Origin of the sequence: Pseudomonas laurylsulfativorans (genome assembly GCF_002906155.1) — a bacterium.
GTDB lineage: Bacteria > Pseudomonadota > Gammaproteobacteria > Pseudomonadales > Pseudomonadaceae > Aquipseudomonas > Aquipseudomonas laurylsulfativorans.
This window is the reverse complement of record NZ_MUJK01000005.1, coordinates 453,429-499,218: the sequence shown is the minus strand read 5'-3', so window position 1 is coordinate 499,218 and position 45,790 is coordinate 453,429. Positions and strand designations below refer to the sequence as shown.

Annotated in this window: 40 protein-coding genes and 2 pseudogenes; 16 read left to right on the top strand and 26 right to left on the bottom strand. The window is 58.9% G+C overall.

All coding sequences use genetic code 11. The features are described from left to right. Positions 1-64: 64 nt before the first annotated feature. The gene (locus B0D71_RS19085) at positions 65-1,093 is read left to right on the top strand and encodes an IS110 family RNA-guided transposase (RefSeq protein ID WP_103392895.1); all 1,029 of its coding nucleotides are present in this window, start codon (positions 65-67) and stop codon (positions 1,091-1,093) included. Positions 1,094-1,448: 355 nt separating this feature from the next. On the opposite strand, the gene B0D71_RS19075 is transcribed toward B0D71_RS19085, so the two are convergent. The 9 genes from B0D71_RS19075 to B0D71_RS19030 all read right to left on the bottom strand — a co-directional run bounded on the left by B0D71_RS19075 (position 1,449) and on the right by B0D71_RS19030 (position 11,800). Next, entirely contained in the window at positions 1,449-2,075 is a 627-nt protein-coding gene (locus B0D71_RS19075; protein WP_103396136.1) for an ABC-type transport auxiliary lipoprotein family protein, read from the bottom strand. Further along, positions 2,072-3,010, bottom strand: coding sequence for an MlaD family protein (locus tag B0D71_RS19070; RefSeq protein ID WP_103396135.1), 939 nt, complete (start codon positions 3,008-3,010; stop codon positions 2,072-2,074). Before B0D71_RS19070 ends, B0D71_RS19075 begins: the two co-directional genes overlap by 4 nt. Position 3,011: 1 nt before the next feature. Beyond that, entirely contained in the window at positions 3,012-3,815 is an 804-nt protein-coding gene (locus B0D71_RS19065) for an ABC transporter ATP-binding protein (protein WP_103396134.1), read from the bottom strand. Further along, positions 3,812-4,960 (bottom strand): ABC transporter permease, encoded by a 1,149-nt coding sequence (locus B0D71_RS19060; protein ID WP_103396133.1) that lies wholly within the window; start codon positions 4,958-4,960, stop codon positions 3,812-3,814. The genes B0D71_RS19065 and B0D71_RS19060 overlap by 4 nt, the downstream gene beginning before the upstream one ends. A gap of 54 nt (positions 4,961-5,014) precedes the next feature. Further along, positions 5,015-6,043, bottom strand: coding sequence for a DUF5924 family protein (locus B0D71_RS19055; RefSeq protein ID WP_103396132.1), 1,029 nt, complete (start codon positions 6,041-6,043; stop codon positions 5,015-5,017). A 217-nt stretch (positions 6,044-6,260) separates the two neighbouring features. Beyond that, entirely contained in the window at positions 6,261-7,637 is a 1,377-nt protein-coding gene (locus B0D71_RS19050; protein WP_103396131.1) for a M16 family metallopeptidase, read from the bottom strand. A gap of 56 nt (positions 7,638-7,693) precedes the next feature. Next, on the bottom strand, positions 7,694-9,352 hold the full coding sequence (locus B0D71_RS19045; RefSeq protein WP_103396130.1) for a Na/Pi cotransporter family protein: 1,659 nt from the start codon (positions 9,350-9,352) through the stop codon (positions 7,694-7,696). Positions 9,353-9,639: 287 nt separating this feature from the next. After that, the gene (locus B0D71_RS19035; protein WP_007969844.1) at positions 9,640-10,407 is read right to left on the bottom strand and encodes a TerC family protein; all 768 of its coding nucleotides are present in this window, start codon (positions 10,405-10,407) and stop codon (positions 9,640-9,642) included. An 85-nt stretch (positions 10,408-10,492) separates the two neighbouring features. Further along, positions 10,493-11,800, bottom strand: coding sequence for a CitMHS family transporter (locus B0D71_RS19030; protein ID WP_103396128.1), 1,308 nt, complete (start codon positions 11,798-11,800; stop codon positions 10,493-10,495). A gap of 335 nt (positions 11,801-12,135) precedes the next feature. Here B0D71_RS19030 and B0D71_RS19025 point away from each other — a divergent pair, with 335 nt between their 5' ends. Further along, a complete protein-coding gene (locus B0D71_RS19025; protein WP_103396127.1) occupies positions 12,136-12,537 on the top strand; it encodes a GFA family protein in 402 nt (133 codons plus the stop codon). On the opposite strand, the gene B0D71_RS19020 is transcribed toward B0D71_RS19025, so the two are convergent. Continuing rightward, a complete protein-coding gene (locus B0D71_RS19020) occupies positions 12,538-12,864 on the bottom strand; it encodes a DOPA 4,5-dioxygenase family protein (RefSeq protein ID WP_103396126.1) in 327 nt (108 codons plus the stop codon). 61 nt (positions 12,865-12,925) lie between these two features. Then, the gene (locus B0D71_RS19015) at positions 12,926-13,876 is read right to left on the bottom strand and encodes a choline sulfate utilization transcriptional regulator (RefSeq protein WP_103396125.1); all 951 of its coding nucleotides are present in this window, start codon (positions 13,874-13,876) and stop codon (positions 12,926-12,928) included. A gap of 114 nt (positions 13,877-13,990) precedes the next feature. On the opposite strand from B0D71_RS19015, the gene betC reads away from it, so the two are divergent. The 3 genes from betC (at position 13,991) to B0D71_RS19000 (ending at position 18,252) form a co-directional block, all read left to right on the top strand. Then, entirely contained in the window at positions 13,991-15,505 is a 1,515-nt protein-coding gene (gene betC, locus B0D71_RS19010) for a choline-sulfatase (RefSeq protein ID WP_103396124.1), read from the top strand. A gap of 16 nt (positions 15,506-15,521) precedes the next feature. Beyond that, the gene (gene choX / locus B0D71_RS19005) at positions 15,522-16,442 is read left to right on the top strand and encodes a choline ABC transporter substrate-binding protein (RefSeq protein ID WP_103396123.1); all 921 of its coding nucleotides are present in this window, start codon (positions 15,522-15,524) and stop codon (positions 16,440-16,442) included. A gap of 241 nt (positions 16,443-16,683) precedes the next feature. Beyond that, positions 16,684-18,252: a SulP family inorganic anion transporter gene (locus tag B0D71_RS19000; protein ID WP_103396122.1), complete on the top strand. Its 1,569-nt coding sequence runs from the start codon at positions 16,684-16,686 to the stop codon at positions 18,250-18,252. 116 nt (positions 18,253-18,368) lie between these two features. On the opposite strand, the gene aroE is transcribed toward B0D71_RS19000, so the two are convergent. Then, positions 18,369-19,190, bottom strand: coding sequence for a shikimate dehydrogenase (gene aroE, locus B0D71_RS18995; RefSeq protein WP_103396121.1), 822 nt, complete (start codon positions 19,188-19,190; stop codon positions 18,369-18,371). Between the two features lie 13 nt (positions 19,191-19,203). Then, positions 19,204-20,118, bottom strand: a complete 915-nt coding sequence (hemF, locus tag B0D71_RS18990) for an oxygen-dependent coproporphyrinogen oxidase (protein WP_103396120.1) — start codon at positions 20,116-20,118, stop codon at positions 19,204-19,206. Between the two features lie 165 nt (positions 20,119-20,283). Between hemF and B0D71_RS18985 the strand changes: the two genes are divergently transcribed. Next, positions 20,284-21,261, top strand: coding sequence for an NADPH:quinone reductase (locus B0D71_RS18985; RefSeq protein ID WP_103396119.1), 978 nt, complete (start codon positions 20,284-20,286; stop codon positions 21,259-21,261). A gap of 136 nt (positions 21,262-21,397) precedes the next feature. On the opposite strand, the gene tsaC is transcribed toward B0D71_RS18985, so the two are convergent. The 3 genes and pseudogenes from tsaC to B0D71_RS18970 form a co-directional block, all read right to left on the bottom strand. Beyond that, positions 21,398-21,955, bottom strand: a complete 558-nt coding sequence (gene tsaC, locus B0D71_RS18980; protein WP_103396118.1) for an L-threonylcarbamoyladenylate synthase type 1 TsaC — start codon at positions 21,953-21,955, stop codon at positions 21,398-21,400. A 54-nt stretch (positions 21,956-22,009) separates the two neighbouring features. Beyond that, on the bottom strand, positions 22,010-23,116 hold the full coding sequence (gene dprA, locus B0D71_RS18975; protein ID WP_103396117.1) for a DNA-processing protein DprA: 1,107 nt from the start codon (positions 23,114-23,116) through the stop codon (positions 22,010-22,012). Positions 23,117-23,197: 81 nt separating this feature from the next. Continuing rightward, a pseudogene (locus B0D71_RS18970) lies at positions 23,198-23,938 on the bottom strand (peptidoglycan-binding protein); the annotation flags it as partial. Positions 23,939-24,209: 271 nt separating this feature from the next. Between B0D71_RS18970 and def the strand changes: the two are divergent. The 5 genes from def to B0D71_RS18945 all read left to right on the top strand — a co-directional run bounded on the left by def (position 24,210) and on the right by B0D71_RS18945 (position 28,906). Continuing rightward, positions 24,210-24,716, top strand: a complete 507-nt coding sequence (def, locus tag B0D71_RS18965; RefSeq protein WP_007969867.1) for a peptide deformylase — start codon at positions 24,210-24,212, stop codon at positions 24,714-24,716. Positions 24,717-24,773: 57 nt separating this feature from the next. Next, the gene (gene fmt / locus B0D71_RS18960; protein ID WP_103396115.1) at positions 24,774-25,733 is read left to right on the top strand and encodes a methionyl-tRNA formyltransferase; all 960 of its coding nucleotides are present in this window, start codon (positions 24,774-24,776) and stop codon (positions 25,731-25,733) included. Further along, positions 25,730-27,040 carry a 16S rRNA (cytosine(967)-C(5))-methyltransferase RsmB gene (rsmB, locus tag B0D71_RS18955; protein WP_103396114.1) on the top strand — a complete coding sequence of 437 codons (1,311 nt, stop codon included), beginning with the start codon at positions 25,730-25,732 and terminating at the stop codon, positions 27,038-27,040. The genes fmt and rsmB overlap by 4 nt, the downstream gene beginning before the upstream one ends. Positions 27,041-27,062: 22 nt before the next feature. Next, positions 27,063-28,439, top strand: coding sequence for a Trk system potassium transporter TrkA (gene trkA / locus B0D71_RS18950; protein ID WP_008045725.1), 1,377 nt, complete (start codon positions 27,063-27,065; stop codon positions 28,437-28,439). 149 nt (positions 28,440-28,588) lie between these two features. Beyond that, positions 28,589-28,906 carry a tetratricopeptide repeat protein gene (locus tag B0D71_RS18945; RefSeq protein WP_165798735.1) on the top strand — a complete coding sequence of 106 codons (318 nt, stop codon included), beginning with the start codon at positions 28,589-28,591 and terminating at the stop codon, positions 28,904-28,906. Here B0D71_RS18945 and B0D71_RS18940 read toward each other — a convergent pair whose 3' ends face one another. From B0D71_RS18940 to B0D71_RS18930, 3 genes are all read right to left on the bottom strand, one after another. Further along, positions 28,907-29,146: a pilus assembly protein PilZ gene (locus B0D71_RS18940; RefSeq protein ID WP_103396112.1), complete on the bottom strand. Its 240-nt coding sequence runs from the start codon at positions 29,144-29,146 to the stop codon at positions 28,907-28,909. A gap of 72 nt (positions 29,147-29,218) precedes the next feature. Next, the gene (locus B0D71_RS18935; protein WP_103396111.1) at positions 29,219-30,106 is read right to left on the bottom strand and encodes a lysophospholipid acyltransferase; all 888 of its coding nucleotides are present in this window, start codon (positions 30,104-30,106) and stop codon (positions 29,219-29,221) included. 40 nt (positions 30,107-30,146) lie between these two features. Next, positions 30,147-30,704, bottom strand: coding sequence for a DNA-3-methyladenine glycosylase I (locus tag B0D71_RS18930; RefSeq protein WP_103396110.1), 558 nt, complete (start codon positions 30,702-30,704; stop codon positions 30,147-30,149). An 81-nt stretch (positions 30,705-30,785) separates the two neighbouring features. Here B0D71_RS18930 and glyQ point away from each other — a divergent pair, with 81 nt between their 5' ends. The 4 genes from glyQ (at position 30,786) to B0D71_RS18910 (ending at position 35,197) form a co-directional block, all read left to right on the top strand. Next, positions 30,786-31,739 carry a glycine--tRNA ligase subunit alpha gene (gene glyQ / locus B0D71_RS18925; protein WP_003187265.1) on the top strand — a complete coding sequence of 318 codons (954 nt, stop codon included), beginning with the start codon at positions 30,786-30,788 and terminating at the stop codon, positions 31,737-31,739. Further along, on the top strand, positions 31,736-33,790 hold the full coding sequence (glyS, locus tag B0D71_RS18920; RefSeq protein WP_103396109.1) for a glycine--tRNA ligase subunit beta: 2,055 nt from the start codon (positions 31,736-31,738) through the stop codon (positions 33,788-33,790). The genes glyQ and glyS overlap by 4 nt, the downstream gene beginning before the upstream one ends. A 4-nt stretch (positions 33,791-33,794) precedes the next feature. Beyond that, the gene (gene gmhB / locus B0D71_RS18915; RefSeq protein WP_165798734.1) at positions 33,795-34,334 is read left to right on the top strand and encodes a D-glycero-beta-D-manno-heptose 1,7-bisphosphate 7-phosphatase; all 540 of its coding nucleotides are present in this window, start codon (positions 33,795-33,797) and stop codon (positions 34,332-34,334) included. A gap of 83 nt (positions 34,335-34,417) precedes the next feature. Next, on the top strand, positions 34,418-35,197 hold the full coding sequence (locus B0D71_RS18910; RefSeq protein WP_103396108.1) for a lysophospholipid acyltransferase family protein: 780 nt from the start codon (positions 34,418-34,420) through the stop codon (positions 35,195-35,197). A 215-nt stretch (positions 35,198-35,412) separates the two neighbouring features. Here B0D71_RS18910 and B0D71_RS18905 read toward each other — a convergent pair whose 3' ends face one another. Further along, a complete protein-coding gene (locus B0D71_RS18905; protein ID WP_103396107.1) occupies positions 35,413-36,948 on the bottom strand; it encodes a sensor histidine kinase in 1,536 nt (511 codons plus the stop codon). Positions 36,949-37,118: 170 nt separating this feature from the next. On the opposite strand from B0D71_RS18905, the gene B0D71_RS18900 reads away from it, so the two are divergent. Next, complete coding sequence (locus B0D71_RS18900) at positions 37,119-37,835, top strand: response regulator transcription factor (RefSeq protein WP_103396106.1); 717 nt, start codon at positions 37,119-37,121, stop codon at positions 37,833-37,835. A gap of 256 nt (positions 37,836-38,091) precedes the next feature. Here the strand turns inward: B0D71_RS18900 and B0D71_RS18895 are convergent. The 6 genes and pseudogenes from B0D71_RS18895 to B0D71_RS18865 all read right to left on the bottom strand — a co-directional run bounded on the left by B0D71_RS18895 (position 38,092) and on the right by B0D71_RS18865 (position 45,786). Continuing rightward, positions 38,092-38,887 (bottom strand): annotated as a pseudogene (locus B0D71_RS18895) (reverse transcriptase domain-containing protein). An 821-nt stretch (positions 38,888-39,708) separates the two neighbouring features. Further along, complete coding sequence (locus B0D71_RS18885; RefSeq protein WP_205886004.1) at positions 39,709-40,653, bottom strand: HNH endonuclease; 945 nt, start codon at positions 40,651-40,653, stop codon at positions 39,709-39,711. Positions 40,654-40,763: 110 nt separating this feature from the next. Beyond that, the gene (locus B0D71_RS18880) at positions 40,764-41,228 is read right to left on the bottom strand and encodes a hypothetical protein (RefSeq protein ID WP_103396104.1); all 465 of its coding nucleotides are present in this window, start codon (positions 41,226-41,228) and stop codon (positions 40,764-40,766) included. Between the two features lie 139 nt (positions 41,229-41,367). Then, positions 41,368-43,737: a TOTE conflict system archaeo-eukaryotic primase domain-containing protein gene (locus B0D71_RS18875; protein WP_103396148.1), complete on the bottom strand. Its 2,370-nt coding sequence runs from the start codon at positions 43,735-43,737 to the stop codon at positions 41,368-41,370. A 177-nt stretch (positions 43,738-43,914) separates the two neighbouring features. Then, a complete protein-coding gene (locus B0D71_RS18870) occupies positions 43,915-44,124 on the bottom strand; it encodes a hypothetical protein (RefSeq protein ID WP_103396103.1) in 210 nt (69 codons plus the stop codon). A gap of 180 nt (positions 44,125-44,304) precedes the next feature. After that, a complete protein-coding gene (locus tag B0D71_RS18865; protein ID WP_165798731.1) occupies positions 44,305-45,786 on the bottom strand; it encodes a phospholipase D family protein in 1,482 nt (493 codons plus the stop codon). Positions 45,787-45,790 lie beyond the last annotated feature (4 nt).

Below are 45,790 nucleotides of genomic sequence, written 5' to 3'. Positions count from 1 at the left end.
CCCCCCGCTGCCCCCTGTGATCGCCCACTAAGCTTTCACAGAGGGCTCATCGGAGATCATTGCCATGAACAACGTAGCTATTGCCGCCATCGACCTCGGAAAACATTCCTTTCATCTTCATGCTCAAGATGATCGCGGCCACGAGGTTCACCGCAGAAAGTTTACGCGCGCAGCACTCACCCAATATCTGGCGAAACTGGAACCCTGCACCGTCGTGATGGAAGCCTGTGGCGGCGCCCATTTCATGGCGCAGGAAGTCGCCAAGCTGGGGCATACGCCCAAGCTTATTGCGCCACATCTGGTACGCCCTTACGTGAAGAGCAACAAAAACGACTTCGCTGATGCCGAAGCGATCTGCGAGGCGGCGACCCGGCCCACAATGCGCTTCGTGCACCCCAAAACCCAGGCTCAGCAGGCGCTGGCGATGCTCAATTCGGTTCGTGAGTCGTTCATCAAAGACCGTACCGCCACCGTCAATCGGATTCACGCAGCCCTGCTGGAGGTGGGTATCAGCCTGGCTCCCGGCTTCAAATCCATCAAAGAGCTTCCAGCATTGCTTGAGATGAGTTCATTTTCCGGCTCCATCAAAAAAATTCTGATGGGGTTGCATGAGCACTTCAACTATCTGGATGGGAAGGTCAAAGCGCTGGACAAGGAGGTGGAATGCCAAGCAGCTGAAGATGATCTGGCGGCTCGTTTGATGACCATGCCGTGTGTCGGCCCGATCACCTCCAGCGCCTTGGCTGCCGAGTTGGGCGATGGCAAACAGTTCAAATGCGGCCGAGGCTATGCGGCGTCGATCGGGCTGGTACCCAAACAGCACGGTACGGGCGACAAAACCGTGTTGCTCGGCATCAGTAAACGCGGCGATCGAAATCAGAGGCGCCTGCTCATCCAGTGCGCCCGTGTGTACTTGATACAACTGGAACGACAGAAAGGCGCCTTGGCGGACTGGGTCCGCCAACTATTAGCTTCCCGCCATCACTCCAATCTCGTGGTCTGCGCACTGGCCAACAAGCTGGCAAGAATCGCCTGGGCGATAGCCGCACACCACACTGAATTCGATGCGGGGCCAGCCGCGATGAACGCCTGACCCCGCTGTCACCCGAGCACCACCCACCTGGTTTTGCGATGCTGGATAACTGATGACGTGAACGGCCAACCGGCCTGACGACAACCCTGGGCTCCTACACGGCTGTAAGGCCGTTCAACTAATTAGGGTCGTTGGGCATCGATTCTCATCGAGGCGCGGGGCGACACCCCCACTCAGACGCCGGATAGATGAAAGCAAGCCAAACACGCATCAAATACAGTATTGCAGAAAAGGGGGTAACCATAGATGTAGGAGCCGGCTTGCTGGCGAAGAGGGAGTGTCAGTCGACATCAATGTTGCCTGATACACCGCCTTCGCGAGCAAGCTCGCTCCCACAGGGGGAATGCGTAATTCTTCAAGGTCTGGGTGGCGGGGCCAGCCTCTGCCCTTGCTCGACCGCCCAGTTCACCACCTGCGCGGTCAGTTGATCGTTCGCCTGACCGAACCCGGCAACCACCGCCGGGACCTGCACATCACTGATCGGCTGGCGCACTTCAAAGCGGCGGCTGGCAAGCAGGCGCTGGTCATAGCTGCGCACCAGCAATGCATCCAGACGCACGACCACGCTGGCATTCGTGCCCTGGTATTCAGTCTGAAACGCCTGCAGGCTGCCGCCCAATTCAAGATCGGTCTGGAAAATGCTGTCATCGGTGCTCAGCAGCGGCACCCGCCCGTCATGCTGAAAACCGTCCAGCAGGCGATTGCGCACCAGCACCGGCGCCGGGTCGCTCCAGCGTGAACCCTTGTAGTGACTGATCACATCGCCCTGAGGAATCACGGCAATGTTCGGACTGTTCAATGCTTCGCTGGACTGGAATTTGCTCAGGCGCAACGACCAGCGCTGCGGCGTGCCGTGGCTGGCCGAGGCGTTGCTCTGGGCCGACGGCAACCGATACATCTCGAAGGGCTCGGGTTTTGGCAGGATCGAGCACGAACTGATCAGCGTGAAGCCAGCGAGGAGGGCAATCCGAATCAGTTTCATGGCGTAAATTCCTTGGTCTTTTCACTGCCCAACAGGTAACCGCTGGGGTTGGCCTCCAGACGTTTGGTAATGGCGCGCAATGAGCTCAGGGTTTCGCGCATCTCGTGCACGGCCGGGCCAAGGCCATTGAGGCCTTGCATGCCGCTATTAAGCGAATCCTGATTGGCGGTGATCAGTTTGTTGAGAGTGGCGCTGCTGTCCTGCAACGACCTCATCGCCTGCTCGGCGCTGCCCAGTGCCTCCTTGCCATGCTCGTTGAGCAGCCCGTTGGCATTGCGCATCAGCGCCGTGGTCTGCTCCAGCATGGTGTTGGCCTGCTTGCCCACCGACGCCAGTTGCTGCATGGCCTGACGGATATCACCGCGCTGATCGGCAATGGCCCCGGTGGTTTGCTCCAGGTGCTCCAGGGTGTTGCTGATGCGCTCGATGTTTTCCGTGGAGAACATCAGGTTGGCGTTATGCATCAGTGTGTTCACCCCGGCCATCAGGTCTTCGCTGTCATTGAGCAGGCGCGCAATGGGCGAGGGCGAGGCGACGATGGTCGGCAGGTTGCCGTCCTTGCCCTTGAGCGTCGGGCTCTGTGGCGTGCCGCCGCTGAGCTGGATGATTGAGGTCCCGGTGACGCCGGTCAGGGCCAGTTTGGCCTGGGTGTCTTCCTTGACCGGGGTATCACCGGCCAGGCGAATTCGCGCCAGTACCCGGCGCGGGTCCTTCGGGTCCAGGCGCAGCGAGATCACGTCGCCGACCTTGATCCCGCTGTACTGCACCGAACTGCCCTTGGACAAACCACTGACCGCCTCGTTGAACACGACCTCGTAGTCCTTGAATTCGGTATCGACGCTGGACTTGGCCAGCCACAGACCGAACAGCAGCGCGGCCGTCACCACAATCACGGTGAACAGGCCGATCAGTACATGATGGGCTCGGGTTTCCATGTCAGACCTCGTTGAGCTGTTGGGCGGCTGTCAATGCCGCGCGGCCGCGAGGGCCATGGAAGTATTCGTGAATCCACGGATCGTTGGTTTCCGAGACCTTGTCGATGGCGTCCGCCACCAGCACTTTTTTCTGCGCCAGCACCGCCACCCGGTCGGTGATGGTGTAGAGCGTGTCGAGGTCATGAGTCACCAGGAAAACGCTCAGGCCCAGGGCATCGCGCAGGGTCAGGATCAATTGGTCGAACGCGGCGGCGCCGATCGGATCAAGGCCGGCGGTAGGCTCGTCGAGAAACAGGATGTCCGGGTCCAAAGCCAGCGCCCGGGCCAATGCGGCACGCTTGATCATGCCGCCCGACAGCGATGCTGGATACTTGTCCGCCGCCGACAGCGGCAACCCGGCCAGGGCCATTTTCACCGCCGCCAGGTGCTCGGCGTCGTTGCGGCTCAAGCCGGCGTGTTCGATCAGCGGCAGGGCGACGTTCTCGGTCACCGTCAGCGAGGAAAACAGCGCCCCCTTCTGGAACAGCACACCGAATCGCCGCTCCACCAGCGAACGCTCGTGCTCGGACAAGGTTGGCAGGTTCTTGCCGAAGACTTTCACCAGCCCTTCACTGGGCTCGCGCAGCCCGACAATGCTGCGCAGCAACACCGATTTGCCACTGCCGGAACCGCCGACCACGGCGAGGATTTCGCCCTTGTACAAATCCAGGTCGAGGTCCTCGTGCACGCTCTGGCGGCCAAAGCGATTGCACAGCCCACGCACTTCAATCACGGCCTCGGAGGGCGCTCGGGGTACTCGACTCACCAACCCATCTCCATGAAAAACATCGCGGCTATCGCATCCATCACGATCACCACGAAAATCGACTGCACCACGCTCGACGTGGTGTGGGCACCGACGGACTCGGCGCTGCCACTGACCTTGAAGCCTTCGAGGCAACCAATCGCGGCGATCAGGAAAGCGAAGACCGGCGCTTTGACGATCCCCACCAGAAAGTGTTGAACGCCGATGTCCGATTGCAGCAGCGATAGGAACATCGCCGGGGAGATATCCAGCTTCACCGCGCAGACCACCGCCCCGCCGATAATCCCCGACAGCATCGCCAGAAAGGTCAGCATCGGCAGGGCAATCAGCAACGCCAGGACCCGCGGTACCACCAGCAATTCCACGGGGTCGAGGCCCAGGGTGCGGATGGCGTCGATTTCTTCGTTGGCCTTCATCGAACCGATTTGCGCCGTGAACGCACTGGCGGTGCGCCCGGCCATCAGGATCGCGGTCAGCAACACGCCGAACTCACGCAGGAAGGCAAATCCCACCAGGTCCACGGTGAAGACCGTGGCGCCGAAAGTGGCCAGTACCGTCGACCCGAGAAACGCCACCACGGCGCCCACCAGAAAAGTCAGCAGCGCAACGATAGGGGCGGCGTCGAGACCGGTCTGTTCGATATGCGCGATCGTCGACGTGACACGCCAGCGCTTGGGACGGAACAGGCTTCGGGCAATGGTTTCGATGATCAGGCCAACGAAACCCAGCAGTTGCAGGGTGTCCTGCCAGACGATGTCCACCGCGCGGCCGATGCGGGTCAGCAACTGCACGGTAACGCTGATTTCCGGTTCCTTGATCGGTACACAGAAGTCGGTCAACGAGCAGTAGACGGTTTGCAGCAACGCGCGGTCGGCAGCGGAAAGTGTGCAATCCGGATGTTCAGCGGAGCGGCCGAGGCGCTCGGAGCCGAGCAGTTCCACCAACAGCGAGGCGCCGGCAGTGTCGAGGGCGCCGAGACCATTGAGGTCGATGGGGGTGTTGGCGTCGTACTGGCCGTGGAGTTTTTCGCTCAACAGCTTGAGGTCGGCGTAATGGGCAAGCGTCCAGTCGCCCGTCACCCGCAACCGCGCAGGGGTAATCGACGTGTCCAATCGGGCGTTGCCGGCCATCGTGCTGCTGATCATAAGCTCCGTGCTTGTTCAGTGATTACGCAGCTCTACGTAATAGCACGAACCGGATCACTTTTCTTTGATCGCTGTGCTGTCCGTGACGTTGAAACGTAGCACGCCGATGAGCTGGCCATCTTCGGTCAGTACCCGAACCTGCCATTTGCCGGCCGGGTTGCCCGGGAAGTTCTGCTTGTGGGTCCAGGCTCGATATCCTTCCTTGCGCCCACCGTGGATATCCAGCGCAATACGGTCGACCTCTTTTCCGTTGAACTGCCAGACGTGGTAAATCCGTTCGTCCAGACCTCGCGGGGCATTGATCGCGGTGTATGCGTAGAGCCCGCCATTGCGAATCTGCTCGGTACTGACTACATCGAGGCTGGCGCCCGGGGTGCGGTCCTGCATTTGCGTGCTGATGGCCACGTCGGCCATCCACAGCGTTGCCGGTGGCACCCACGAACGCAGCTGCCAACCGACAGCACCGATGCCCAGGGTGATGCTCAAGATCGCCAACGCACTGCGTACCGTACGAATCGGGAAGATCGACGCCAGGCTTGGGAACGACAGCAGCACCGAGATACCCAGCGCCCATTTGAAACTTTGCGACGTCGTCAGGTGCATGATCACCGGCAACGCGGTGAGCAGCGCGGCGAACAGGGTCAGGGTGTGCAGGGCCAGAAACGCCCAGCGTCGTGGTGCCAGCCACTTGTAGTAGAGCGGGTCAATGATCGAAATCAGCGCCGCGACGCCCAGCAGCCCGGTGAAAAACAACTGGCCGCTGTTCCACGTCGTGGTGATGAAGAAGAACGGCAGGACAAAGAACAGGCTTTCCTGATGGATCATCTGCGTTGCGTAACGCAGTAAAGGCTGCGGGATTTCGCGCTTGAAAATGCGCGTGAACAGCTTGGTCAGGCTGTTTTCCAGCATCAGCCAGATCCAGCTGATCAGCATGATGGTGGTGATCCAGCTCGCCAGGCCTTGCTGGCGATCGACCAGAATGAAACTGCCTACCCCGGAGATGAAACCAGCGAGCGCAATGACCCCAGGGTAGCGCTTCATCAATTCGAGGATGCGCTGTACGAAACGGGTCAGGTTTTGCATTCGGCGGGTTCACAGTAGTCGTAGGAAAAAACCTCGACAGGTTACCGCTCGTGTGGCCCTGTGGCGAGGGGGCTTGCCCCCGTTCGGCTGCGAAGCAGTCGTGAAGCTGATTACCGCAATGCATCTTTAAGATCGGAGTTGCTGATTTTGGGGCCGCTTCGCGACCCAACGGGGGCAAGCCCCCTCGCCACAGTTAGTCGCTCGCCAGTTGGAGTGGTTACTTCCTGCGATGCAAACGCCAGCCCACCAACATCAACACGATCAAGCCCACGCCACCGACCAACAGCCACATCAACTGGTCATAACTGAACAACGGCTTCTCGATCCGCAAATACCCCGGCTGCAACAGCAGTTCACGCACGGCCTTGTTCGCCTCCTGCAGCGTCACCCCTTGCAGCTCCCGGGCCGGGTTGGTGAACCGGCCGTCCTCGTAGTCGCCAATGGCGCTCCAGTAGTAGTCGGCCAACGCACTGTTGCCTTGTACGGCCCAGGCCTGGCGGGCAATCGCGGCTTGTTTGAGGCGGTTGAAGGTATCGGCATTCAGGCCGTCCCTGAGCAACCCGGCTTTTAAGCCATCAAGCACTTGTTCGGCCTCGGACACGTCGTCACGGTCAAGGTCGGCATTGAGGCTCATGAAACCCACGCCGCCGAACACCTCGCGTTCCGCCCACGGGCCGTAGGACAAACCGTGAGCCAGGCGCAACTGGCGATAGAGCGCCCAGTCCAGATAATCCTTGAGTAAGTCGAAGGTTTGATCGTGCCCGTCTTCCAACACCGGCTCCGGCACCAGCCAGTGCAATTTGGCGCCGTTGCCCACCAGGCCGTGGGTCAGCGTGCGCTCGTGGGCGGCGCTGGTCTGGATTTGCGGCAGAGGCGGATGCTCGCCCGGGGTGATCGCCTCCAGCGCGCCATACGCACGCTCCAGATAGGCTGGCAGCAACTTGTCGAGGTCGCCGACCACGATCAGCGTCATGTTGTTCGGCGCATACCAGTCTTTGCGTACCTGCTCCAGTTGCTCTCGGCTCAGGTCATCGACTTGCGCGCGCTCCGGGCATTTGAGACCCAGTTCAACGGCCAGCTGGTTGCTGGCCGTGTGGCCAAGGTCCTGCCGATCGAGCCAGCGTTGCAGGTGCGAATAGTGGCCGCCGTCTTCCCGCTCGACCACTTGCTTGGCCGCGTTGATGGCGTTGTCGTCGAAACGGGTCTGGGTCAGCAGCGCCAGCAGCAGGTCGAGCACCTTGCGCTGGTTTTTCGCCGGGGCTTCGATGACGAAAGTCGTATCGGCGTTGCTGGTGAAGGCGTTCCACTCGCCGCCCAGGGCCTGCATGCGTTCCTCCAGGCCACCTTCGCCGCTGGCATCGATGCCGCTGAACAGCAAGTGTTCCAGCAGATGCGGCAATTCTTTTTCTTCGCAGCCGAAATCGTCCAGGCCAACGCCGACCACCAGCCGGATCGCCACATGCCCGCGGTCAGTGCCGGGTTTGAGCAGCAATTGCAAACCGTTGCGCAGCGTGTAGCCCTCGACCTGAAAGCGATCCAGGGCGAATGACGGGAATGAACCAAGCAACAGGCAGGCGAACAACAGACAACGCATAACGGGTTTCCATACGACCAGCGTAAGTTCAACAGACTTCAGGCAACTGTGGACGTTCAGGGTGAATGAGTAATGTCAGTCAAATCGTCGACCACCAGCGCGCCGGTGTCGGATGTTTCCAGCACCACATAGGCACTGCTGCAAAACAGCGAATTCAGACGCTTCATGTCGGCGATCAGCTCCAGGTGTAACGAACTGGTTTCGATACTTTGCACGATTTTACGTTGCAAGCGGCTGACATGAGCATGAGCCAGGCGCCGTTCCTGTGCGCGGAAACGACGTTTCTCACGCACCAACTGGCGAGCACTTTCCGGATCGGCGCTGAGAAACACCGACATCCCGAGCCGCAGGTTGGAAATCAACTGAGTGTGCAGACCGGCCAATTCGTCCAGTCCGACTTCGGAAAATGACCGGCGCTGCGAGGTTTTCTGCTGCTGGATCTTGCGCAACATGCGCTCGATCAAGTCGCTGGCGAGTTTCAGGTTGATCGCCAGCTCAATGATTTCCGCCCAGCGCCGGCTGTCCTGATCGCTGAGGTCCTCCCGGGGCATTTGCGCCAGGTACAACTTGATCGCGCTGTAGAGCGCTTCGACATCGTCGGACAGTCGGCGCACTTCCTGGGTGACGGCAGTTTGCTTGCCACGCAACACGTCGAGCATGGCCTCGAGCATGCTGTCGATCAGGTCGCCCATGCGCAGGGTTTCCCGGGCCGCGTTGGCCAACGCCAAACCTGGCGTGACCAATGCCGTGGGATCAAGATGCCGGGGCTTGGCCGTGCCGTTGGCCAGCGGGCGCTCCGGCAACACCCAGGCACAAAACCTGGCCATCGGTCCGAGGCTGGGCAGCAGGATCAGGCAGCGCACGGTGTTGTAGAGCAGGTGAAAACCGATGACCATTTCCTGAGCGCTGAAATCGAGGCCATCGAGCCAGTGCACGAGCGGATCGAGCACTGGAATGATCAATAAAAGACCGATCAGTTTGTACAGCAGGCTGCCCAACGCCACTTGGCGCCCGGCGGCGTTCTGCATGCTGGTGCTGAGGAAGGCAAGTACGCCGCTACCGATATTGGCGCCGATCACCAGCCCGATGGCCACCGGCAGGCTGATCACGTTGGCTCCTGCCAGGGTCGCGGTCAGCAGCACAGCGGCCAGGCTGGAATAGGAAATCATCGCGAACAGTGCCCCGACCAGGGCATCGAGCAGGATGTCGCCGGTGAGCGAGGCGAAAATCACCTTCACCCCTTTGGCATGGGTAATCGGATGCGCCGCTTCAACAATCAGTTGCAGCGCCAGAATGATCAACCCCAAGCCAATGGCGACACGGCCAAGCTGCCCGAGCCGGGTCTGCTTGCGCGACAAAAAGAAGATCACCCCGACAAAGATCAGCAACGGCGACAGCCACGACAGATCGAACGTCAGCACCCGCGCCATCAATGCCGTACCGACGTCCGCGCCAAGCATGGTGGCCAGTGCCGGGGTCAGCGCCATCAAGCCCTGGCCGACAAAGGAGGTGACGAGCATGGCGGTGGCGTTACTGCTCTGGACCATCGCTGTCACGACGATCCCGGAGACGAAAGCCAGCCAGCGTTTGGACATGTTATAGCCAATGACATGGCGCAGGTTGGTGCCGTAGACCCGCAGGATGCCGGTTCGGACGATGTGCGTGCCCCAGATCAGCAGGGCCACGGCGGAAAGCAAATTGAGCAGGGTGAGCATACCGACCCCCTGTGGTGTAGCGCCCCAAAGGAGCAAATTGACGGTGCCGCGCGACGTTCTACGTTCTGTACTTAAGCTGTAGTTGGCTAACGGTCTGCGCGCCAGCATCGCATAGCCAAAGAAGGGATTGAAACAAAACTGTCATGAAAACAGCGATCTTCCAGCCACACAAAGCACTGTGGGAGCGAGCTTGCTCGCGATGAGGCCATCAGCTCCAACATCGATGTTGACTGACAGACCGCCATCGCGAGCAAGTTCGCTCCCACAGGGTGTTGCGTATTACCGGGTTACTGGCCCGGAATGTCCTTGCGCAGCTTTACCGGATCCTGCTGTTTCTTCTTTTTCGCAATAGCGGTGCGCATCTTGATGTTGATCGCTTCCACCGCCAGCGAGAACGCCATGGCGAAGTAGACGTAGCCTTTTGGCACGTGCACGTCCAGGGATTCGGCAATCAGGACAGTACCGACAATCAACAGGAACGACAGCGCCAGCATCTTCAGCGATGGGTGCTTGTCGATGAACTCACTGATGGTGCCAGATGCCCACATCATCACCAGTACCGCCACGATGATTGCCGCGACCATGACCGGTACGTGGGAAACCATACCGACCGCGGTGATCACCGAGTCCAGGGAGAACACGATGTCGATGATCGCGATCTGGATGATGGTGTAGAGGAAGTTGCCGCCCTTGCCCGAAGGCTCTTCGTTGGTTTCGTCTTCACCTTCCAGCGCGTGGTACATCTCTTGCGAGCTCTTCCACAGCAGGAACAGACCACCGAAGAACAGGATCAGGTCTCGCCCGGAAATACCCTGACCGAACACCACGAACAAGTCCGCCGTGAGGCGCATGACCCAGGTGATCGACAGCAGCAACAGGATTCGCGTGATCATGGCCAGCGCCAGACCGAAAATCCGGGTGCGCGCCTGCATGTGTTTGGGCATGCGGCTGACCAGAATCGAAATCATGATGATGTTATCGATACCCAGGACGATTTCCAGGGCGGTCAGGGTAAAGAAGGCAACCCAGATTTCAGGGTTGGTCAGCCATTCCATGTGTATTCCTTTGAGCGATTGTTAAACCACAAAGGGTCCGGGCTTCAAACAGCGAAGCCTGGACCCGAAGTGGTGAGTCTTGGGCTTATAGAGTGCTGAACACAGGGAAAGTCCCCAACAGCAGTGCAGCAATCAGTATGCAGATACAAACCAGCACTGCCCACTTCAGGGTGAAGCGCTGGTGGTCACCGAAATCGATACCGGCCAGGGCCACCAACAGATAGGTCGATGGAACCAGCGGGCTCAAGAGGTGGACGGGCTGACCGACGATCGAGGCACGTGCCATTTCCACCGCGGTTATACCGTAGTGACTGGCGGCTTCGGCAAGTACCGGTAACACGCCGTAATAAAATGCATCGTTCGACATGAAGAACGTGAACGGCATGCTCACCAGCGCCGTGATCACCGCCAGGTACGGGCCGAGGAAATCCGGGATCACCGACAGCAGGCTTTTCGACATGGCATCGACCATACCGGTGCCCGACAGGATACCGGTGAAGATGCCGGCGGCAAAGATCAGCCCGACCACTGCCAGCACGCTACCGGCGTGGGCCGCGACGCGATCCTTCTGCTGTTGCAGGCAAGGGTAGTTGACGATCATGGCGATACTGAACGCCACCATGAACAGTACTGGCAGCGGCAACAGGCCGGCAATCAGGGTGCACATCAGCCCAAGGGTCAGGGCGCCGTTGAACCAGATCAGCTTCGGACGACGGGCATCCGGGAACTGCGAAACGCTGATTTCGCTGTGGTCGATCTCATCGCCCACCAGGTGCAGTTCACCCAGGCGCGCACGTTCACGTTTGCCGTAGAAGTAAGCAATGGCCAGGATCGCCACCACACCGGCCGCCATCGCGGGAATCATCGGTACGAAGATGTCGGACGGGTCCACATGCAGCGCGCTCGCGGCACGGGCGGTCGGGCCGCCCCACGGGGTCATGTTCATCACGCCACCGGCGAGAATGATCAGGCCGGCCATGATCCGCGGGCTCATGCCGATACGGCTGTAGAGCGGCAGCATGGCGGCCACACAGATCATGTAAGTGGTCGCGCCGTCACCATCGAGGGAAACGACGAGCGCCAGTACGGCGGTGCCGACCGAAACTTTCAGCGGGTCGCCCTTGACCATTTTGAGGATCTTGCGCACGGCCGGGTCAAACAGGCCGGAGTCGATCATCAGGGCGAAGTACAGAATCGCGAACATCAGCATCACGCCGGTCGGCGCGAGCTTGGTGATGCCTTCGAGCATCATCGGACCGATTTTGGGGCCGAAGCCGCCGAACAGGGCGAAGATGATTGGAATGAGGATCAGGGCGATCAGCGCGGACAGGCGCTTGGTCATGATCAGGAACATGAACGTGATGACCATGGCGAAGCCAAGGAAAGTCAGCATGGGAATACTCCAGGCGTAGCGCGGCTAGGGAATGGGCGGACCGGGCAGGATCAGCGCAGAACGGGAAGCACGAGAGGTACGGACGGAGTTACAGCGAAGTGGCGGGTAGAAGAGGACATCAGAATCACCATTGTTGTTGTTAAATGGGCTGTGCGAGCGATAAAACGCTGGCCTTGGCCGACCGGTCTGTTGCCGGTAGTGGGGGCGATCCTAATCGGGGAAGCTTTCAGCCAGCTTTCGGGAATGAAAGCGTTGACCGGAAGTGCAACCGGTCGTCGGACGGGGCAGGGAGGAGAAGCGATGGCGTCAGAGAATTCACAACAGGAGGGACCAGCATGGCTGACATCCACACCGGCGGCTGCCACTGCGGCCAGCTGCGCTATCAATTCAGCGGGCCACTGCACGATATCGTCCACTGTCATTGTTCGATTTGCCGACGGGTCAGCGGCGGCATCGTGACGACCTGGATCACCGTGCCGGCCTCCGCCTTCAAATGGCTGGCCGGGACGCCGGCGCGGTACGACTCCACCACCACCTGCGCGCGATATTTCTGCGGTCACTGCGGGGCGCAACTGGCGGTGGTCACGCACCTGAGTCCGGACAGCATCGACCTGACCATCGCCACCCTCGACCATCCCGAGCAAGCACCAGCCGAGCGGCACATCTGGACCGACAGCCGCTTGCCGTGGCTGCATCTGGACGAACACTTACCCGGCGAGGCTGAAGAAACACTCTGATCAAAAAATAGACAGGTCCAGCGGCCGAATCGCGCCCATCCAGATCGCGTGCTCGGTGTGGTCGCGCAGATCGTCGCCGGTGTCCGGGTGCAGAAACACCACCAGGCCGTTGCGATTGAGCGCCAGCCACGGCAGCACGTCGCCCAGCACCTGCGGCTCGAAGGCCAACTGGCAGCTCCAGTCCGGGTGCGGACCGACCGGGCGCTCGTGCACCCGGCCCATTTTCAGTGGAAACAATTGCGCGGCCTGCTCACACAAGGCACGCGCCTGCCCGATGGTGTTGGCGTCGAAATAGACATGGGCGTGGTAACCCGTTATGCGTTGCATTTGAAATCCTCTAAATCCGGTCGAGCAGATCCCATGGCACAGGTGGCGATCTTTTCACGTTTCATACCGCAATCGAAGGCAATGACAACCCCGACAGCGATTCCGCACTGCTGGCCTGCTCGGCCATCAACCAGTCCACAAACTGCTGGATCAGCGCTCCACGTCGTTTGCGCTGGGGCAGGACCACGTAGTAACCCAGCCTCGACATCGCCGTTTCGGCAATCGGTCGGCACAACAACCCTTGCGCCAGCAAGTTATCCACAAGGTGGCGCCAGCCGATGGCCACACCCTGACCGCCAATCGCCGCCTGAATCAGCAGGGTGTAATTGTCGAAGCGCAATTGCCCCGGCGCCGGGGCCGAGGTGATGCCCAGCTCGCGGAATACACCACTCCAGTCGAACCAGTTACTGCTGTGTTCCCCACGCAGGTGCAGCAACGGGAGCTCCAACAATGCGTGGGCCGGCAACGGCAGGGGGCGCTCGTCCAGCAACTGCGGGCTACACACCGGAAACACTTCTTCGCTGAACAGCCAATGACTTTCACCCTGCTTGAAGCGGCCATCGCCAAACAGCACCGCCACATCGATATCGGTACGTAGCATGTTATGACTGCGTTCACTGGTGACCAGGCTGACATCCACCTGCGGATTGGCCGCGTGAAAGCGGTGCAGACGCGGCATCAACCAATAGGCGGCGAAGGCAAAATCCGTGGCGACCTGCAGCACCTCATGCTGTTGCTGTGCGCTGATCGCGCTTAATCCGGCGTCGATATTCTGCAAACCGAGCTGAACCTGCTCAAAAAGTATCAACCCGGCCTCGGTCAGCTCGATACCGCGATAAATGCGGTCGAACAATCGGGTGGCCAGTTGTTCCTCGAGGCGCTTGATCTGCTGGCTGATGGCCGGCTGCGTGGTGCCCAGTTCAACCGCTGCAGCGGTGAAGCTGCGCTGACGGGCCGCGGCTTCGAAGGCACGAAGCAGATCCAGTGACAGGTCACCAAGGGCGTCATACATAAGCTGTGCTTATCCTAGTCATTGCCGTGCATGGGCTTTACCGCAAAGTGCGAGGGTTTCATTCTCGAAGCCAGCACTCTCGCATAAACATCCACTATGGAATGCCGCGATCACATGAAGCGCAAGAACATTCTTTTCATCATGGCCGATCAAATGGCCGCGCCAATGTTGCCGTTCTACGGCCCATCGCCCATCAAACTGCCCAATCTCAGCCGCCTCGCCGAACAAGGCGTGGTGTTCGACTCTGCCTATTGCAACAGCCCCCTTTGCGCGCCGTCGCGTTTCACCCTGGTCAGTGGCCAGTTGCCGAGCAAGATCGGCGCCTACGACAACGCCGCCGATTTCCCCGCCGACGTACCGACCTACGCCCACTACCTGCGTCGCCTCGGCTATCGCACCGCCCTTTCGGGCAAGATGCATTTCTGCGGGCCGGACCAGTTGCATGGCTACGAAGAACGCCTGACCAGTGATATCTATCCGGCTGACTACGGCTGGGCGGTGAACTGGGATGAACCGGACGTGCGCCCGACCTGGTATCACAACATGTCGTCGGTGCTGCAAGCCGGCCCGTGCGTGCGCACCAATCAGCTGGATTTCGACGAAGAGGTGGTGTTCAAGGCCCAGCAGTACCTGTTTGACCATATCCGCGAGGATGGCGACCAGCCTTTCTGCCTGACCGTTTCGATGACTCACCCACACGACCCGTACACGATTCCCAAGGCTTTCTGGGATCTGTACGACGATGCCGACATCCCGCTTCCTACAACGCCGAATCAGCATGAACTCGACCCGCACTCGCAGCGTTTGCTCAAGGTCTACGACCTGTGGGACAAGCCGCTTCCTGTGGACAAGATTCGCGATGCCCGCCGCGCCTATTTCGGCGCCTGCAGCTATATCGACAGCAACGTCGGCAAACTCCTGCAAACCCTCGAAGATACGGGTCTGATCGACGACACCATCATCGTCTTCTCCGGCGACCATGGCGACATGCTTGGCGAACGTGGCCTCTGGTACAAAATGCACTGGTATGAAATGGCCGCACGGGTGCCGCTACTGATCAGCGCACCGGGGCAGTTCGGCGCCGGCCGGGTCAGCGCCAGTGTTTCCACGGCGGACCTGTTGCCGACATTCGTCGAACTGGCCGGCGGCTCGCTGGAACCAGGCTTGCCGTTGGATGGCCGCTCGCTGGTCCCGCACCTGCAAGGGCAGGGTGGCCACGATGAAGTGTTCGGCGAATACATGGCCGAAGGCACCATCGGCCCGCTGATGATGATCCGTCGGGGCGCCTACAAATTTATCTACAGCGAAGACGACCCTTGCCTGCTCTTTGATGTAGACAATGACCCTCGCGAACAGGAAGAACTCAGCCATTCGCCGCAACATCGCCAGTTTTTCGACGATTTTCTCGCCGAAGCGCGGGCCAAATGGAACATTCCAGCAATTCACCAACAGGTGCTCGCCAGCCAGCGGCGCCGGCGTTTCGTGGCCGAAGCGCTGACCCTCGGCAAGCTGAAGAGCTGGGATCACCAGCCCCTGGTGGACGCCAGTCAGCAATACATGCGCAACCACATCGACCTCGACGATCTGGAGCGTAAAGCACGTTATCCACAACCCTGCCAAAACCAATAATGTTAAGGGGAAGTCCATGCAAAGGTTATCCACAGTACTGACGGTCGGGCTCCTGGCTCTGGGCAGTGCATCTGCATTTGCCGATCAGAGTTGCGAGACGGTGAAGATGGCCGACCCGGGCTGGAGCGACATCGCCGCGACCAACGCCATCACCGGGTTTCTGCTGGACGGCATGGGCTATAAGGCCAAGGTCGACACCCTCGCGGTACCGATTACCTTTGGCGGCCTCAAGGATGGCCAGGTCGATGTGTTCCTCGGTAACTGGATGCCGGCGCAGCAGGGCTTCTTCGACAAGTTCGTCGCCAACGGTGATGTCACGCAGTTGGCGAAGAACCTCGATGGCACCGAATTCACCCTCGCGGTTCCGGACTACGTGTGGGACGCGGGTGTGCATACCTTCGCCGACCTGAACAAGTACGCCGACAAGTTCGACCGCAAGATCTACGGCATCGGCTCCGGCGCGCCGGCGAACATCTCGCTGCAAGAGATCATCAAGAAAAACGATTTCGACATGGGCCAGTGGAAGCTGGTCGAATCCAGCGAGCAGGCGATGCTGGCGGAAGTATCCCGCGCGGTGAAAAAACAGAAATTCGTGACCTTCCTCGGCTGGACCCCACACCCGATGAACGTGCAACTGAAGATGCACTACCTCAAGGGCGGCGAGAAATACTTCGGTGACACCGGCAGCGTCCACACCCTGACCCGCAAGGGTTATGCACAGGCCTGTCCGAACGTCGGCAAACTGCTGACCAACCTGAGTTTCACCCAGGACATGGAAAACAGCATCATGGCCGAGGTGGTGAACAAGAAAGTCAGCAACGCCGACGCGGCCAAGGCGTGGATCAAGGCCAATCCGGCGGTGCTGGATAAATGGCTCGATGGCGTGAAGACCGTGGATGGCAAGGATGCTTTGCCGGCCGTGAAAGCCAAACTCTGAACCTGAGTCAGAACAGGTTTATCTGGCAAAGGGGCTTCCTGTGGCGAGGGGGCTTGCCCCCGTTCGGCTGCGAAGCAGTCGCAAAACCATTGAATACGGTTTACCTGGTAAACCACAGTTGCTGGTTTTAGGACGGCTGCGCCGTCCAACGGGGGCAAGCCCCCTCGCCACAGCAAGCTCCCTCACCACAATGTTTGCGTCGGCCTGATACTCTTTCACAAAACCCCAACCGAGAGGCCCCATGGCCCTGCCAAGCCGCCATTCACTCTTTCCTTTCCTCAGTTGGTTGCCCAGGCAAACCCGCGCCAGCGTCGGGCGTGACCTGATCGTCGGCCTCAGCGGCGCGATTCTCGCGTTGCCGCAATCCATTGCCTACGCGCTGATTGCCGGCCTCCCACCGGAATACGGCCTCTACGCTGCAATCATCCCGGTGCTGATCGCCTGCCTCTGGGGTTCGTCGTGGCATTTGATCTGCGGTCCTACGGCGGCCATCTCGATTGTCCTGTACGCCAGCGTCAGTCCTCTGGCCGTTCCGGCCTCGCAGGACTACGTCATGTTGATCCTGTTGCTGACGTTTCTGGCCGGCCTCTTTCAGTGGCTGCTGGGCTTGTTGCGGTTTGGCGCACTGGTGAATTTCGTCTCGCACTCGGTGGTACTCGGCTTCACCCTGGGTGCTGCCGTGGTCATTGCCATCGGTCAACTGCCTAACCTGCTGGGGCTGGATTTGCCCAGCCAGGCCACCGCGCTGGATAGCTTCATTACGTTGTTGCGCCATTTCGGCGAAATGGACAAACCTTCGTTGGCGCTGGGGCTGGCGACGGTGGTGGTGGGCGTGATCCTCAAGCTGTGGTTGCCACGCTGGCCGACACTGTTGATCACTCTGGTGTTGGGCGCATTGTTGGTCTGGCTTTGGCCATCAATGTTCGGCCATGTGCATCTGGTCAGCGCCTTCACCGGCAAGTTGCCGCCTTTCAGTCCGTTGCCGCTGGATCTCGATCTGATCCTGCGCCTGCTGCCCAGCGCGGTGGCGGTCGGAATGCTCGGGCTGGTCACCAGCCTGTCGATCGCCCGCTCGATCTCGGCACGTTCGCAGCAACTGCTCGACGCCAACCAGGAAGTTCGCGCCCAGGGCCTATCGAACATCGTCGGTGCGTTTTTTTCCGGATCGCTGTCGGCGGGCTCTTTTACTCGCTCAGGCCTGAGCTATGAAGCCGGGGCCTGTTCGCCACTGGCCGGGATTTTTTCGGCATTGTGGGTGGCGCTGTTTGCGATCTTCGGCGCGAGCCTGATTTCGCACATCCCGATCCCGGCGATGGCCGGGAGTATTCTGCTGATCGCTTGGGGACTGGTGGACCATCGCGGTATTCGCGCGCTGTTGCGGGTCAGCCGCGCCGAATTTGTAGTCATGGCCCTGACCTGCGTCGCCACGCTGCTGCTGGAATTGCAGACGGCGATCTACGCCGGTGTGCTGGCCTCGCTTTTTTTCTACCTCAAGCGCACATCGCAACCACGGGTGCAGCACGTGCGAGATGGCGAGGAAGACATTCTGCGAGTGGGCGGTTCGATCTTTTTCGGCGCCAGCCATTACCTGCAAGTACGCCTGCAACGCATGCACGGCGCACGGGTAGTGATCGAGGCGCAGCAGATCAACTTCATCGACTATTCAGGGGTGGAAATGCTGCACCAGGAAGCGCGGCGCCTGCTGCGTCAGGATCGCAGCCTGACCTTGCGCCGGGCCCGGCCGCAGGTGGTGGAAGAACTGAGGAAGCTGGAAGGGGCGGAGAAATGCCCGATCCGGTTTGAGGATTGAAACACCGCCCCCTGTAGGAGCGAGCTTGCTCGCGAAGGTCGTGAACGATAACGCGCAAAACCATATGCCCAAGGCGCCCTCGGGTTTTTCGCGAGCAAGCTCGCTCCTACAGTAGGTTACAGGGCCAATTGCCGCCGTAGTTCGGCCAGCACCGGCGCCGTATCCGGGCGCACTCCGCGCCACAGGAAGAACGCTTCCGCGGCTTGCTCGGCCAGCATCCCCAGACCATCCATCGCCACCGCGGCCCCGTGTTCGCTGGCCCAGCGGCAGAACGAGGTCGGTTCCTTGCCGTACATCATGTCGTAGCACACCGTTTTGCCCGGTTCGATCAGGCTGGAGGCAATCGGCGGCACATCGCCCGTCAGGCTCGCGGAGGTCGCGTTGATGATCAGGTCCACTGACTCCTGCAACCAGTCGTAGCCACTGGCCGAGACCGGCCCCAGATCGCAAAACAACTCGGCCAGCAGCTCGGCCTTGTCCACCGTGCGGTTGGCGATGATCACCGATGCCGGTTGTTCGGCCAGCAACGGCTCCAGGGCACCGCGCACCGCGCCGCCAGCGCCAAGCAGCAGGATGCGTTTGCCCTTGAGGTTGAATCCAGCATTGACCGTCAGGTCACGCACCAACCCGGCACCGTCGGTGTTGTCGCCCAGCAAACTGCCATCAGCCAGTTTGCTCAAGGTATTAACCGCGCCGGCACGCTGCGCCCGCGCCGTCAGGCTGTTTGCCAATCGATAGGCCTCTTCCTTGAACGGCACCGTCACATTGGCGCCGCGCCCTTCAAGGAAAAACGTCCGGGCACAAGTGGAAAAGTCGTCGAGTGGCGCCAGCAGCGTGTTGTAGTCCAGTTTATGCGCAGTTTGCTCAGCAAACAGGCGATGGATCAGCGGTGACTTGCTGTGGCCAATCGGGTTACCGAATACGACATAACGGTCCATCGGGATTCCTCGTTCAGGCTTCAGCCAACCAATCGCGGTCTTGCAGGAAGTACTCGGTCAGGCGCGCTTCTTCGCTGCCAGGCTCGGCCTTCCAGTCGTAACCCCAACGCACTTGCGGTGGCAGCGACATCAGAATCGATTCGGTACGCCCGCCCGATTGCAGGCCGAACAGCGTGCCACGGTCGTAGACCAGGTTGAATTCAACGTAGCGACCACGGCGGAACTCCTGGAACTCGCGCTGTTTTTCAGTAAACGCATCGTTCTTGCGGCGCTGCACGATCGGCAGATAGGCGTCGATGTACGCGTCGCCAATGGCGCGCATGAAAGCGAAACTGGTGTCGAAGTCCCATTCGTTCAGGTCGTCGAAAAACAGCCCGCCGATGCCGCGCGGTTCGTGGCGATGCTTGATGTGGAAGTAGCTGTCGCACCAAGACTTGTAGCGCGGGTAGACGTCCGGACCGAATGGCGCGCAGGCCTGTTCGGCGACGCGGTGCCAGTGGATGCAGTCTTCCTCATTGCCGTAGTAAGGCGTCAGGTCGAAGCCGCCACCGAACCACCAGACCGGCTCTTCACCTTCTTTTTCGGCGATGAAAAAGCGCACGTTGGCGTGGGAAGTCGGCACATGCGGGTTGTGCGGGTGAATCACCAGCGACACGCCCAAGGCTTCAAAGCCACGGCCAGCCAGTTCCGGTCGATGAGCGCTGGCGGACGGTGGCAGACCGCTGCCGAAAACGTGGGAAAAGTTGACGCCGCCCTTTTCAATCACTGCGCCGTTTTCGATCACACGGGTACGACCGCCGCCGCCGGCCGGCCGGGTCCAGGCGTCTTCGACGAATTGCGTGCCACCGTCTTCGGCTTCCAGAGCGGCGCAAATACGGTCTTGCAGGTCGAGCAGATAGGCTTTTACGGCCTCGGTGCGGGTCGTCATGTCATCACCTTGAATCGGGCAAAACTACGCGGCGCTCCATTGGAGCGGGGGGCCAGCGCAAATGGGCCCGTAGCATACCATCGCAAGTCACCCCGTCGCAGTTGACGAAGATCAAGCTTAGGAGTCCGATAGGGAGCTTGGTAAAACGACCTATGGAGAGTTCTGATGGCAAAGCGTATCCAGTTCCGCGCCCATGGCGGTCCCGAAGTGCTCGAGTATGTGGAGTATCAACCCGCCGAGCCCGGCCCGAGGGAAGTGCGCGTGACCAACAAGGCCATCGGCCTGAACTTTATCGACACTTATTACCGCAGCGGTCTGTATCCGCCGCCATCCCTGCCATCGGGTGTCGGTTCGGAAGGTGCCGGCGTGGTCGAGGCGGTGGGCAGCGATGTGACCCGCTTCAAGATCGGCGATCGCGTGGCCTATGGCAGCGGCCCTCTGGGCGCCTACAGCGATGTCCACGTCTTGCCCGAGGCCAATCTGGTGAAACTGCCGGACGCCATCAGTTTCGAACAGGCCGCTGGCGTGATGCTCAAGGGCCTGACCGTGCAGTATCTGCTGCGTCAGACTTATGAACTCAAGGGTGGCGAAACCATCCTGTTCCACGCCGCCGCCGGCGGTGTCGGTTCCCTGGCCTGCCAATGGGCCAGGGCCTTGGGCGTGAAGCTGATCGGCACGGTCAGCTCGGCGGAGAAAGCCGCACTGGCCAAGGCCAACGGTGCCTGGGCGACCATCGACTACAGCCATGAAAATGTCGCGCAACGTGTGCTGGAATTGACCGACGGCAAAAAAGTGCCGGTGGTGTATGACGGTGTCGGCAAGGACACCTGGCTGACGTCACTCGACAGCGCAGCGCCGCGTGGACTGGTGGTGAGTTTCGGCAATGCGTCCGGCGCGGTCGACGGCGTGAACCTGGGGATCCTGGCGGGGAAAGGCTCGCTGTACGTGACCCGGCCAACCCTGGGCACTTATGCGAACAACGCCGAGAACCTGCAACGCATGGCCGACGAGTTGTTCGAGATGATCATCAGCGGCAAGCTGACCGTGGACATCAGCCAGCGTTTTTCACTGGCTGACGCGGCGAAGGCGCAGACCGAGTTGTCGGCGCGGCGCACGACGGGTTCGGTTGTTTTGTTGCCCTGATCTGTGGCGAGGGGGCTTGCCCCCGTTCGATTGCGAAGCAATCGTAAAACCATTGAACGCGGTTCGCCTGATACACCGCGCTCGCTGGTTTTGGGACGGCTGCGCCGTCCAACGGGGGCAAGCCCCCTCGCCACAATTAGTCCGGGCGCACAACCGTGCCGGTCGCCAGATCGCGAATCACGCTCGGGTTCTTGCGTCCGCCCAACATCCCGCCGAGCACCAGATCGACCTGCCCACGGAAATACTGCTCGACGCGAATCCGCGTACGCGCCGCCGGGCGTCCCTGCGGGTTGGCCGACGTCGACACCAGCGGTCCGACCAGTGCGCACAAGTCCCGCACTTGAGGGTGATCGCTGACCCGCAGCGCCACCGTCTCATGCACCCCGGTAATCCACTCAGGCAACAGGTTCTGGTGCGGCACCAGCCAGGTGTTCGGCCCCGGCCAGGTGCTGGCCATGCGGTCCATCCACAACTCGGGGAAGTCTTCGAAGAGGAAATCGAACTGACGGATGTTGTCGGCGACCAGGATCAGCCCTTTATCCACAGACCGGCCCTTGATCAGCAGCAGACGCTCCACCGCTTCCTCGTCCCACGGGTCGCAACCCAGGCCCCAGACTGCTTCGGTTGGGTAGGCAATCACCGCCCCGGCGCGAATTGCTTGCGCGGCTTGTTGCACACGCCAACTGTTGACCATGAAAAACTCTCCAGAATAAGGCTCTGCGCAGTTTACCGATCTTGTTCATAAAACCTAGCTCACCCGTGCAAACCAGCGCCCGCTTTCGCAAACGGCGCGACCGTCCATTTCCAGTTCCGTCAACGCCGCCAGTACTTTCGGCAAGGCCCAGCCGCTTGCGTTGGCCAGCGCTTCACTGGTCAGAGGCGCGGCATGCAGCAACTTCAACAGGGGGTGAGTCGTTTCAGGGGCATAGGATTCTGTGGATAACGGCAGTCGTTGCCAGCCGCGCAAGGCTTCGAGGATATGCTCGATGGTTTCCACCAGCACCGCGCCGTCACGGATCAATTGATGGCAGCCGCGGGCGCCGGGATGATGGATCGACCCAGGCATCGCAAATACCTCGCGCCCCTGTTCCGCCGCCAGCCTCGCGGTGATCAGTGAACCGCTGGCGACACTGGCTTCGACCACCAGCACCCCGAGCGACAATCCACTGATGATCCGGTTGCGTCGAGGGAAGTTGCTGGCGCTTGGGCCTGCATCCAACGGGAACTCCGATAGCACGGCACTGCCCGAGGCAATCATCGCGTCCGCGAGGCGCCGATTGCGCTGTGGATAAAACTTCTCGAGCCCCGTGCCAAGTACACCGACCGTTTGCCCACCAACGTCCAGGGCGGCCTGATGTGCGGCAGCGTCGATGCCCAGGGCCAGACCGCTGGTGATGACAAAACCGGCACCGGCCAGGCTGCGGGAAAACGCGGCAGCGGTGTCCATGCCCGGGCGCGATGCGCGACGACTGCCAACCATCGCCAACTGCGGCTTTTCCAGAATGCCCGGATTGCCGGCAACAAATAACAGCGGTGGTGCATCGCTGATTTGCGCCAGCAGCGCCGGGTAGTCAGGCTGGTCCCACATCAGTAAATGCTGGGCCGGACGCTCTAGCCAAGCCAATGCGTGGGCGGCGCCATCACGGATTTCAGTGCTGCGTCTAGCCTCCGTACACGCCAGAGGTAAACCCAGTGAACGCCAGGCACTCGCCGGTGCGCTGATCGCTTTGGACGCCGAGCCAAAGGCTTCAAGCAGCTTCTTGAACCGTGCCGGGCCGAGCTCAGGTAGACGATGCAAACGCAAACGGGCTTCCAGTTCCGCAGGGGAAACCGGTGTAACGACAGACAGTGACATGGATCATCCTTGATCGTTATGAGCACCCGTACAAACGGGAATAAGCTGTGGATAACTCTGTTGGTAACTTGTGAAGCAAACTTACGGATTGCGCACCTTGTCCATGACCGACAGAGAGCGCGAAGCGCTGAGCACCAGCCCGTAACTGAGTTTGTCGTAGGTACGGAAAACCATCAGCAGACCAGCGCGTTCATCGGGAATTTTCAACGGCTGACCGGTGATCCGGTCGCGCACGGTTTCGCCGGTTTTCATCACCGCCAGCAGATTGCCTTCGGCCAGGCCATCGCGCTGCCCCTTGTTCAGCGTAACCACGTCCAGTGCGCCAATCTGCGTGACCCCGCGCGGCACATCGATGATCAACCCGCTGATTTCGTGGCTCGGTGCGCTGGGTGTGAAGGTCGAGTTGATCGAGCGCTCTTCGCCACTGAACAGGCGATCGCCGAGGCGGACTTCCTGGGTCGTACGTTGCAACTCCAGCGTGGCGACGTCACCTTCGATCGCCACGACCTCGCCGCCGCCGATGTCGTCGGCGTTGACGCCCAGGATTTCCTTGCTCTGCGGATCGGTGTAGACCTTGCCCTGGCGGAAGATGCCATATACCGGTTGCGCCGGATCGAAATGGCCGCGGGCGAAGATGCGGTCCCCTGCGCCGCTGAGTACGCGCTCGGCATCGCCGGCGACGATGTAGGGCGCTTTGTCGAAATCGTCGGCCTTGTCGACGATGCGGTTGCTCAGCAGAAAGCTGTTGATCGATTTCAGCGCGATGCTGGGGATAGCCTCGGTCACCGGGCTGCTGCGCACCTGAGGCGACAGCTTTATGGTGGGAATATCTTCCCGAAGTGGCACTTGCCCGTACGCCAGACCGGCCGAGACCAGGAGCGGCAGGGCGAGTAGTGATTTCCTCATGCGGTGAATCCCTTTATTATGTGCGTTCGCGTGAAACGCCAGAGCCCTCGGTGGCTCGCTCCCGGCTTGCTTGTCAAAACTTGCTTGTCAACAGAAGGGAGCTACGTTTTACAACGGTAGCCTGCATTTCTTCGGAGCCGCCAGGCCATCGACCCGACCTTACTTCACACGTGCACTAATCAAGCTTATGGCCATTTTAAACATCCTCGAATTCCCTGATCCGCGTCTGCGCACTATCGCCAAGCCAGTGGCCGTAGTGGACGACGAAGTGCGTCAGTTGGTCGACGACATGTTTGAAACAATGTATGAAGCGCCTGGCATCGGCCTCGCCGCTACCCAGGTCAACGTGCACAAACGTATCGTCGTGATGGACCTCTCCGAAGACCGCACCGAGCCTCGAGTGTTCATCAACCCCGAGCTCGAACCGCTGACCGACGACATGGGCCAGTATCAGGAAGGCTGCCTGTCGGTGCCGGGCTTCTACGAAAACGTCGATCGCCCGCAACGGGTCAAGGTCAAGGCGCTGGACCGCGACGGCAAGCCATACGAACTGATCGCCGAAGATTTGCTCGCGGTGTGCATCCAGCACGAATGCGACCACCTCAACGGCAAATTGTTCGTCGATTACCTGTCGACGCTCAAACGCGATCGCATCAAGAAGAAACTGGAAAAGCTTCATCGCCAGAACGCCTGATGCCCATCTTCAAAGGCTTGCTGCGGCAAGCCTTTTTCTTTTCAAGAGACGTCACCCATGACTGAGCCATTGCGCATTGTCTTTGCCGGCACCCCGGAATTCGCCGCCGAACACCTCAAGGCCCTGCTGAGCAGCCCTTACGAGATCGTCGCGGTCTACACCCAACCGGATCGTCCGGCCGGCCGCGGGCAAAAACTAATGCCGAGCCCGGTCAAGCAGCTAGCTCTGGAAAACAACATCCCGGTGCTGCAACCGCCCACCTTGCGCAACGAAGACGCGCAAGCGGAATTGGCTGCACTGAAACCGGACTTGATGGTGGTGGTCGCCTATGGCCTGATCCTGCCACAAGTGGTGCTGGATATTCCGCGCCTGGGTTGCATCAACAGCCACGCCTCGCTGCTGCCGCGCTGGCGTGGTGCGGCGCCGATCCAGCGCGCCGTGGAAGCGGGGGACGCCGAAAGTGGCGTGACCGTGATGCGCATGGAAGCCGGTCTCGATACCGGGCCGATGCTGCTGAAAGTCACCACGCCGATCAGCGCCGCAGACACCGGCGGCAGCCTGCACGATCGACTGGCCGAAATGGGCCCACCGGCCGTGGTCCAGGCGATTGCTGGCCTCGCTGCCGGGACCCTGGAAGGCGAAGTGCAGGACGACAGCCTGGCCACCTACGCGCACAAACTGAACAAGGACGAAGCACGCATCGACTGGAGCCGCCCGGCGGTTGAGCTGGAGCGTCTGGTCCGTGCCTTCAACCCATGGCCGATCACCCACAGCACCTTGAATGGCGAAGCCCTGAAAGTGCTGGCCGCGCATCTTGCCGAAGGCAAAGGCGCTCCGGGGGAAATCCTTGGCGCTAGCAAGGACGGTTTGATCGTCGCATGTGGCAAGCAGGCCTTGTGCCTGACTCGTCTGCAATTGCCCGGCGGCAAGGCGCTGAACTTCAGCGATCTGTTCAACAGCCGCCGTGAGAAATTCGCCACCGGCACTGTCCTCGGTCAAGCGGCGGACGCTCAATGAATCCGCGTCTGGCCGCCGCCAAGGCACTCGCCGCTGTCCTGAGCGGAAAAGCCTCGCTCAACAGTTCGCTGCCAACGCAACTGGACAAGGTCGAGGACCGTGATCGCGGTTTCACCCAAGACCTGGCGTTCGGCACCGCCCGCTGGCAGCCACGCTTGTCGGCACTGGCCGCCAAGCTGTTGCAGAAACCATTCAAGGCCGCCGACGCCGATGTCGAGGCGCTGTTGCTGGTCGGTCTCTATCAGTTGCTCTATACCCGCGTCCCGGCCCATGCCGCCATCGGTGAAACCGTCGGTTGCGCCGACAAGCTGAAAAAGCCCTGGGCCAAGGCGTTGCTCAACGCTGTGTTGCGTAATGCTCAGCGCGAAAGCGAAACGATTTTCGCCGAGCTGGAACGTGATCCGGTGGTGCGCACCGCTCACCCACGCTGGCTGCAAAAATCCCTGAAGGCGTTCTGGCCAGAGCAATGGGAAGCCATCTGCGCCGCCAACAACGCTCATCCGCCAATGATCCTGCGGGTCAACCGTCGCCATCACACCCGCGATGCCTACCTCGGTTTGCTGACTGATGCCGGTATTGCCGCCACACCGTGTGTCTACAGCCGCGACGGCATCGTGCTCGAAGCGGCCACCGATGTGCGCAGCCTGCCGGGTTTCGTCGAAGGCTGGATCAGCGTGCAAGACGAAGCCGCGCAACTGGCCGCTGATCTGCTGGATCTGGCACCGGGCCAACGGGTGCTGGACGCCTGCTGCGCACCGGGCGGCAAGACCTGCCACATTCTCGAGGCCGAGCCAAAACTGGCCGGCGTGGTAGCGGTGGACCTGGAAGCCAAGCGCCTGGTGCGGGTGCGGGAAAACCTCGAACGCCTGAAACTCAGCGCCGAACTGATCGCCGCCGACGGCCGCGACACTCAGGCATGGTGGGACGGCAAGCCGTTCCAGCGCATCCTGCTGGACGCGCCATGCTCGGCTACCGGCGTGATTCGTCGTCACCCGGACATCAAGCTGACCCGCCAGCCCGACGACATCGCCGCGCTGGCTGTGCTGCAAGGCGAGTTGCTCGACGCCATGTGGAACACATTGGAGGTGGGCGGCATTCTGTTGTACGCCACCTGTTCCACGCTGCCGACCGAGAACACCGAAGTCATCGCAGCCTTCCTTGCCCGCACGCCGGGCGCCCGTGAACTGGACCTTGCCACGGCGGCCGGCATCAAGCAGCTCCATGGGCGCCAGTTGCTGGCCCAGGAAGGTGGCCACGACGGGTTCTATTACGCCAAGCTGATCAAGATCGCCGCCGCGCGCGGTTAAATGGATTCAATGGAGTGACTGGATGAAAATCATCATCCTCGGTGCAGGGCAGGTTGGCGGCTCGCTGGCTGAACACCTGGCCAGCGAAGCCAACGACATCACCGTAGTCGATACCGATGGCGAACGCCTGCGCGACCTTGGCGACCGCCTGGACATCCGCACCGTTCAAGGTCGCGGTTCGTTCCCGACCGTGCTGCGCCAGGCCGGGGCCGATGACGCCGACATGCTGGTCGCGGTGACCAACAGCGATGAAACCAACATGGTCGCCTGCCAGGTCGCCCACACACTGTTCCACACCCCGACCAAGATCGCCCGGGTGCGCGAAGCGGCGTACCTGACCCGCGAAGAGCAGTTGTTCCAGAACGAAGCGATTCCGGTGGACGTGCTGATCAGCCCGGAACAAGTGGTGACCAACTACATCAAGCGCCTGATCCAGCATCCCGGCGCCTTGCAGGTGATCGACTTCGCCGAAGGCAAGGCGCAACTGGTGGCGGTGCGGGCCTACTACGGCGGACCGCTGGTGGGTCAGCAACTGCGGCAGTTACGTGAACACATGCCGAACGTGGAAACCCGCGTCGCGGCAATTTTCCGTCGTGACAGGCCGATCCTGCCCCAGGGCGACACCGTGATCGAGGCCGACGACGAGGTGTTTTTCATCGCCGCCAAAGCGAACATTCGCGCGGTCATGAGCGAAATGCGCCGTCTCGACGAAACCTATAAACGCATTGTCATCGCCGGTGGCGGGCAGATTGGCGAGCGTCTGGCCGAGGCCATCGAAAGCCGTTATCAGGTGAAAATCATCGAGATGAACCCGGCACGCTGCCGTCATCTCTCCGACACACTGGACAGCACGGTGGTGTTGCAGGGCAGTGCTTCGGACCGCGACCTGCTGATGGAGGAGAACATCGCCGACGCAGATCTGTTCCTCGCCCTGACCAACGACGACGAAGCCAACATCATGTCGTCGCTGCTGGCCAAGCGCCTGGGTGCGAAGAAGGTGATGACCATTATCAACAACCCAGCCTATGTCGACCTGATCCAGGGCGGTGACATCGACATCGCCATCAGCCCGCAACTGGCGACCATCGGCACCTTGCTGGCTCACGTACGCCGTGGTGACATCGTCAGCGTGCACTCACTGCGCCGGGGTGCGGCGGAAGCCATCGAGGCGATTGCCCATGGCGATGCGAAATCGAGCAAGGTGATCGGCAAGGCCATCGAGAACATCGGCCTGCCGCCCGGCACCACCATCGGTGCGATCATCCGCGACGAAGAAGTGATCATCGCCCACGACGACACCGTGATCGAAGCGGGCGACCATGTGATTCTGTTCCTTGTGGATAAAAAGCATATTCGCGATGTAGAGAAGCTGTTCCATGTGGGGTTGAGCTTCTTCTGATCCGGGTTTTTCAGTGCCTGCATTGGCCCTATCGCTGGCAAGCCAGCTCCTACAGAGGCACGCGCATGACCTGTAGGAGCTGGCTTGCCAGCGATGGCGGCGTCAAAGGCGAAAAAAACATCCCCTGATACCCGCAGAAAAGGAATCCACTGATGATCGAATCCCTGGAAAAAATGCTCGCCAAGGGTGTGGATAACTCCTTGCTGCGCTTCGGCCTGGGCAAGGGTTATCTGGATCTTGGGGAGAACGCCAAGGCGGCGGAACATTTTCAACGTTGCGTCGAATTCGATCCGAAGTATTCGGCGGCGTGGAAACTACTGGGCAAGGCCCATCTGGCGCTGGCGGACTTTGCAGCGGCGAGGCAGGCCTGGGAACAAGGCCTGGAAGCGGCTCGCGGCCATGGCGACAAGCAGGCAGAGAAGGAAATGACGGTGTTCCTGAAGAAACTTGAGCGTCAGGCGCACTGATCAGAGATAGCGCAAACCGATGCCCTCGGCATCCACCAGCACCACTTCCATGCGTACCCGCGGCGCACCTGTGGGTAAGTCTTGCACCTGCCCATAGACCACCGCGCCCCGTGGCAGCACCGACAGTTGCGGATGCTTGACGTAGACGCCGGTGGTCGACAGGTTGCGCGTCTGGCCCAGGCATTCGCCAAAGCTTTCGTGACTGATCTTGATGCGAAATGATTTGCGGTGTTCGGACATCTTCTGCGCCCTTGAGTGAACAGTTGTGGATAACCTCGAATTCAAGGTTATCCACAGATCATGCCAATCGACTCAATACCAACGTTCTTCACCCGGTGGACGCTTCTTGAAGCGCTTCATGCTCCACATGTACTGGCTCGGGTACGCTCCGACATAACGCTCGACCACTTTACTCATGGCTGCACAGGATTCCGCTGTGTCGGTGCTGTACATGGCCTCTGGCGCGGCCTCAAGTATCACTTTGTAGCCTGAGCCGTCCGGCAGGCGCAGGGCATGCAGGAACACGCCGACCGCTTTGCCACCCGCGAGCATGTTCGGTACGAACTTGCTGGTCAGTGCCTGGGTGGCGAAGAAGGGCACGAAGATCCCGGCGGATTCGGCCGGTTCCGGGTCAGCGGGGATGCCCACTGCACCACCTTTGCGCACTTCCTTGATGACACTCAGGATGCCTTCCTTGGTGGAGGCGGCGACCTTGTTACCCAACTGCACTCGTTGTTTTTGCAGCAATTCATCCACCGCCTTCAACTTCGGCGGACGATAGAAAATGATCGGTTTGCACTGGCTGCAATAGAAGTGGTTGAGCACTTCCCAGTTGCCCAGGTGGCTGGTGATGCCGACCACGCCTTTGCCGGAGGCGAGGGCATCCTTCAACACCTCGAGGCCTTCCACCTCGCGCACCAGATCAATGGAGCGCTGTGCCGGCCAGATCCAGGCGCAGGCACTTTCGGTCAGGGACTTGCCGATGTCCTTCAGGCTTTGGCCCACCAGGCGCTCACGCTCGGCGGGGTCCATGTCCGGAAAGCACTTGGACAGATTGATCCGTACCACGTCACGAGAACGGTTCGGGGTTTTCCACATGACCCAGCCAATCGCCGAGCCCACGGCCTGCACGGCCCGCCACGGAAGCAGGGCAAACAGCCGCAGAGCGCCTACCAGCAAGGCGCCTTTCAACTTATCCACAGGTCACTCCTGATCTTGTGCTGTGCGCGAGTCGGCCATTCTAACCGCCGTTCGCCAGCTGCGCGTAGCGGTCGCAATCACGGGTGTGATCCATGACCATGCCCGAGGCCTGCATCAGCGCGTAGCAAATGGTCGGTCCGACGAAGGTGAAACCGGCTTTTTTAAGGCCTTTGCTCATCTCGACGGCAATCGGCGTGACGGCCGGCACTTCACTGCGATCCTTGAAATGATTGATCACAGGCTTGCCACCGATGAACGACCAGAGAAACGCCACCGGGTCCTCCAGCGCCAGCCAGGCCTGGGCATTGCGCCGGGCCGCGTTGAGCTTGAGGCGGTTGCGAATGATGCCGGGATCAAGCATCAACTCGTCGATTTCGGCATCGCTCATCTGCGCCACGCGCTGGACATCAAAACCAAACATCACCTGACGATAATGCTCGCGCTTGCGCAGCACGGTGATCCAGGAAAGCCCGGCCTGGAACCCTTCGAGCAAAAGCAACTCGAATAATCCCTGCGCATCGCGTAGCGGCGTGCCCCACTCCTGATCGTGATAAGCCATGTACAGCGGATCTTCGGAACACCAAAAGCAGCGTGGCATAAGGCTCCAGGGGGCGTGCGCAGCCATGAATCGGGTATACTCCCGCTCTTTAAATCGCAGCCCAAGAAACAGGTGAATTTCGTGAGCCAGCCTACGCCAGCCGTGCGTACCTTCCAAGACTTGATCCTCGCCCTCCAGCAATACTGGGCCGAGCAAGGTTGTGTGGTACTTCAGCCCTACGATATGGAAGTAGGCGCCGGCACTTTCCACACTGCAACATTCCTGCGCGCCATCGGCCCGGAAACCTGGAACGCCGCCTATGTGCAGCCAAGCCGTCGTCCGACTGACGGCCGCTACGGCGAAAACCCGAACCGTCTGCAGCACTACTACCAGTTCCAGGTGGTCCTGAAGCCGAACCCGGACAACTTCCAGGAACTGTACCTGGGCTCCCTCAAGCACGTCGGCCTGGACCCGCTGGTCCACGACATCCGCTTCGTCGAAGACAACTGGGAATCGCCGACCCTCGGCGCCTGGGGTCTGGGCTGGGAAGTCTGGCTCAACGGCATGGAAGTGACTCAGTTCACCTATTTCCAGCAAGCGGGCGGCATCGAGTGCTACCCGGTGACCGGCGAGATCACCTACGGTCTCGAGCGTCTGGCCATGTACCTGCAAGGCGTGGACTCGGTCTACGACCTGGTCTGGGCTGACGGCCCGTTCGGCAAAGTGACCTACGGCGACGTGTTCCACCAGAACGAAGTGGAGCAATCGACCTACAACTTCGAACACGCCAACGTCGACAAGCTGTTCGAACTGTTCGATTTCTACGAAAGCGAAGCCAAGCGCCTGATCGAGCTCGACCAGCCGCTGCCGTTGCCAAGCTACGAAATGGTGTTGAAGGCGTCCCATACCTTCAACCTGCTGGATGCGCGCCGGGCGATCTCGGTGACCGCGCGTCAGCAATACATCCTGCGTGTACGCACACTGGCGCGTTCCGTTGCGCAAGCCTACCTGCTGGCTCGCGCCAAGCTGGGCTTCCCGATGGCGACCCCGGACCTGCGTGATGAAGTACTGGCCAAGCTGGAGGCTGCACAATGAGTGCTCTGGATTTTCTGGTTGAACTGGGCACTGAAGAACTGCCACCCAAAGCCCTGAACACCTTGGCTGAGGCGTTCCTCGCCGGTATCGACAAGGGCCTGCAAGCTGCCGGCCTGAACTACGAAACCAAAACCGTTTATGCCGCCCCGCGCCGCCTGGCCGTGCTGATCACTGCACTGGCCACCCAGCAGCCGGATCGCAGCATCAACCTCGACGGCCCGCCACGTCAGGCCGCGTTCGATGCCGAAGGCAACCCGACCCAGGCAGCACTGGGCTTTGCCAAGAAGTGCGGCGTCGAGCTGAGCGAAATCGACCAGAGTGGCCCGAAACTGCGCTACAGCCAGAGCATCGCCGGCAAGCCGACCGCGAGCCTGCTGCCGACCATCGTCGAAGATTCCCTGAACGACCTGCCGATCCCGAAACGCATGCGTTGGGGTGCGCGCAAGGAAGAATTCGTTCGTCCGACCCAATGGCTGGTGATGCTGCTCGGTGACCAGGTCATCGATTGCACCATCCTTGCCCAGAAGGCCGGCCGCGATTCCCGTGGCCACCGCTTCCATCACCCGGAAAGCGTGCGCATCGGTTCGCCGTCCAGCTACCTGGCCGACCTGCGTGCCGCCTACGTGCTGGCCGACGCCAACGAACGTCGCGAGATCATCAGCAAACGCACCGAAGAACTGGCTACCCGTCAGGAAGGCACAGCGATCGTACCGCCAGCCCTGCTCGACGAAGTGACCGCGCTGGTCGAATGGCCAGTGCCGCTGGTGTGCTCGTTCGAGGAACGCTTCCTCGACGTGCCGCAAGAAGCCCTGATTACTACCATGCAGGACAACCAGAAGTACTTCTGCCTGCTGGATGCCGACGGCAAGTTGCTGCCACGTTTCATTACCGTGGCCAACATCGAAAGCAAAGACCCGCAACAGATCATCGCCGGTAACGAGAAAGTGGTTCGCCCACGCCTGACCGACGCCGAGTTCTTCTTCAAGCAAGACAAGAAGCAGAAACTCGAAGACTTCAACCTGCGCCTGCAAAACGTGGTGTTCCAGGAAAAACTCGGCAGCGTCTACGACAAGGCCGAGCGCGTATCCAAGCTTGCGGCGTTCATCGCTCAGCGCATCGGCGGCAACGCCGCGTGGGCCGCTCGTGCAGGCTTGCTGTCCAAGTGCGACCTGTCGACCGAGATGGTCGGTGAGTTCCCGGAAATGCAAGGTGTCGCCGGTTACTACTACGCCCTCAACGACGGCGAGCCGGAAGATGTCGCCCTGGCGCTGAACGAGCAATACATGCCGCGCGGTGCTGGCGCTGAACTGCCGTCCACCCTGACCGGTGCAGCCGTGGCCATCGCCGACAAGCTCGACACTCTGGTCGGCATTTTTGGCATCGGCATGTTGCCGACCGGCAGCAAGGACCCGTATGCCCTGCGCCGTGCGGCACTGGGCGTGCTGCGCATCCTGATCGAGAAAAAACTGGATCTGGACCTGACCGACGCCGTGGCTTTCGCCGTGGATGGATTCGGTACCAAGGTCAAGGCTGCCGGCCTCAATGACTCGGTGCTGGAGTTCATCTTCGACCGTCTGCGTGCCCGTTACGAAGACGAAGGCGTCGACGTCGCCACCTACCTGTCGGTACGTGCCCTGAAGCCAGGCTCGGCCCTGGACTTCGACCAGCGCGTGCAAGCGGTAGAGGCCTTCCGCAAATTGCCGGAAGCCGCTGCCCTGGCCGCGGTCAACAAGCGCGTGTCGAATCTGCTGAGCAAGGTCGAAGGCAACGTGCCTACCGTCGTTGAAGCCAAGTACTTCGACAATGCCAACGAGTTCTCCCTGTACTCGGCGATCCAGCAGGCTGACCAGGCTGTACAGCCAATGGCCGCCTCGCGTCAGTACAGAGAATCCCTGGCACGCCTGGCTGCACTGCGCGAGCCAGTGGATGCGTTCTTCGAAGCCGTGATGGTCAACGCGGAGGACGCAAAAGTCCGCGCCAACCGTTATGCGTTGCTGGCGCGCCTGCGTGGGTTGTTCCTCGGCGTCGCCGACATTTCGCTGCTGAGTTGAGGGACTGCTGTTGAAACTGCTGATTCTCGATCGGGACGGGGTGATCAATTACGACTCCGACGCTTACATCAAGTCGGTGGAGGAGTGGATTCCGCTCCCCGGATCGATCGAAGCCATCGCGCAGTTGAGCAAGGCCGGCTGGACGGTAGCGGTCGCTACCAACCAGTCGGGCATCGCTCGCGGCTATTACGACCTCGCCACCCTGGACGCCATGCACGAGCGCTTGCGCGCGCTGGTGGCGGAGCAGGGCGGTGAAGTCGGGCTGATCGTCTACTGCCCACACGGGCCGGACGAAGGCTGCGATTGCCGCAAGCCAAAACCCGGGATGTTGAAAACCATCGCCGCTCATTACAACGTGTCGCTGACCAATCTCTGGTTCGTCGGCGACAGCCTTGGTGACCTGGAAGCCGCCAAAGCCGTCGATTCACAGCCAGTTTTGGTAAAGACCGGGAAAGGCGAAAAGACTTTGGGCAAGACCCTTCCGGTAGGCACATTGATTTTTGACGATCTGGCGGCGATTGCCGCAGAACTTATCCACAATTAGAGTGCTTCTGAACTTCCTGATAAAGGACCCATCAGGAGTGCGCTTTATACAGGCGGGCAATTCCCGCAACGGTAAACGTCACCATGTCGATATTGCAGGCCATCAGAACCTTCCTCTTTTACCTGCTGCTGGGCACCAGCTCCTTGCTGTGGTGCAGCCTGAGTTTTTTTATCGCGCCGTTTCTGCCCTTCAAGGCACGTTATCGCTTCATCAACGTGTACTGGTGCCGCTGCGCCTTGTGGCTGAGCAAAGTGTTTCTGGGTATCCGCTACGAAGTGAAGGGTGCCGAGAACGTGCCTGAACGGCCTTGCGTCATTCAGTCGAACCACCAGAGTACGTGGGAGACATTCTTCCTCTCTGCTTACTTCTCACCGCTGAGCCAGGTGCTCAAACGTGAACTCCTCTATGTACCGTTCTTCGGTTGGGCCATGGCCATGCTGCGACCGATCGCCATCGATCGCGACAACCCGAAAGCCGCGCTCAAGCATGTGGCGCAGAAAGGCGATGAGTTGCTCAAGGACAATGTCTGGGTGCTGATCTTCCCCGAAGGCACACGCGTTCCTTTCGGCACCATCGGCAAGTTCTCCCGCGGTGGCAGTGCATTGGCGGTCAACGCCGAATTGCCGGTGCTGCCGATTGCGCACAACGCCGGCAAGTTCTGGCCAAAAACCGGTTGGGCGAAGAAGCAGGGCGTCATCACCGTGATCATTGGTGCACCGATGTATGCCCAAGGCACCGGACCGCGAGCCATTGCTGAATTGAACGACCGGGTTCAGGCGTGGAACGAGCAGATGCAACGGGAATTGGGCTCACTGCCACCGGCTCCGCAAGCGCCGGTTTCAAACGATCAAGTGGCTGTCTGAGATTTTGTGGATAACCTGTGTACCGTTTCATTGAAAACCGTCGTTATTTACACGTAAGTTTATGATTTTTTTACATATTTATTTGAATGATAAAAACCGTAAAAACGTGCATAAGTTTTTTTGGGACGTAAAAAAACCGGCTGATATAGCCGGTTTTTTTATGCCCGGGGCAATCGCTGACTGTCGACATGACAAGGCGACCTGGATCGCACGCTTTATTCAGTAAACAGCGGAAATTGCAGCCTGAATGTCGTGCCCCGACCCACCTCGCTCAGACACTCGATTCGCCCGCCGTGCCGATCCACAACGGCTTTGACCATCGACAATCCCAAGCCCACGCCATCGATACCCTGAGCGGAAGAAAAGCGCCGGTACTGGCTGAACAATTCGGGTAACTCCTCAGCGGCGATGCCTTTGCCCTGATCGATGAGCTCACAGGTCAGCCAGCCGTCGTGTTGACTGACGTGCAAACGGATGCGTGTACCTGAAACACTGTACTTGATGGCATTTTCCAGCAGATTGAACAGTGCCCGAGTCAGCAGCGCCTGATCCGCCAGGACCAGCGTTTCCTGCGCCTCCTCTTCCACTTGGTGAACCATTTCGATCTGTTTCACTTGCGCGATGGGCAGCGCCTGATCGAACACATCCAGCACCAGCATCGCAAACAGGCTCGGCTGAAACTGATAAGCCTCGGACTCGGCCCTCGCCAGTTGCACGAACCCGTCAGTCAATTCCAGGGCCCGACGGACCTGTAGCTCGATTTGATCAAAGAGCGGCGAATCACCGCCCACCTGATGACGATGGACGTCGAGCAAGGCGAGGATGGCCGAGTGAGGCGCCCGCAGGTCGTGAGACAGGAACCGCAACAGGATCGCGCGCTGCTCCTCCGCATCGCGTTCAACACTCAAATCAGTCAGGTTCCATAGCCAGCCGACCGGAATCTCACCGTCTACCGGCAGCAACTCTGCACGCTCCAGACGCAGGCTGCGTTCCTTGAGGTCGCGAAACTCCAGCAGGGGGAGGGTCGATAAAGACGAGCCGCTCCCACGGCTCATATCCGGATAACCGAGCTGTTCAAGTCGCTTGAGTACGTCATCACCGACCATATCCCCACCAAACAGGTCACGGGCCTTGCGGTTACCGAGCAGAATCTGCCCCTGTGGATCGCTGATCAACGTGGCCACCGGCAAATATTCCAGGCCATCGGCGATGAACCGGTGGGTATCGCGGGTCAGGCTCATGGCTTGTTCAAGCGCGATGATTTGTTTCTGCAGACGGTCGCCACCGGGATACCGGGCACGACGGCGTTCCGGAAACACTTTCGGCTCGTTGTCCAGCCGCGCCAACTCCCAACCGAAATAGGTCAGCACCACACTCAGGCGCCGCCAGCTCCAAATCAGATAACCAAACAGCATCCCCAACACCGCAGGCGTCGGTGACCACCACCACCGCTTGAACTCCGCAAGGCCGGCACTGGTCAGCAACGCACACGCCATTCCCGTGAGCGTCAGCCACAGCGCCAGGCGCGGGCGCCACAGCAACAGCCCGAGCACGCATGTCACCAGACCAAGGGAAAGCAAGGCGCTCAAGCCAGGGGAAGCATCGCCCAGGTTGATTTGCGCGCGATAGGACAGCAGTGTCGTCAGCGGTAGCAGCACAAGACTTATCCACAACCACTCGCGCACCAATTGCCGAAACAACCGCTGCACCTGGCTTGGTTCTCGGCTTTCACGACGGCGTTGGTCAAACATGGCCAACAGGGCAGGGCGGGGGAAATGGTTTCATGGTTCCTACGTCTGAGGCGTCGACTCCAAGAATCATAGCGGACGCCGCGACCAACGGCGGGTCGCTTGCTTTCACTGTATCGATTGAGCCGCTATCGTCGATAAGTAGCTGCCCAAGCGACAAGGAATCACCGTGAATGCGTGTTGCGATTCTGGACGATGAGCCCGCCGAATTACGCCGGGTCGAACAAACCCTGCAACAGATGGCCGAAGCCGGAGAGCAGCCGTGGTCGCTGCACAGCTTTGAACGGGCCGAAGACCTGCTGCACCAACTGCGTCGGGAAACTTTCGACCTGCTGATCCTCGACTGGCAATTGCCCGATCTCACCGGTTTGTCATTGCTGCTCTGGACCCGTGAACACATGGAAGCGCCACCTGCGGCAATCATGCTCACCAGTCGCGACGGCGAAAGCGATATCGTTCAGGCCCTGAATGCCGGCGCCGACGACTACGTCAGCAAGCCATTCCGCCCCAATGAGCTGAAGGCCCGTGTCGGCGCAGTCCTGCGCCGACATGGTCAGCAGCGTGCGGCTGCTGAAGTGTTGAGCTTCAACGATCTGGTTTTCGACGACGCCGAACTGACCGTCACTCGCGAAGGCAAATCAATCGTCATGACCGAACGTGAATACCGCCTGGCGCATTGCCTGTTCAGCAACCTCGGCCGACCGCTGTCGCGGGATTACCTGTACGAACGATTCTGGCCCCATGAAGAAATGTCGTCGTCACGGCCGCTGGACACCCACATCTATCGCCTGCGCAACAAGCTTGGCCTGACAGCGGATCGCGGTTGGCAGTTGCTGACGATTTATGGGTATGGGTATCGGTTGGAGAGTGTGGCGTCGGCGAGCGAGTGAATCGCTGCCAATAAAAAAGGTTCTTCACGCAATCCCGGGAAACACCGATAACGCAATACCTGTAGGAGCCGGCTTGCCGGCGATGGACTCAAGTGCGCCGCGTTTACCCAGTTCACACGCGTTATCGTTAACGATCATCGCCCGCAAGCCGGCTCTTACAAGGACGGTGCCCACGCTGAAAATGAACTGAATCGAGTAGGAGGCGGTTTCACAACCGCCGTCCTCTCACCGTACGTACGGTTCCGTATACGGCGGTTCAGGTTATGCGATTAAGCCGGTTTATCGTATCCAGTATCGAGACCAGCCCGAGTCGATCCCAGAGCTTCTTCGGTAGCGCCTGATTCATATGTGACGCTCCCGAGTTCCACCATGGGCCTCGGCCATTGACCGCCGATTTCCACGCCCGCGCCTCGTCGATTCCCAAACGTATCTTCCTGTCGGCGGCTGGCGAGTCCACCTGACATCGTTCCAGCTTCGACATAACGACGGATCAGCGTGAGCACACGCTTGTCTTCGATTTGACGCTCGATGTAGGCCATCAGCACGTCGTGGTTGACCCGATCAAAGAACTTCTCCAAATCGAGTTCCACGCACCAGCGGTGGCCTGCCGCCACATGGGCACGGGCCGTTTCGATAGCTTGATGAGCGCTTCTGCCCGGACGAAAGCCGTAGCTGTAGTCCGAGAACAGAGGATCGAAGATGGGCGTGAGCTGTTGCAGCAGAGCCTGCTGGATCAGGCGATCCACAACGCAGGGAATACCCAGTTGCCGTGTTCCGCCTTTGGGTTTGGGGATGTCGACGGCGCGTACACCTTGCGGGTGATATTCGCCAGCCAGCAACCGAGTCTTGAGGATCGGCCAATACTGTTTCACGTAGCCTGCCAATTGGTCGACCGTCATGCCATCGGCACCCGGTGCGCCCTTGTTGCTGACTACGCGTTGATACGCACGGTTGAGGTTGGCGGGTGCAAGCACCCGCTCCATCAGCGTGTCCGGCTCCGCGTTCGTCCACGTCATAGACGCCGCCGATACCTGTGCGCTGTCAGCCGTCATCCTCGGATTCTGTCCGGGACTCGGAGTAACAGTCTTCTCTGGGAGAGATTTCTGCATTTCGGTATTCAACAGATCTCCCAGGGTAATTCGCGCGACCTTCCTGCTTATGCCTGTCGGATCTACGTCACAGCGTTCCGTGCAAGTATCGGGCTTTGACGGTTTGGGCCGTCTTACCCCGCTGTGCCGCCTCTATCCGCTTCCTGTTCGTCAGGCCAGCATTTTGCCTCGGGCTTCCTTCAGATTCGCAGTCACCCACGACACCCTTGCCTCTGGCTAACACTTCCCCTTGCCGGGTGTGTAGAGGACTTTCACCTCCAAGTCACCAGCGTGGCCACCACAGCCAAACTGGTTGCGCTTGCGCGCAACGCGCCATGCCTGGCGCACCCACAAAAAAAGGCCAATGCAAATGCATTGGCCTTTTTTCGTTGGCATCGACCGGTGTAGGCTCACAAAATAGATGATTCGGGAGCCCCAGCAAAGACTGGCAGAAAATCATCTTTTTTGTGAGCCGGCTGGTTGGAACTCACAAAATACATGAGAAAAGACTACTCGCTTCACAGAAAAGATGCGTTTAGCGGAAACGCGCTCCCTTCCGCCGCTCAACCGCCCATACAATGTGTTTGTATATAAGAAAGGAACGCATCTGAGTGATGCTACACGTATCCTCGACCTCGGCCCCTCACTGAGGTTAAAAGCCATAACCTTAAGCTGAAAGGTTGGGCAGCGCCTAGATTCAAGCAGGGAACCAACAACCCTGGACCTTTTGCTCACGATCAGAGCAATTTTTCATTTGCGACCGGAGCGGTGGCTAACTCAGGAGTTTAAAAAGGGCAGGAATTTAAACTCTGTAGGGAACTGCTGTCGCAAAACTCGGCGATCTCCTCAAGGAAGACAAATTGCGTTTGCTCTCCTTCAGTTTTGCAAGCAATGCTGCCCTCTGGAAACGTAAATGTGAGGCCTACATGGTCAACATTAAATAGCGCAAAATTATCCAAAGTAGGTTTGGTTCCTTTCTCTAACAACGCTGCATCATAGCACCCTCTACTCGCCAGCTTTTGTCGAATGACACTCGCCAATAAAGGTAATTGTGTTATATCACCGAGCACATACTCTAACGTGATTGGGCGGAAGGGTTTCAATAAGTAGTTGAGCACTCGAGTACTTCGGTCAATAAAACCTACCCCTAAATAATCGTGCTCAATGGCATAGCGCACACTGATAACTTGATCATCGCGCCGGATGATCCGATAGGTGCCTTTTAGCTCTGGTCTTGGATGAATATCAAAGAACTCGATCTCTGGTGGGTTGGCGTCCCATTCAGCTTGCTTTATGCGCAAATTATTGAGCAGCTCATGACCCCACGCTTCGATATTCCTCGTGACGATACGTTCTACAGCAGATGGAAACTCTGGGAAGTCGAATTTAAACAAAAAGCCGGGGATACTACGATCCTCCTCCTTTAGTCGCCTTTTGATTTCGACAATCTCTCCTACCAAAGTACCTTTATCGCGCGCTCCAAACTCTTTTGCGAGATTTTCCTTATAAATCATCAGAGATTTTCGATCAATGCCCTTATTATGCGCTCGGCGATGACAGATTGGACAAAGAGCGATCAGATTTGAATACTCGTGTTTTTTGCACTCTGCCCAAGGGACAATATGATGAAATTCAAGGTCGGTCTGGTTGCAGCGGGGGATAGCGCAGCGGTGCCCACATTCGACCAAAACGGCGCGCTGAATCTCTACAGGTATAGAAGGTCTAGTCACGAGAAGCCTCTGAAAAATACTCTTAGTAAGATTGTATACGTAGCGGTCAATCAATTCTGGACACAATGATACGTTTATTCTGGATCAGGAGGGGAGTCGCGGGTAAAGGATTAGTCCGGCGTTGTATTTAAATGGAGCTCGTTGATCAATGCCTTGCGATACCGCAATGGCGTTCCGTAGAGTTCAACGAATAACAATCGATTCGCCGAGCTAACCAACATTGGCATTTGGTTGCTGGGAATTGGTACGTATCCAGTGAACTGCCTGCCATTGATGTGGATCGAGCCGATCGCTGCCGGTTGCTCAACTAAACTATCCAACCACGGATCTGCTACTAGGTGCAGGAGGGCTTCTGGATACTTAAATCCCTCTGGCGCAAGAACACGGCCCATCAAAATCAGGGTCGCCACCTCTCTAAAATGGCTCCGCCCTTGCCACCGGTCTGTAGGCCCAGATAGGTAAAACGACCAGCTGAAATCCCAGCTTGTAATCTGTATCTCGTATCGAGCGTGAAGCTTCTCTAGACGAGGTCGGCCTCGTTCTTTTGGGAGCTTTTCCTGCTGAGCTTTTGCCATAACCTTTCCAGTTCAATTGGCAGGTTTCAGGTTTACTCCTCAATCGGAGTCCATCAGTGCTGCATCAACTTTTCAGAGCGGATTGGGTTTTGCTGTTTCACAGCTGTTTCACGGAAAATCGAAATTCAAAGGAGCCGAATTAGAGCAGGTCCATAGTGGCTTGGGAGTCAGCCAATCGGTACCCCATCGCTTTGTACCCCGCCTGGCGCTTATCCCACATCCGAAGTAACGCAGCGTTCCCCACGTCAACGAAGTCGATCACTCGCACGTCGGTTTTATCAGTATGGGCTCGATGCAATCGGCCTGCGTATTGCTGAAGAATACCCTTCCATGAAATGGGCATTGCCAACACTAAAGTGTCCAAAGCTGGATGATCGAAGCCTTCACCAACTAGCCTTCCAGTTGCTACGAGCACTCGTGGGGCATCAGCTGGAAGCGAGCCAAGCTCGCGCATGCGAGAGATTCGCTGTTTTTTGGGCACACGCCCATGAAGTGTAAAAAGGTTTTGCACGCGCCCCTGCAATTCCGCCTCGAGAGCGTCCACATGTTCAGTACGCTCCGTCAGTACCAGGATCTTCCTACCTTGGCTAAAGGCTAGCTCAACCTCAGAGACAATTATGGCTGTACGCTCGATATCGTCGGCTAGGCGTCGAAAAACGTCCTGAATCCCTGAGCCGTCGGGAACGACAATAGGTTTGGAAAGTAAGCGGGGCACCACTGACAGATCGTGAGGGGCGCTTGCCGGTCGGGCAGCAGAGTGCCGGACCGGTCCGCACTGCATAAAGATGATAGGTTGTTGCCCATCACGGCGTACCGGAGTTGCTGTAAGTCCCACCACATACCGTGCGGCGGCGCTCTTCAATAGCGCCTCGAACGAAATCGCCGACACGTGATGGCACTCATCAACGATGATCTGGCCATAGTTTTTTACCTTATCGCTAACTTCACCTTTCCGCGATAAAGACTGCATCACCGCGATATCGATAACCCCTGTAGGTTGTGCTTTTCCGCCACCAATTGTCCCCACAACGCCATTGCCGACGCCTAGAAATGCCTGCAAACGTTCTTGCCACTGCCGTAGCAGCTCAGTCCTATGCACAAGCACCAACGTGTTAACACTACGCTTCGCTATCAACGCAGCGGCACTCACGGTTTTACCAAATGCGGTCGGGGCACACAGGATGCCGACGTCATGACTAAGCATCGCGCTGACCGCAACTTCCTGATCAGAATGCAAAGTGCCGAGAAAACTTACGTCGATGGGGTCGCCGACAAAGCGCTCATCTTGGAATTCAGCAGCGATTCCATTTCCCGCCAGAAGCTCCAGCGCAGCATCCAAGCATCCACGTGGTAACGCGATGTGCTTAGGGAGATTTTGCGCACAGCCAATGACCCTAGGTTTGTTCCAGACCGATAGGCGCATGGCCTGAGCTTTATAAAACTCAGGGTTTTTAAATGCCGCAAGCCTGACAAGCTGGTTTGCCAAGGGCTGCGGTAATTCCGATTTTTCGAAGTACACCAAGTTGGCCAATGTGATATGGAGAGACGCAGGTAACGGACAAGTCAATTTGCGCGATCTCGAATCACGATCTCTCCAAGGTTCAGCATCTACCTCGTCCTCGACATACGCGACGCCTACGGGATCACGGTCGCCCATCGCCCGAATAATCACCGGCTCAATATCCCCAGGGCTCATCCGCTGAACGGAGGCCAGAAACGCCCACTGATCGGAATGAGGTTCCAGTGAGTCATCTACAAAAATGCTGTTATTTTTGGCCCTGGCACGCTTTTGCAATGGCAGTGCAATAAGGTTCCCAAAGCCACCCTTAGGCATATAGTCCTGGTTTGGAAATAGTCGATCATAGGATCTGAGTGCCAATTGGCGGGTACGGTCACAGGCATGACTGATTATCGCGGCTCCTAGGCGGCGTGCATCGTAAGCAGAAACATTACGGTCGAAAAAAATCCACGCATGAGCACCATTGCCTGAACGCGAAATCTCCAATGCCACTGGGACATTTAACTCATGACCCGACTGAACAAAAGCTCGGGCATCATCACGCCATTCAGCCTCATCAAAGTCGACGGCAAGAAAGTAACAGGTGTCATCAGGGAGCAAAGGATAGATGCCAACCACCACGTCGCCTGCCAAGTGACGAAAAATCACATCATCGGTCAGCGGCAACAATTGACGATTACCGCAATCGCCACATTTGATTCGCGGCTTCTCACAAACCCCAGGTCGCCATTCGTTAGCACAGGCGGGGGCGTATCCTGACTTGCCTGCCTTGCTTTCCCAACGGATGGGATAAACGTCGGCCCTACCGCGAAACAGGCTTCTGAACAAAGCAACCTTGCCGTCAGTGTTAAGTTGCTGCGAAGGCTCGATTTGAGCGACCTGAATCCTTACTGGCTCAGGCAGGCGCCAATCAACCCCATGAGCGTCAAGCATGGCAATTAACCTGGCGTTCTCAGCTTGTAATTTCGCCAGCAACTTGGCATCTGTCACAGCTTCCACCTCAACCATTCAGAACCAGCACTGCTGACTCCGACCCTGCTTGACCTCCCAAGCTATGGCTTGGAAAACGGCAACGTTGATTGCCGGTTTGGAAACCCATAGCTGAAAGCTTAATCGCGAGCAGGAGCCGTCGGGGGTATACGTAAACGCTGTCCGCTTCTGGCGAAATCAATCTGGTGTCATCATCACCGCGAGCGTCATATTGATGAACTCTTCATTTCGGTCTATCGCAGCAAGCGCGCCGCGAATATTGTCCGCGACCTCAGCTGATCCGCGTTTCTCCACCCAATTCGAAAGCTCCATGATAGCGGCTTCCAGTGCGAGCTGATTTTCGTTGATCTTGAACAGCAGTGAAGGCAATAGGTCTGAGTTGGGCATTGTGCTTCCTCCGTGGAGAGTGAAGCGTAGCTCAGCTTTGGAGCAGGGGACATGAGTCACCAATACAACGCCAGGAGCCCGTCCTGGATCAAATTGCAAGCGGCTGACAGATCAGCCTTCGGTCAGTATCAACGGGGTCGAAGCTCTAATAGCGAGCCTCTAATCACTAGTAAAGAACCGTTAGAGCGTGAAGTAATAGTCAACGAAAGCACGTAGCGCGGACTCTGTCTCGATAGTGGCGCTGTACACCGCCCTGTGGTGCCCGCCGGAGAACACCCGATTCAAGGCTGTTGATTTGCTATCCGCCAAGATGTGCTTGATATCGACGATTCCGGGCAAATTCGGTAGCTCTCTTTCAACTCTGACGTAGAGACCTCTCTTAGTCTTGGGGTCGAAAGCAAACTCTATTCCCCTCCTGGTTCTGATCTTGTAGCTCCAGAACTTGTTTTTTTTGTCCTTTTCGTGAAGAACTACATATTTGGAAAGCGACTCCAGCACTCCCACCGCATCCTGCCCGTTGAACGTCCCACCAACCGGCAGTTTCGAATCCCGCTGTCCGACGGTGAGGTCACTGGGATGAACCACAGGACCCGGCTCTTCGACATCATCCGAAGCCTCAGCCCGACCTGCCGCCTTCTCCAAAATCTCTGCTAGCTCGGCCAAATGAACGACCCGTACATCGTCACCATCGCCAGTCGTATCCCATATTTCTTGCATACATGTTTTGAGCTGCATTTCCATTGCTCGCTTCGCCTTCGTTCCGAATGGAGTGCCGAGCAACGTTTGTACTGGATTTGCAATATCGAGGGTGCCGACAAACGAATTGGCGTATTGGATGCTCGCCTGTTGACCGAGTAAGCGGCACGGTCCGAACACAGATACCCCTTTCATGGGACCCCACCGAATGTCCACGTACTCGGCTTCCACGTCAGTAGGAAAATCAGGCCAGTTCTCGTAGCCCCAAAGTTTGATGCCGGTCTTAACATCCCCCTTGTCGTTACCCACTTCGCTTTCGATTGCCTTCAGCTTCGATCTCGCCTCTGGAGTGTTTTTGTGCCGATATATAAGGGCATAGACTTTCTCCCAACGAAGGCTAGAAGCAGTGAAATCAGCTAGCGAGAAGTAATCCTCCCTGCCTGAGTTCACCTCTAGCATGGGCTTCCGGTTCCGGCGCCAGGCCAAATACGCAGCGGCGATGTCGGAATCATCAATAGCTCTCACGTGCACCGAGTCCCATAAAGCGTCGAACCAAGATTGCATGGCACCGAGTTCGGTGCGCTCACGAATATGCATGCCGGCCTCCAGCCAGTGGGCAGAGTCCTCATCTTCGAGGCCTAGGCCATTGGCTGAAATATTGGCGGAACCAATAACTGCTTGGTTTGCTCCGAGAATTACTTTCGCATGCAACCGATCGCACTGCCGAACCTGCACGTTTCGGTCGAGTCGGGCGGACAGTTCTAAGAAGTGCTCGATCACTTGAGGATTTGTGCTGCCCGTACGCAGGTTGCAGATAATCCGGATAGGTTTGGATTCATCCGGATGGATTAGCTTCTGAGCACTATGCCCCCAAAATGCGACGGCGACATCAAGTGAGTCCTCATCGGAAACCAGTTGCCTCAATCGTGTTTTATAGTTTTCTGGGGTGATGAAGGTTGAATCCACGTCT

Coding starts and splice junctions, on each gene's coding strand:
- dprA (WP_103396117.1), bottom strand. CDS start 23,116: ATGTCACTGTCTGTCGTTACACCGGTTTCCCCTGCGGAACTGGAAGCC.
- B0D71_RS18900 (WP_103396106.1), top strand. CDS start 37,119: ATGCGTGTTGCGATTCTGGACGATGAGCCCGCCGAATTACGCCGGGTC.
- B0D71_RS19000 (WP_103396122.1), top strand. CDS start 16,684: ATGGCCCTGCCAAGCCGCCATTCACTCTTTCCTTTCCTCAGTTGGTTG.
- rsmB (WP_103396114.1), top strand. CDS start 25,730: ATGAATCCGCGTCTGGCCGCCGCCAAGGCACTCGCCGCTGTCCTGAGC.
- glyS (WP_103396109.1), top strand. CDS start 31,736: ATGAGTGCTCTGGATTTTCTGGTTGAACTGGGCACTGAAGAACTGCCA.
- B0D71_RS19045 (WP_103396130.1), bottom strand. CDS start 9,352: ATGCTCACCCTGCTCAATTTGCTTTCCGCCGTGGCCCTGCTGATCTGG.
- B0D71_RS18870 (WP_103396103.1), bottom strand. CDS start 44,124: ATGCCCAACTCAGACCTATTGCCTTCACTGCTGTTCAAGATCAACGAA.
- B0D71_RS19025 (WP_103396127.1), top strand. CDS start 12,136: ATGGCTGACATCCACACCGGCGGCTGCCACTGCGGCCAGCTGCGCTAT.
- B0D71_RS19030 (WP_103396128.1), bottom strand. CDS start 11,800: ATGCTGACTTTCCTTGGCTTCGCCATGGTCATCACGTTCATGTTCCTG.
- B0D71_RS19035 (WP_007969844.1), bottom strand. CDS start 10,407: ATGGAATGGCTGACCAACCCTGAAATCTGGGTTGCCTTCTTTACCCTG.
- aroE (WP_103396121.1), bottom strand. CDS start 19,190: ATGGACCGTTATGTCGTATTCGGTAACCCGATTGGCCACAGCAAGTCA.
- betC (WP_103396124.1), top strand. CDS start 13,991: ATGAAGCGCAAGAACATTCTTTTCATCATGGCCGATCAAATGGCCGCG.
- B0D71_RS18905 (WP_103396107.1), bottom strand. CDS start 36,948: ATGTTTGACCAACGCCGTCGTGAAAGCCGAGAACCAAGCCAGGTGCAG.
- B0D71_RS18940 (WP_103396112.1), bottom strand. CDS start 29,146: ATGTCCGAACACCGCAAATCATTTCGCATCAAGATCAGTCACGAAAGC.
- def (WP_007969867.1), top strand. CDS start 24,210: ATGGCCATTTTAAACATCCTCGAATTCCCTGATCCGCGTCTGCGCACT.
- fmt (WP_103396115.1), top strand. CDS start 24,774: ATGACTGAGCCATTGCGCATTGTCTTTGCCGGCACCCCGGAATTCGCC.
- B0D71_RS19085 (WP_103392895.1), top strand. CDS start 65: ATGAACAACGTAGCTATTGCCGCCATCGACCTCGGAAAACATTCCTTT.
- tsaC (WP_103396118.1), bottom strand. CDS start 21,955: ATGGTCAACAGTTGGCGTGTGCAACAAGCCGCGCAAGCAATTCGCGCC.
- B0D71_RS19050 (WP_103396131.1), bottom strand. CDS start 7,637: ATGCGTTGTCTGTTGTTCGCCTGCCTGTTGCTTGGTTCATTCCCGTCA.
- B0D71_RS18880 (WP_103396104.1), bottom strand. CDS start 41,228: ATGGCAAAAGCTCAGCAGGAAAAGCTCCCAAAAGAACGAGGCCGACCT.
- B0D71_RS19020 (WP_103396126.1), bottom strand. CDS start 12,864: ATGCAACGCATAACGGGTTACCACGCCCATGTCTATTTCGACGCCAAC.
- hemF (WP_103396120.1), bottom strand. CDS start 20,118: ATGACGACCCGCACCGAGGCCGTAAAAGCCTATCTGCTCGACCTGCAA.
- B0D71_RS18910 (WP_103396108.1), top strand. CDS start 34,418: ATGTCGATATTGCAGGCCATCAGAACCTTCCTCTTTTACCTGCTGCTG.
- B0D71_RS19015 (WP_103396125.1), bottom strand. CDS start 13,876: ATGTATGACGCCCTTGGTGACCTGTCACTGGATCTGCTTCGTGCCTTC.
- B0D71_RS19070 (WP_103396135.1), bottom strand. CDS start 3,010: ATGGAAACCCGAGCCCATCATGTACTGATCGGCCTGTTCACCGTGATT.
- B0D71_RS18985 (WP_103396119.1), top strand. CDS start 20,284: ATGGCAAAGCGTATCCAGTTCCGCGCCCATGGCGGTCCCGAAGTGCTC.
- B0D71_RS19055 (WP_103396132.1), bottom strand. CDS start 6,043: ATGCAAAACCTGACCCGTTTCGTACAGCGCATCCTCGAATTGATGAAG.
- trkA (WP_008045725.1), top strand. CDS start 27,063: ATGAAAATCATCATCCTCGGTGCAGGGCAGGTTGGCGGCTCGCTGGCT.
- choX (WP_103396123.1), top strand. CDS start 15,522: ATGCAAAGGTTATCCACAGTACTGACGGTCGGGCTCCTGGCTCTGGGC.
- B0D71_RS19060 (WP_103396133.1), bottom strand. CDS start 4,960: ATGATCAGCAGCACGATGGCCGGCAACGCCCGATTGGACACGTCGATT.
- B0D71_RS18930 (WP_103396110.1), bottom strand. CDS start 30,704: ATGCCACGCTGCTTTTGGTGTTCCGAAGATCCGCTGTACATGGCTTAT.
- B0D71_RS19075 (WP_103396136.1), bottom strand. CDS start 2,075: ATGAAACTGATTCGGATTGCCCTCCTCGCTGGCTTCACGCTGATCAGT.